The sequence below is a fragment of the Streptomyces sp. CB02366 genome (assembly GCF_001905905.1).
Taxonomy (GTDB): domain Bacteria; phylum Actinomycetota; class Actinomycetes; order Streptomycetales; family Streptomycetaceae; genus Streptomyces.
In genome coordinates, this window is sequence record NZ_LIVT01000012.1 from 1 (window position 1) to 56227 (window position 56227).

A 56227-nucleotide genomic window follows, 5' to 3' on the forward strand; every position below is an offset into this window, starting at 1 on the left:
CACCGCGCGGCCCGGAGCCGTACCCAGCGGCCATTGACGCCGATCGAGCAGACTTATAACTTCACTATACGGATTGTTGATTCCGGGAAGCGGAAACGACGAGAGCGTGGAGGGTGCGGTCATGGGTCAGCAGGAGAAGGTGGCGACGAGCCTCGCCGGTGCGGTCAGCGAGGAGATCAGCGCCTCCCTCGCGGCGGTCGACGCGGAGCTGGCCAGCCGCTACCCGGGCGACCCCGGCACCCGCCAGCCCGTCCACACCGTCTACGTGCCCGGTGACGTCATCGAGCCCGGCACGCTGCGTTCCTGGGGCGACCAGGCGCTCGCGGCCCTCGACGAACACGCCCCCGACGCGGCCTCGTTCGCCGCGGTGCTCGGCATCCCCGAGGAGTTGGCGGGGCCGGTCCACGACCGCGTACGCGCCAAGCTGGAGCGCGAGCCCGTCGAGGACCTGCGCATCGACTTCGAGGACGGCTACGGCCCCCGCCCGGACGCCGAGGAGGACCGGGCCGCCGCCCGGGCCGCCCGCCTGGTCGCCGAGGCGTACGCGAACGGCACGGCGGCTCCGTACACGGGCATCCGGATGAAGTGCATGGAGGCCGGTGTCCGCGACCGGGGCATCCGCACCACGGACGTCTTCCTCAGCGGGCTCATGGAGGCCGGCGGACTTCCGGACGGGCTCGTGCTGACCCTCCCGAAGGTCACCTACCCCGAGCAGGTCACCGCCTTCGTCCACCTCCTGGAAGCCTTCGAGAAGGCGCACGGCCTGGACGCCGGGCGTATCGGTTTCGAGATCCAGATCGAGACCAGCCAGTCCATCCTCGCCGCCGACGGCACCGCTGCCGTCGCCCGGATGATCGACGCCGCGCGGGGCCGCGCCACCGGGCTCCACTACGGGACGTTCGACTACAGCGCCTGCGTCGGGGTCAGCGCCGCCTACCAGGCCAGCGACCACCCCGCGGCCGACCACGCCAAGGCCGTCATGCAGGTCGCCGCGGCGGGCACCGGCGTGCGGGTCTCCGACGGCTCGACCAACGTCCTGCCCGTAGGCCCGACCGGCCAGGTCCACGAGGCGTGGCGGCTCCACTACGGCCTCACCCGCCGTGCTCTGGCCCGCGCCTACTACCAGGGCTGGGACATGCACCCCGGCCACCTGCCCACACGCTACGCCGCCGTCTACGCCTTCTACCGCGAGGGCCTGGAGCCGGCCGCCGCCCGGCTCGCCGCGTACGCGGCCAAGGCCGGCGGCGACGTGATGGACGAGCCGGCCACCGCCAAGGCCCTCAGCGGCTACCTGCTGCGCGGCATCGACTGCGGGGCGCTGGACACCGAGGAGGTCGCCCGGCTGACCGGGCTGACCCGTGCCGACCTGGACGCCTTCGCCTCCCCGCGCCGGGGCGACCTGACCGTCACGGCTCCGTAGCCGGCTGTCGCCGCCTTCCGTATCCGGCCCGCTCGCGGGCCTCCCGAGCGCCCGGTCCGGGCCGGACCCCGCCCCGGACCGGGCGCTTTCCCGTACGCCGTCGGCCCGCCGCCCCGGCCAGGGCCTCCGGCCGGCCGAGCGGACCGGGGTGCCCCCCGGCCTCCTGGGCCTCGCGCGCTCCGAGCCGCACCGGGTGGGCGGAGCGGCCCACGCGGTCTAGCAGGACGCGCCCCGCCCCGGCTGCCCGCCCTGCTCGACCGGGGGTCCGAGGAGTGCGGCCGACCGGTCCTCAGACGGGAGGCAGTTCGCCCGAGCCGCGCGGGATCAGCGTCGTGGGCAGTTCCACCCGGGCCGTGGGGTGGTCCCCCCCGTCGAGGCGGCGGAACAGGCGCTCGGCGGCGGTCCTGCCGACCGCCGCGGCGTCCTGCGCGATTACGGTGATGCCGAGCAGGTCCGCCAGTTCGATGTCGTCGAACCCCACCAGCGCCACCGGGCGCTCCCGCTCCGCGAGCGCCCGCACCACCGTCACCGTCACCCGGTTGTTGCCCGCGAACAGGGCGGTGACCGGCTCGGGACCGCTCAGCATCTCCTCGACGGCGGCCCGGACCCGCTCCGGCTCGGTGGAGCCGAGGGAGACCCAGCCGTCCTCGACGGCGATGCCCGCGTCCGCCATCGCCGCGTGGTAGCCGCGCAGGCGCTCGGTGGCCGTATGGATGCGCGGCCGGTCGCCGATGAACCCGATTCTGCGGTGGCCGTGCGCGATGAGGTGCGCCACGCCCTCCCCGGCCCCGCCGAAGCTGTCGGAGAGCACCATGTCGACGTCCACACGGCCCGCCGGGCGGTCCACGAAGACCGTGGCGATGCCCGCCTTGATCTCCGGCTCCAGATAGCGGTGGTCGTCGCCGGCCGGGATCACGATCAGACCGTCCACCCGGCGGGCGCACAGCGCCAGCACCAACTCCTGCTCCCGCTCCGGGTCCTCGGCGCTGGAACCGTTGATCAGCAGCGCTCCGTGCGCACGGGCGACCTCCTCCACCGCGCGGCTCAGCGGGCCGTAGAACGGGTCCGCCAGATCCTCCAGGACCAGCCCGATGGACGCCGTACGGCCCTTGCGCAGCACGCGGGCGCTGTCGTTGCGGCGGAAGCCGAGCGCGTCGATGGCCTCCTGCACGCGGCGTTCGGTGTCGGGCGTGACGCCGGGTTCGCTGTTCACCACCCGGGAGACCGTCTTGAGACCCACTCCGGCGCGGGCCGCCACGTCCTTCATCGTCGGCCGGTTGCCGTAGCGGGTCTCGGAATGACGGGCGGTCCGGTCCACGTGCGCTGTCCTGTCGTCGGATACGGGTGGTCTGCGGTGCTCCGGGCGGGCGCGGGGCCGGCCGAGCGGGGCGCCGCGGGGTCGGTCGGCGGCCGTGGCGTCGAGCATAGGCCCTGGACAACGTTGTCAACAGCAGGGAGACTGTGCAAACTGAGGTCGGAACCCGCAGGTCCCGCCCCTTCGCCGATCCGGAGAGCCCACACCGATGCATACCGACCTCGTCGCCGCGCTCGACATCGGCGGCACCAAGATCGCAGGCGCGCTGGTGGGCGGCGACGGCTCCCTCCGCGTACGGGCGCAGCGCCCGACGCCCGCCCAGGAGGGCGCCGAGGCGGTCATGGGGGCCGTGGACGAGGTGCTGGGGGAGCTGATGGCCTCCCCGCTGTGGAGCGGGGCCCGCTCCGTGGGCATCGGCAGCGCCGGTCCGGTGGACGCCGCCGCGGGCACGGTCAGCCCGGTCAACGTGCCCGGGTGGCGCGACTTCCCGCTGGTGGAGCGGGTGCACAAGACGGCGGACGGGCGGCCCGTCGCGCTGGTGGGCGACGGGGTCGCGATGACGGCCGCCGAACACTGGCTGGGGGCCGCCCGGGGCTACGACAACGCGCTGTGCCTCGTCGTGTCGACGGGCGTCGGCGGCGGCCTCGTCCTCGACGGCGCCCCGCGCCCCGGCCCCTCGGGCAACGCCGGCCATATCGGGCACATCAGCGTCGACCTGGACGGCGACCCGTGCCCCTGCGGTGCGCGCGGCTGCGTCGAAGGCATCGCGAGCGGCCCCAACATCGCCCGCCGCGCACGGGAGAACGGCTGGCGGCCCGGCCCGGACGGGGACGCGACGGCCGCCGCGGTGGCCGCCGCCGCCCGCGCCGGAGACCCGGTCGCCCTCGCCTCCTACGAGCGCGCGGCCCAGGCCCTGGCCGCCGGCATCGCCGCCACGGCCGCTCTGGCGGACCTCGACATCGCGGTGGTCGGCGGGGGAGTGGCGGGGGCCGGGGAGGTGCTCTTCGCGCCGTTGCGCCGCAGCCTGCGCGACTACGCCACGCTCTCCTACCTCCGCCGGCTCACCGTCGCGCCCGCCGTGATGGGCGCCGACGCGGGCCTGGTCGGGGCCGCGGCGGCGGCCATCGCGCTGCGCTGAGAGGGCGGAACGCCCGCATCCGCTCAACGCCGTCGCCCTCACGGGGTTTCCGCGGCAGGGTGTTGCGGGCAAGCCACAGAGGGCTACGGAAGAGGGGGAACCGTGATCGTCTGGATCAACGGTGCGTTCAGTGCGGGCAAGACCAGCGCCGCGGGCGAGCTGGTCGACCTGATCCCGAACAGCACGCTGTACGACCCGGAGGTCACCGGTGCGGCGCTGCGAACCCTGCTGCCGCAGAAGCGGCTCGCCGAGGTCACCGACTTCCAGGACCTGCCGATCTGGCGGCGGCTCGTGGTGGACACGGCGGCGGCGCTGCTCGCCGAGATGCCGGGGGTCCTGGTGGTGCCGATGACGCTGCTGAGGCAGGAGTACCGCGACGAGATCTTCGGAGGGCTCGCCTCCCGGCGCATTCCCGTCCGCCATGTGGCGCTCTCACCTGAGGAAACGATCCTGCGTGGCCGGATCGCGGGCCGCGAGGAGTTCCCCGGCGACGCCGAGCAGAGCGAGCGGGTGCGCCGGTGGGCGTACGAGCACATCGGCGCCTACCGCGACGCCCTCGGATGGATCGCCCAGGACGCGTACGTGGTGGACAACGGCCCCCTCACCCCCCGGGCGACCGCCGAACGGATCGCGGACGCCGTGCGCACCGGGAGCGCCATGCCGTGCCCGATCGTGCAGAGTCCCGAGCCGACCGCCGAGACGGTGGCCGCGGGGGTGCTGCTCTTCGACGAGGAGGACCGGGTGCTGCTCGTCGACCCCACGTACAAGCCGGGATGGGAGTTCCCCGGCGGGGTCGTGGAGCCCGGCGAGGCGCCCGCGCAAGCCGGTGTCCGCGAGGTCGCGGAGGAGATAGGGCTCCGCCTCGACCGGACCCCCGGCCTGCTGCTCGTCGACTGGGAAGCGCCCCGTCCGCCCGGCTTCGGCGGGCTGCGCTTCCTCTTCGACGGCGGGCTGCTCCGCTCCGAGGACGCCGGGCGGCTGCTGCTGCCCGGCTCCGAACTGCGCGGCTGGCGCTTCGTCACCGAGCAGGAGGCGGCGGGGATGCTGCCGCCCACCCGGTACGAGCGGCTGCGCTGGGCGTTGCGGGCGCGCGAGCGGTCGACGGTGCTCAACCTGGAGGCGGGGGTCCCGGTGGGCTGAGCGGTGTCCGCGGGGGCGGCCGGGCGGGCCGTGGACGCGGGGCCCGGCCGCCGGGGCGCGCCGCCCGGCGCCTCACGAGGCGTGCGCCGCGGCCTCCATCACCCCGGCCGCGTTCTCGGTGAGCGGGTCGCCGTGGCCGAAGCAGACGGTACGGGGAGCGAGGGCGGCCAGCCGCCGGAACGTGGCCCGTGCCTCGGCGCGGTCCACGTTGAACACGCCGAGCATCACCCGCCCCTCCACGGAGGCCACGCAGTCGCCGGTGAACAGCACCCCGTGGCGCGGGAGATGGAGGGCGATGGAGCCCGGCGTGTGGCCCGGGGCGTGCACCACCCGCGCCCCGCCCCCGAACGGCAGCACCTCGCCGCCGCCCACCTCCCGGTCGACCTCGGTGGGCGGAGCCTCGGGGCACGTCAACCCGTGTGCGTACAACGGGCGTTCCCAGTCCAGCAGGTCCGGCTCCGGCACGGGGCGCTCGCCCCGGATCACCGGGGCGTCCAGCGCATGGGCCACGATCTCCGCGCCGTGCCGGGCCGCCAGTTCCCCAGCGGCCCCGACGTGGTCGCGGTGGCCGTGGGTGAGGACGATACGGCGGATCGCGGCCGGATCGTGGCCGAGCGTCCGGACCGCGTCCTCGATCGCGGCGGCCGACTCGGCGTCGCCCGCGTCGATCAACGTCAGCTCCGTTCCGTCACGCCAGAGGTACGCCTGGCCGATCCGGAAGCGGAGCAGGTGCAAGGTGGGCAGTACCTCCACGAGATCCATGCGGCGAACGTACGCGGGCGCGGGGGCGAGCCGCACGGGTCTACGCTCCGGGCGACTTCGCCGAGGGCGTACCCGGGCCTTCCCGGAACCGTCGCGGGGCCCGACGGCGCGCCGTCGGGCCCCGGCGGGCTCAGGGCTTCTTCGACTCCGCGTAGTTGCGCAGGAACAGCGCCTCGGCGACCGACATCCGCTCCAGCTCCTCGGGCGACACGCTCTCGTTCACCGCGTGGATCTGCGCCTCGGGCTCGCTCAGCCCGATCAGCAGGATCTCCGCCTCCGGGTAGAGGCCCGCCAGCGTGTTGCAGAGCGGGATGGAGCCGCCCATGCCGGAGGACTGCATCTCCTGGCCCGGGTAGGCCTCCCGCATCGCCTCCGCCATCGCCGTGTACGCCGGACTGGTCATGTCGGCCCGGAACGGCTGGCCCTGGCCCACCTGCTCCACCCGTACCCGCGCGCCCCAGGGGGCACGGGACTCCAGGTGGGCGGTGAGCAGCTTCGTCGCCTCGGCGGCGTCGTGGCCCGGCGGCACCCGCAGGCTGATCTGCGCCCGCGCGCTCGCCTGCACGGACGGGGTCGCGCCGACCACCGGCGGGCAGTCGATGCCGATGACGGTGACGGCGGGGCGGGCCCAGATCCGGTCCGCGACCGTCCCGGCGCCGATCAGCTCCACCCCGTCCAGCACCTTGGCGTCCTGCCGGAACTCGGCTTCCGGGTACTGGATGCCGTCCCAGTCGGCGTCGCCGGTCAGACCGTCGACGGTGGTCGTCCCGTCCTCGGCGCGCAGGGAGGCCAGCAGCTGGATCATCGCGGCCAGGGCGTCCGGGGCCGCGCCGCCGAACTGCCCGGAGTGCAGGTTGCCTTCGAGGGTGTCGAGCTGCACCCGCAGCATCGTCATCCCGCGCAGCGTCGCCGTGACCGTCGGCAGCCCGACCCGGAAGTTGCCGGTGTCGCCGATGACGACCGTGTCCGCGCGCAGCAGTTCCGGGTGCGCCTCCGCGTACCGCTCGAGACCGCCGGTGCCCTGCTCCTCGGAGCCCTCGGCGATCACCTTCACCGAGACCGGCACGCCGCCGTCCGCCTTCAGGGCGCGCAGCGCGAGCAGATGCATGATGAACCCGCCCTTGCAGTCTGCCGCGCCCCGTCCGTACCAGCGGCCGTCGCGTTCGGTCAGCTCGAACGGCGGGGAGATCCAGGCCGACTCGTCCAGCGGCGGCTGCACGTCGTAGTGCGCGTAGAGCAGCACGGTCGGCGCCCCGGCCGGTCCGGGCAGGTACCCGTAGACGGACTGCGTCCCGTCGGGGGTGTCCAGGAGGGCGACGTCCGTGAACCCCTCGGCGCGCAGCGCGTCGGCGACCCAGTTCGCCGCGCCCTCGCACTCGCTCCTGGGGAACACCGCCGGGTCCGCCACCGACTGGAACGCCACCAGCTCGGCCAGCTCCTGCCGGGCGCGGGGCATCAGCGAGGCGACGGTCTGATGAATCGGACGGGCGGTCATGGGCACGCTCCTCGTGGGTGCGACGTTATGGGGTGGGGCGCGGTGAGTACGCGACCGTGTGCGGCGCCGTCCGTGCGGCGACGCATGTACGACGAAATCATGGCCGATCCTCCCACAGGAGGGCCGGGCCGGAACGCGCCGTAGGATGCCGTGAGCAGCTTGGGGCCACTGGTCGGATCAGGAGCAGAAGCACATCGTGAGCAGCGAGAACGCAGACGCCGGACGTGAGCCGGAAGAGTCGACCGTATGGGATGTCGTCGTCGTCGGCGCCGGACCGGCCGGCGCATCGGCGGCGTACGCGGCAGCCGTGGCAGGGCGGAGGGTCCTGCTGCTGGAGAAGGCGGAACTGCCGCGCTACAAGACCTGCGGCGGAGGGATCATCGGGTTCTCGCGGGACGCCCTGCCGCCGGGGTTCGAACTGCCCCTGAAGGACCGCATCCACGCGGTCACCTTCTCGCTCAACGGCAAGCTGTCGCGCACCCGCCGGTCCCGTCGCATGCTCTTCGGCCTCATCAACCGGCCGGAGTTCGACGCCGGTCTGGTCGAGGAGGCGCAGAAGGCCGGGGCGGAGCTGCGCACCGGGGCGTCGGTGGTGCGGGTCGAGCAGCACGGTCCCGCCGTCCCCGACCGGCGGACGGTCGCCGTGGTGCTGGCCGGCGGCGAGACCGTGCTCGCGCGGGCGGTCGTCGGCGCGGACGGCAGCGCGGGCCGCATAGGAGCCCACGTCGGGGTGAAGCTCGACCAGGTCGACCTCGGCCTGGAGGCGGAGATCCCGGTGCCCGCCACCGTGGCGGAGGACTGGGCGGGCCGGGTCCTCATCGACTGGGGCCCGATGCCGGGGAGTTACGGCTGGGTCTTCCCCAAGGGCGACACCCTCACCGTCGGCGTCATCTCGGCGCGCGGCGACGGCGCGGGCACCAAGCGGTACCTGGAGGACTTCATCGCCCGCCTCGGCCTCGCCGGGTTCGAGCCCGCCGTCTCCTCGGGCCACCTCACCCGCTGCCGCAGTGACGACTCGCCGCTCTCCCGGGGCCGGGTCGTGGTCTGCGGGGATGCCGCCGGGCTGCTGGAGCCGTGGACCCGTGAAGGCATCTCCTTCGCGCTGCGCTCCGGCCGGCTCGCGGGGGAGTGGGCGGTCAGGATCGCGGAGTCGCACGACGCCGTGGACGCCCGCCGCCAGGCCCTCAACTACGCCTTCGCCATCAAGGCCGGTCTCGGCGTGGAGATGGGGGTCGGCCGCCGCATGCTCAAGCTGTTCGAGCGCCGCCCCGGAGTGCTGCACGCGGTGCTGACCGGTTTCCGCCCGGCCTGGAAGGCGTTCGCCGGGATCACGCGGGGTACCACGTCGCTGGCCGAGCTGGTCCGTACGCACCCGCTGGCGCAGCGGGCGCTGCACGCGATGGACCGCTGAGGGGCGCCTGACGTCCTGGCCGCGCTTCCCGGTGGACGGGGTGCGGTCAGGGCGCTTCGGTGAGGCGGAACACCGGGTGGTCGGGGCAGGCCGCCAACAGCTCGGCGTCCGTGGACTTCGCCGTGACCCCCTGGAAGTACTGGTCGACCTCCCAGCCCCACCGCTCCAGATAGGCCCGGACGATCCGGGCCTTCTGCGCGTCGTCGGCGATCTCCACCGCCGTGAAGCAGGTGACCCTGCGCCCCAGGCGCAGCTCTCCGCCGCCCGCCACGCGCATGTTGCGCACCCATTGCGAGTGGCCCCGGGCCGAGACCAGGTACCGCTCGCCCTCGAAGGTGTGGGTGTTGACCGGGATGCGCTGCATCTGCCCGCTCCTGCGTCCCCGCACCGACAGCTCGGCGGACCCCATCAGGCTGAGTCCGTAGCGGGCCAGCCGTCCGACGACCTTGTTGAGCCGCCGGGCGGAGGAGCCGGCCCGGAGGTAGTAGTCCTGTTGCGCCATGGTGACTCCCGCGGTGTGAGCACTGCTGCCGAGCGAAGAAAGTGAGAGCGGTGCTCTCACTTGAGATCAGTGTGCACTGCGGAGTGGCGAGAAGCAAGAGCGCTGCTCTCTTTCATGGTCGGTGCTCCGCTCCCGTGGCAGACTGATCGCATGAGCACCATCCGAGGGGCCCGGGAGCGCGCCCGCGTCGAAGTGACCGCCGCCATCAAGGACGAGGCCAGAAGGCAGCTCGCCGAGGAGGGCGCGGCCAAGCTCTCGCTCCGGGCCGTGGCCCGGGAGCTGGGCATGGTCTCCTCCGCCCTCTACCGCTACTTCCCCAGCCGCGACGACCTGCTGACCGCCTTGATCGTGGACGCCTTCGACGCCGTCGGGGCGGTCGCGGAGGAGGCGGCGGCCGGGCGGGCGGAGACCGTGCCGCCCACCGAACGCTGGATCGCCGTCGCCTGCGCCGTACGGGAGTGGGGGCTCGCCCACCCCCATGAGTACGCCCTGATCTTCGGCTCGCCCGTCCCCGGCTACACCGCCCCGATGGACACGGTGGGACCCGCTTCCCGGGTGGGCCTGGTCTTCATCGACATCGTCCGCGCCGCGTCCCGGGCCGGCGAACTCGCCGTCCCCTCCCTCGCGCCGGAGCTGCGTTCCGACGCCGAGCGGATGGCCGCCGCGTTCGCCCCGGATGTGCCGCCGGGCGCCGTCGCGGCTCTGGTGGCCGCCTGGGCCCAGGTGTTCGGCCTGATCTCCTTCGAGCTGTTCGGCCAGTTCGACCGGGTCGTGGAGGCGCGCGAGCCGCTGTTCCGCCAGGCCGTGGGGGAGCTGGCCCGCTCGGTCGGGCTGCCCGCCGTCGCGGGGCGCTGAACGAGGCCCCCGGCGGCGTTGGTCCGGGGGCGTGGCCGAGGAGGGGCGGCCGGACGCCGGAGGGCGGGGCGCCCCCGGGGCGGCGAAGGCGGGGCCGTGGTGGCGAAGAGGGCGGCCGCGACCGCCGGGCCGAGGCGGATCAGGGCGACGTGGTCGCACAAGGACGGCCGGACCGCGGTGCCGGGGGGCGGGCGGCCGGACGGGCGCTCCCCGGCGTGCTCCCCGATCGGCCGGGCTTCCGGCGTGGGCCCGGGGAGCGGGCCCACGCCCGGGTGTGGCCGATCGATCGGCCCGACGTGCGGGCGGTCGGCCCGGTGCGCGGGGTGGTCAGGGGTGCGCGTCCGAGGTGGCGTTGCGGGCCCCGTATCCCAGGGCCGCCGCCGCGGCCGCCAGCAGGGCGACCGTCGTCAGGGCCAGCGGCAGCGAGAACCAGTCCGCGAGGAACCCGATCGCGGGCGGCCCGAGCAGCATGCCGCCGTAGCCGAGCGTGGAGGCCGCCGCGACGCCGCTCGGGCCCGCCAGCTCGCCCGCCCGGCCCACCGCGACGGGGAAGATGTTGGCGAGGCCGAGTCCGGTGACCGCGAAGCCGGCCAGCGCCGCCCAGGCGGTCGGCGCCAGCGAGCCGAGCAGCATCCCGGCCGCGGCCGTCGCCCCGCCGAGGACGAGGGTGCGGGTCTGCCCGAGCCGTTCCAGGAGCAGGGTGCCGGTCAGCCGGCCCGCCGTCATCGTCAGGGCGAACACCGCGTATCCGGCGGCGGCGACCCCGGGATGCGCGCCCAGGTCCTGCTCCAGGTGCAGCGCGCCCCAGTCGGCCAGCGCCCCTTCCCCGTACGCCGTGCAGAGCGCGATCATGCCGAAGAGCACGACGATCCGGCGGGCGCGGGGCGACAGGCGCTGCCGCGGGGTTCGCGCGTCGGCGGCGCCGGGGGCGGCGTGGGCCGGGCGGTGGCGCAGCAGCGCGGGTCCGGCGAAGGCCGTGACGAGCAGGCCGGTCCCCGCCAGGGCGAAGAGGTGGGCGGAGGCGGAGAGGCTGCCCGCGACCAGGCCGCCGAGCCCGGCGCCGACCATGCCGCCCAGGCTGAACGCCGCGTGGAAGCTCGGCATGACCGGCCGCCGCAGCGCGGCGACCAGATCGACGGCGGCGCTGTTCATCGCCACGTTCATCCCGCCGTACGCCGCCCCGAACACCAGCAGGACGAGCCCGAGGGAGAGCGCCGAGTGGGTCTGGGCGGGCAGCGCGATGCTCAGCGGGAGCAGGACGCCGCAGGCCACGGTGGTGGCATGGCTGCCGAAGCGGCGGCAGAGCCGGCCGGTGAGCATCATGGTGACCACCGCCCCGGCGGAGACGCCGAGCAGCGCGAGTCCGAGGGTGGTGGCGGAGGCGCCGGTCTGCTGCTTGATGGCCGGGATGCGGACCACCCAGCCGGCGAAGAGGAACCCGTCGAGGGCGAAGAACACGGTCAGCGCGGTACGGAGGCGGGCCGACGAGGGTGGGGCGGTGTCTCCGCCGAATCCCCCCGGTTGGGCCGTCCGCAGTTTGTTTAGTTGCGGCACAAACTCAGCATAGGGGCCTTCCGAGGACGGACGCAACACACCTGCGCACCGCACGTTTCCAGGCTGCGGACCGCCCGGCGGGCGGCGGACCGAAGCCGGGTCCGAGGCGGGTCGGCGGACCGCGGCCGGCTCCGGGCCGCAGCCGTGCGGTCGCGGCCGGAAGCGGCTCCCCGCGCCGGGCCGGGGCGTCCTGGGGCCCTTCGGATCATGGGAGACTCACCCCCATGAACGGCAAGGCGACGACCACCCGGACGAAGTTGGAGAGGGGCCGCAGTGCGCTCGGGCCCGCACTGGAACTGGTCCACACCGGCCGCGCTCCCACCCGGGCCGTCCTCACCTCCGAACTCGGCGTCACCCGCGCCACCGCCGGGGCGGTCGCCGCGGAGCTGGAGGCGCTCGGCCTGATCCGGGTCGACTCCAGCCCCGGTTCGGCGGCCGGCTCCCAGGGCCGCCCCTCGCACCGGCTGTCGGTCCTGGAGGCCGGACCCGTCGTCCTCGCCGCCCAGGTGCACGCAGACGGTTTCCGGGCCGCGCTCGTCGGGCTCGGTGGCCGGATCGTCGCCACGACGCCGGGCTGCGTCACGGTGATGGCCGACCCCGCCCAGGTACTCGGGGAAGTCGTGGGCGCGGGAGCTGCCCTGCTCCGCGAGAGCGGGCTGCGCTGCGTCGGGGCCGGGCTCGCGGTGCCCTCGGCGGTCGCCGAACCGGAGGGGACGGCCCTCAACCCGCTGCACATCGCCTGGCCCGCCGGCTCCCCGGTCCGGGACATCTTCACCGCCTGCGTGCGCGAAGCGGGCATCACCGGCCCCGCGTTCACCGGCAACGACGTCAATCTCACCGCGCTGGCCGAGCACCGGCACGGGGCGGGCCGCGGCGCCCGGCACCTCCTGTGCGTGGCCACCGGCCACCGGGGGGTCGGCGGGGCGCTCGTGCTCGACGGCCGCCTGCACAGCGGGAGTTCGGGACTCGCCCTGGAGGTGGGCCACCTCGCGGTGAACCCCGAGGGGCGGCCCTGCCACTGCGGCGGGCGCGGCTGCCTCGACGTGGAGACCGACCCGCTGGCCTTCCTCACCGCCGCCCGCCGCCGGCCGGGCCCCGAGGAGTCCCTCCTCAAACAGGCCGGCCACCTGCTCCGCACGGAGTACGGCGACCCCGCCGTACGGCACGCCGCCGAAGAGCTGATCGACCGCCTTGGCCTGGGGCTGGCGGGGCTGGTCAACATCCTCAACCCCGACCGGATCATCCTCGGCGGACTCCACCGCGACCTGCTGGAGGCGGACCCGGAGCGGCTGCGCGCCGTCGTCGCCGACCGCAGCCTGTGGGGGCGCAGCGGCAGCGTACCCATCCTGCCGTGCACGCTGGCGCACAACAGCCTGGTGGGCGCGGCCGAGCTGGCCTGGCAGCCGGTCCTCGACGACCCGCTCGCCGCTCTGGCCTGACCGGCCCCGGGGCGCCGGACGCAAGGCGTCGGCCCGTACGGGCCCCGGGCCCCGGGCCGCACCGCCGCCGGCCCTCGGCCGGGCGTGCCGTCCCCGCGCCCCCGGTCAGCCGACGACGGCCGACCGGGCGGGCAGGGACGAGAGGTCGTCGGGGGCGATGGTGACGGACCCGAACGGCCCGTCGGTCGTCGACCCGTAGACCGCGAGCGACGGCAGGGTCGAGGCGCCGGTGGTCGTCGGCAGGGTGAACCAGACGGCCTTCCCCGCCGTGCCGACCGGCCGCACGCCCCAGCTCTCGCTGAAGGCGGCGATCAGCGCCAGCCCCCGGCCCGACGTGGCGAACGAATCCGCCTCGTTCACCGCGGGCAGGCGGGGATCGTGGTCGTGGACGGAGACCGTCAGCCGGTCGAGCAGCAGCTCGATGTCGACGGTGCATGACTTGTCCGGCTGTGCGTGCCGGTGGACATTGGTGAGAAGCTCGGTGACGCCCAGGGCCGCCTGGTCGATCAGAGGATCGAGATGCCAGTAGCGCAGTTGCGCCGAGATGATCCTGCGGACTTGACCGATCCGCGACGGCATGGCCTGGAGCGCCACCGTGCAGTGCCTGCTTGGCTCGCTGATCACGGCTGCGACTCCCCGAAATAGGTCCGGAAGAAGAGAAACGAACGGAGCCGGCGGACGACTGACCGCCGAATCCGCTCTGCTCTTGTCGTGTCTGCTCGTGTCGCGCGACCCGGTCCGGGGAGCGGATCGCCCTGTCACCGAGAGTGCACCTTCAGTGACATGGGACCAGCGTGGCCCAGGGGTTGCGGCTCCGCAACTCGCGGCGGAGCCCGGCGGCCCGGTCACCGGCCCGCCGTGTCCGTACCGACAGGTCAGTCCCGGCGCCCCCGCGCGCTGCGCAGCGTCTCCAGGAAGCGCCGTAGCGGAGCCGCTCCGTCGCGTCTGCGGCTGCGCTGCCCCATCGTCAACCGGTAGCGCACCCCGTTCACCCGGGCGATGACGGAATCCGCCGCGATGAACCACCACTTCCGCGCGCTGACCGTACCCACCGGAGCGCTGGCGATCTCCCGCCCGTTGCTCGTGAGGAGCGACAGCCTGCCGTCCTTCACCACCACCTGACCAGCCCTTGTCAGCGATCTGGTGAACCGTTCGATCCTGACCCCCGACGCACTGAACTCGACGTCCGCCATCGTGGATTCGCCCCCCTTCGTCACCTCTCCTGCTGTGCAGTGTGCACGGACGCGGACCGGACCGCCAGAGGGCCTGGCGGCGGGCCGGGAACCCGCCCGCACCGCCTGTCGCAGCAGCATCCGGCGCGGGCCCCAAAGGCAGGGCTATGGACCCTCCAAGTGACCGTTTGCGCAGGTGGGGGGCCTATCGTGGGAACAGGATCCCGGATCGGGGACCGACGCAGCACGACCGACAGGAGCGGGCCCATGGACACCACCCAGAACGCGGCCGGGCACGGGGCCAGGGCGACCGTCGACATCGACCGCAGCGACCCGGAGTACCGGGCCTGGCTGAAGGAGGCCGTCCGCAAGGTCCAGGCCGACGCCAACCGCTCCGCCGACACCCACCTGCTGCGCTTCCCGCTGCCCGAGCAGTGGGGCATCGACCTCTACCTCAAGGACGAGTCCACACACCCCACCGGGAGCCTGAAGCACCGCCTCGCCCGCTCGCTGTTCCTCTACGGCCTCTGCAACGGCTGGATCCGGCCGGGCAAGCCGGTCATCGAAGCGTCCAGCGGCTCGACCGCCGTGTCGGAGGCGTACTTCGCCAAGCTGATCGGCGTGCCGTTCATCGCCGTGATGCCGCGCACCACCAGCCCCGAGAAATGCCGTCTCATCGAATTCCACGGCGGGCGGTGCCACTTCGTGGACGACTCGCGCACCATGTACGAGCAGGCCGCCGCGCTCGCCGCCGAGACCGGCGGGCACTACATGGACCAGTTCACCTACGCGGAGCGCGCCACCGACTGGCGCGGCAACAACAACATCGCGGAGTCGATCTACCAGCAACTGCGCCTGGAGCGCTTCCCGGAGCCCGCCTGGATCGTCGCCACCGCCGGGACCGGCGGCACCTCGGCGACCATCGCCCGCTACGTCCACTACCTCCAGCACGACACCCGCGTCTGCGTGCCCGACCCGGAGAACTCCTGTTTCTTCGACGGCTGGACCCACCACGACCCGCTCGCCGCCAGCGACCGGAGCTCGCGCATCGAGGGCATCGGCCGCCCGCGCATGGAGCCCAGCTTCGTACCCGGCGCCATCGACCGCATGATGAAGGTCCCCGACGCCGCCAGCGTCGCCGCCGTCCGCGCCCTGGAGCGGACCATCGGCCGCAAGGCGGGGGGCTCCACGGGCACCGGGCTGTGGAGCGCGTTCAAGCTGATCGCGGAGATGGTGGAACAGGGGGAGCGGGGCAGCGTCGTCACCCTGCTGTGCGACCCGGGCGACCGCTACCTGGACAAGTACTACTCCGACTCCTGGCTGGAGGAGCAGGGCCTGGACATCGCCCCCTACACCGCCGCCATCGACACGTTCCTCGCCACCGGCGCCTGGCCCTGCTGACCGCAGGCCCCGGCCGGCCCCTCGGAGCGGCCGGGCCGTCAGCCGTCCTCACCGCTGTCGGACACCGGCCCGCGGCGCCTCTCCTCCTCCACGGCGGCCTTGGCGATGTTGCGCGCCATCCCGCCGAACACCACCGAGTGGAAGGGCCACACGCTCCACCAGTAGGCGTGGCCGGGCAGCCCGCGCGGGTGGAACAGGGCACGCTGCCCGTACACCGTCCGGCCCCGGTCGTCACGGCGCACCGACAACTCCAGCCAGGCGAGCCCCGGCACCCGCATCTCGGCCCGCAGCCGCAGCAGCTCGCCCGGGACGATCTCCTCCACCCGCCAGAAGTCCAGTGAGTCGCCCACGCGCAGCCGCCGGGCGTCCCGCCGCCCGCGCCGCAGCCCCACCCCGCCGACGAACCGGTCGAGCCAGCCGCGCACCGACCAGGCCAGCGGGAAGGAGTACCAGCCGTTCTCCCCGCCGATGCCCTCGATCACCCGCCACAGCGCCCGGGGCCCGACCGGCACGGCCAGCTCCCGTTCGTCGCGGTAGAGGCTGCCTCCCGCCCAGTCCGGGTCGGTGGGCAGCGGGTCGCTCGGCGCGCCCGGCACCGAGGCGTTGGACCAGCGGGTGTCGACCCGCGCCTCCTGGATCCGCTTCAGGGCCAGGCGCAGCGCCCGGTCGAAGCCGATGGGCCCGTCCGGGGGGTCGGGGACGTACTCCTCGATGTCGTGCTCCCGGCACACCACCTCGTGGCGCAGCGACTCCGTGAGCGGCCGGGCGATGGAGCCGGGCACCGGGGTCACCAGGCCGACCCAGCGGCTGGAGAGCGTGGGGGTGAGGACCGGCACCGGCAGGATCAGCCGCCGCCGCAGCCCCGCCACGCGGGCGTAGCGCTGCATCATGTCCCGGTACGTCATGACGTCCGGCCCGCCGATGTCGAAGGTCCGGTTCACCTCGGCCGGCAGCGCCGCGCATCCCACGAGGCAGCGGATGACGTCCCGGACCGCCACCGGCTGGATGCGGGTCCGCACCCAGCTCGGGGTGACCATCAGCGGCAGCCGCTCGGTGAGGTACCGCAGCATCTCGAACGAGGCGGACCCCGAGCCGATCACGACCGCCGCGCGCAGCACCGCCGTGGGCACCCTGGAATCCAGCAGGATGCGCCCCACCTCGGTCCGCGAGCGCAGATGCGGGGACAGGTCCTCCTCCGGCACCCCGGACGGAGTCAGCCCGCCCAGGTACACGATCCGGCGCACTCCGGCCGCCCGCGCCCGCTCGCCGAAGTTCCGGGCGGCCCGGCGGTCGGTCTCCTCGAAGTCCGAGCCGGAACCGAGCGCGTGCACCAGGTAGTACGCCACGTCGACGTCCCGCATCGCCCCGGTCAGGGAGTCGGCGTCGGTGACATCGCCGCGCACCACCTCGACCCGGTCGGCCCACGGGTAGTCGCGCAGCTTCTGCGGCGTCCTGGCCAGAGCGCGCACCCGGTACCCGGAGCCGAGCAGGGCGGGCACCAGCCGGCCGCCGATGTAACCGGTCGCCCCGGTCACCAGGCAGCGGGGGGCCGACCCGTCGGGGCGCTCGGGAGCGTCGGGGCGCCCCGGGGGGCCGGAGGCGTCGTGGGAGCCGTCGGAACCGTCGTGGTGATCCGTCATCTGTCCGAGTCTGGCACCGGCCGGCGCGCACCACCGGTCGGGCACGCCGTACGGCGGTACCGACGTCCCGGCGTCGTCGTCCGGCGCCGCTCTCCCGAACCGCCCGGCGGGCGGGGGCCGGGCGCGCGGGGCCGGTCTCCCGCCCCCGCGGTCGTGTCACCCCTCGGCGCCGCCGGGGGAGGCGAGGAGGGCGTCCAGGACCTTCCCGAACATCCGCCGCCCGGCCGAGGCGAGCAGCGGGTCGCCGAACCGGGGGACCAGCCGCACCCGCAACTCCTCCACCCAGACCACATGGGAACCGGAACCCGTGGGCAGGACGTCGATCGAGGCGCGGCCCAGCACCACCGAGCCCCGCTTCTCCAGGCGGCAGACCCCGGCCCGGCCCCCGGCGGGCGGCGTCCACCGCACCACTTCCATCGGATCGTCGAACGCCAGCGGACCCAGCCCCGTACGGGCCACGAAGACCGTGCCGAGCCGCGAGGGGAGGCCGGTGGGGACCGAGATCGCGGTCAACGGCACCTGCGCGGCATGCCGTTCCCAGTCGGTCACCCGGCGCCATGCCTCGGCGGCGGGAAGAGGGGAGAAGCGCTCGATCCGGAAGACGGCCACCCCGTGATCCTAGGGCCTGTGGCCGCCCGGCAGGCGGCAGTGCGACGACAGGTCCTGGAGGGCGCCCCGCCGCTCCGCGCGGAACCGCCGGACGTCTCGCAGGGGAGGGCGGGCCCGGCGGAACCCGCCGGGGTCCGCGTCAGCGTCCGGGGACGGGCAGGGCGTCGGCGGGCTCCGCCGGGGGTTCGCCCGCCACCAGCAGGCCCGGCAACTGCTCCCCGATCTCCGCGCGCAGCTCCGGAGCCAGCCCCGAGTCCGTGACGAACGTGTCGACCTCCTCCAGCGAGGCGAAGGAACTCAGGCCCACCGTGCCCCACTTGGTGTGATCGGCCACGACCACGATCCGGCGGGCCGCCCGCACCAGACGGCGATTGGTCTCCGCCTCCGCCAGATTCGGGGTGGAGAGCCCGGCCTCGGACGAGATCCCGTGCACGCCGAGGAAGAGCACGTCGAAGTGGAGGGAGCCGATGGCCCGGTCCGCGACCGGCCCCACCAGCGAGTCCGAGGGGGTGCGGATCCCGCCCGTCAGCACCACCGTCGCCGCCCCCGGCCGCGCGCCGCCGCCTCCCGCCGGACGCCGCGCGTCGTGGAACACGTCGGCCACCCGCACCGAGTTGGTCACCACCGTCAGGTCCGGCACGTCCAGCAGACGGCGGGCCAGCGCGAAGGTCGTCGTGCCGCCCGAGAGCGCGATGGCGCTGCCCGGAGCCGCCAGGGCCGCCGCCGCCCGCGCGATCTCCTCCTTGGCGCCCGGCTCCAGCGCCGACTTCGCCTCGAAGCCGGGTTCGTGCGTACTCGCCTCGACGACCGGGACCGCCCCGCCGTGGACCTTCTCGATGACGCCCTGGCGGGCCAGCGCGTCCAGATCCCGGCGGATCGTCATGTCGGAGACGTTCAGTCTGCGGGTCAGCTCGTTGACCCGGACCCCGCCGCGCCTGCGCACCTCGTCGAGGATCAGCGCACGACGCTGCTCCGCGAGCAGGTTCTGATTCTCGCTCAACGCCGGGCCCGGTCCTTCCCTCTGCCGTACGGTCCGCAGCGGCCTGCGCGACACGCTCATCCTGCCACGCACGCATGTCCGACGTCCCACCTGGGGAGATTCCGTGAGACCGCTCACGCACCCGCCCCGCGCCCGCAATCCTGGGTCCGTACCACCGGCGGGCCGCCGGGGCCGGAGCCCTCGGCGTCCCGGCCCGCGCCCACCGCTCCCGCGCACGTCCCCGTCGGCCGCCGAGGCCGCCGCGCCCGAGAGAGAGCCCCCCTTGGCTTCTGCCGCCCTGCCCCCGCCACCCCCCTCCCCGCACCCCTCTTCGACCCCCACGGCCCCGCGGCACACCGGGACCGCACTGGAACTGCTCGTCCACGGCGTCGGCGGCACCACCCCGCAGGAGATGCTGGGCGACCCCCGCACGACCCGGGTCACCGGGGACGAGACCGCCGCCGTGCACCGGCGCACCGACGACGTCGACGCGGAGAGGCACCCCGAGCGCTACCGGGACGAGCCCGTGGCCGAGGCGTACTGCTGGTCCGGCCTGACCTCCGGCAACGGCTCCCGTGCGCTGTGGCTGCTGCTCCTGCCGTTCATGGTGGTCAACCTCGCCCACTGGATGCGCCCCACCGCGGTCGGCCGTAGCCGGGCGGTCCGCCTGTACGGCGTCCTGGTGCGGCTTCTGGCGTTGAGCCTCACCGTGCTCCTGACGGCCGCCGCCTGCGAGGTCGCCCTGGACCTGGTGGCCTGGCAGTGCGCGGGCGCCGACGCCTGCGCCGAACGGCGCGCCTGGCTCGGCTTCCTGTCGGACCGTCAGGGCGGCTGGTGGTCCCAACCGGGCCGCCGCCTCGCCCTGGCGGCCGTCGCGCCCGCCGCCCTGGTGGGACTGCTGTGGTACCTCTCCAACCGGACCTGGAGCGCGTACGAGTCCCAACGCCCCCTGGACGGAGAGGACTTCGACGCCAACGACCCCTTCGGGGTGGAGGAGGCCCACGGCCGCGGCGCGCCCGAGCCGGACGCCGAGGGGTGCCCGCGCCCGACCGTTCCGGTCCGTCCCGCACTCGGCAGGCCCGGCTTCTGGTACGGCCGCCGGCTCGTCGCCCGGCTCCGCGCCGCCCACACCGCCGCCGGGTTCCTGACCGTCGCAGCGGCCGTGGTGGGCGCCGCCGCCCGGCACGACCGGGGCGCCGGCGGCCCGGTGCCGGCGCTCCTGGGCGCGGCCGTCGAGGGCGGCATCGCCGTGTGCGCGCTCGTCACCGTCGCGGTCGTCTGCCGCCGGGGCCGCAGCGAACGCATCCGTGACGCCCGGCTGGACGCCACCCTGATCACCTGCCTGCCCGGTTCCGCGCTGGTCCTGCTCGCCCTCGCCGCGGTGCACGCGTCCTGGTCGCGCCCCGACTGGCAGTCCTCGGGCAGCCTGCCCGGCGAAACCACCTTCCGGCTCCTCGCGCTCGGCCAGGGCGTCCTCGTCGTCGCGCTCGCCGTGGTCGCCCGGATCCTCCACCGGCACACCAGCGACCCCCGGACCGTCCTGCGCGGGCTCGGCGGCCCCGCCGTCGCCGTGCTCGCCTGCGGTCTCGGCGGCGTGATGACCGGCGGCGTGGCCCAGCGCGTCGCCGACTGGCTCGACGGGCCCGGCACCCCGGGCATGGGCCACGGCACCGACATCGCCGGCCCGCCGGTCCTGCTCAGCTGGCAGGCGTCCGTCATCCCCGTGCTCCTGCTGCTCCTGCTCGTCCCGGTCGTGCTCCTGACCGTCCGCACCGCGCGCACCGCCCGCCGCCTCGGCCCGGTCGTCGAGGCGGAGTACGCCCCCGAACAGCCCGACGAGGGACGGACCCGCCGCATCGCCCGGATCCGCGCGACCGCCGCCCTCACCGACTCCGCGCCCTGGATCGTCGGAGTGGTCTCCGCCGCCACCCTGCTGCTCGGGGTGGGAGCGGTCGCCGGCTCCTGGCGCAGCGACGAGGTGCCGGGCCGGGCCGCGGACGGGAGCGGGCCGCTCCTGGAGTCGCTGGCCGACGCCGCCCAGGCGACCGGCTCCTGGCTGATCGGCTTCGGCTTCATACTGTTCGTCGCCGGGGGCCGCCGCGCCTACAAGGACGCCTCGGCCCGCCGCACCATCGGCATCCTCTGGGACGTGGGCACCTTCTGGCCGCGCGCCGCCCACCCCTTCGCGCCGCCGTGCTACGCGGAGCGCGCCGTCCCCGACCTCGCCTCCCGGATGTCCGCCTGGACGGCGACCACGCCCCGGGGCCGGCTCGTCATCTCGGGTCACTCGCAGGGCAGCGTCCTCGCCGCGTCCGCCGTCTGGCAGCTGCCCGACGCAACCCGCCACCGGGTCGCGCTGCTCACCTACGGCTCGCCTCTGGAACGGCTTTACGGGCGCTGGTTCCCGGCCTACTTCGGGCCCGAACCGCTGCTCGGGCTGCACCGCTCGGTGCACTGCTGGCGCAACCTGTGGCGGGCGACCGACCCGATCGGCGGTCCCGTCCGCATCTGCGCCGACCCCGACCCGGGCGTCGACCGGGGCCCTCTGAAGGACCCGCAGGCGTACGGGCGCACCACGAAGCTCCCCCTGCCCGAGCCGATCCTCGGCCACTCCGACTACCGGGCCGACCCCGCCTTCGCCGAGGAGCGGACCGCCCTCCTCGACGAACTGGGGCCGCTGGTGCCCCGGCAGGCCGAGGCCGGGCTTCACAAGGACAGTTCGGGGAGGTCCTCGGGGTAGAGCAGGGTCAGGTCGTCCGTGCTCGTCTCGGCGAGCTGGGCGACCCGGCCCGCGTGCCGCTCCACCATCGACTCGAACGTCTGGCGGGCGGTGCGGCCGTTGCCGAAGGCGGGGCCCTTGGGAAGCTCGGTGAAGTACTTCAGCAGCGCCTCCCCGGTGCCGTCCGCCAGGCTGTACTCGTGTTCGTCGGCCTGCTGCTCGACGATCCGCAGCAGCTCCTCGGGGAGGTAGTCGCCGAAGGTGATGGTCCGCGAGAACCGCGAGGCCACCCCGGGGTTGACGGTGAGGAACCGCTCCATCTCCACGGTGTAGCCGGCGACGATCACGACCACCGCGTCCCGGTGGTCCTCCATCAGCTTCACCAGCGTGTCGATGGCCTCCCGCCCGAAGTCGCGGCCGGAGTCCTCGGGGGAGAGGGCGTACGCCTCGTCGACGAACAGCACTCCGCCGCGCGCCCGGTCGAACGCCTCCTGGGTCCGGATCGCCGTGGAGCCGATGTGCTCGCCGACCAGGTCCACCCGGGAGACCTCGACCAGGTGGCCCCGCTCCAGCACGCCGAGCGAGGCCAGGATCTCCCCGTACAGCCGGGCGACCGTGGTCTTGCCGGTCCCGGGGGAGCCGGTGAAGACGAGGTGGCGGCGGGCGGAGGCGGCCTTGAGCCCGGCCTCCCGGCGGCGGCGGCCCACCTCGATCATGTCGGTGAGCGCCCGTACCTCGCGCTTGACGTTCTCCAGGCCCACGAGCGCGTCCAGTTCACCGAGGACCGCCGAGGAGTCCCGGACCGGCTCCGCCGGGGCGGCCGGTTCCGGGGCGGGCTCGGCCCGGCGCGGAGCGGGCGGCGAACCCAGCAGGCCGGGCGACGTCCGGGCGGCCGTCAGCACCGCGGGCGCCGGGGCCGTACGCAGCGCGCTCTCGTCGCTCGTGCAGTCCTCGACCACCGGGCCGGTCCCGGAGCCGCCGTCGCCCTCGGGGAACTCGTACCCGCCCCGTGCGCACCGCTCGGTACGGCAGCGGGTGAGCGTGGTGCGGCAGCCGTCCATGACGTGGAAGCCGTAGCCCTCGCTGCCCGTCACCCGGCAGCCGTCGAAGGTGCCCCGGCCCTCGGCGGAGACGTAGAAACCCGCCTCCGCGGGAGAGGTCACCGTGCAGCGCTCGATGGTGGGGTCCGCGCCCTTGGTGACGATGATCCCGGTCTGCGCCGCGTCGATCGTGCAGTTGCCGAGCGTGCCGCTGCTGCCGTGGTCGCGGAACCAGGCGCCCGTGGACGCCTCCCTGATCCGGCAGTCGTCGAGCTGGGCGGTCGCTCCGTCGCTCACGGACACGGCGGTGTTGCGGATCTGGGAGAGGTCGCTGTCCACGACGTCGACGCGCGAGCCCCGGTCGAGGACGAAGATCGCGTCGGGCACGTCGTGCACCCGGCAGGCGTCCAGTATCACCGTCGCGCCGTCGCTGACCCAGACGGCCGGGTAGTCGCCCGTGCTGTCGTGGATCTCGCACTGGTTGGCGTCCACCCGGGTTCCCGGATCCCAGACGGAGAGTCCGTTGCGGCCGAAGCGGCGGACCGTGGAGCGGGTCAGCGTGAGCACCGAACGGGACCGCAGATCGACGGCGTTCTCCGGGATGTCGTGGATGTCGCAGTCGGCGAGCGTCAGCACGGCGTCGGTGTCCAGCGTGACGCCGTCCGCCGACGTGCGGTGCACCGTGCAGTCGGTCAGGTGCGCCGAGGCGCGGGCGGTGACCTGGATGCCGCTGCCCTTGATCTCGTACACCTCGCAGCCGAACGCCTCCAGGCCGCTGCCCTCGCCGGTGACGCCGATGCCCGCGCCGGAGGCGTGGTGCACCCGGCAGCGGTCCAGACGGGGGTGCCCCCCGTCGCGGACCGAGACGCCCGCCTGGCCGGCCGAGACGATCTCGCACTCCTCGAACACGCCGCCCGCGCCGTCCAGTACGGCGATGCCGACCCCGGCCGGGTTGTCGACCGTGCAGCGCCGCACGGTGGGCCGGGCCGCGCCGCGCACCTCGATGCCCGCGGCGGAACGCGTCACGATCCGCAGGTCCCGCAGCTCCGCCGTGCCGTCCTCGATCAGCAGCGCCGGGGCCGCCGCGTCCTGGCCCTCGACGTGGAGGTCCTGGACGACCGCGGAGGCGCGCACGGTCAGCGGTACGCCGTCGGCCGGCGCGATCCGCACGGAGCCGACCGATCCCTCGGGGCCGCGCAGCGTCACCGCGCGGTGGAGGACGAGGTTCTCCCGGTACGTTCCGGGCGCGACGGTGAGGACGTCGCCGTCTGCCGCCGCCTCCAGGGCCGCGGAGAGGGAGGCGTACTCGCCCGTGCGGCGGCGCCATCGCGATGTGCCGGTGTGCGTCACCTGGACCGTGCCCTGTGCCATGGCGTTGCTGTGCCCCCACCTCGTGCTGTGCGATGCCTCGGGCCCGTCCGTCGCCGGGGAGGCGGACGGGGTCGGACCACCGTAGCGCGCGTGAGGGGAGGGAGTTGACGAGTCGGCCCCGTCGGCGCCGCGGCCTTCGGCCGGGGCGGCCGTGGTCAGCCGCCCGTTCCGGCCCTGCTCCAGAGTGGCGCCGTCGCCGCCCACTCCCGGTCGAGCCGTTCGTGGCGCCGCCGCACGAGGTGCCGCACGATCAGCCGCCGCCCCGCCTCGACGCACCCGGCGGCGAGCAGGAAGGCGCCGACGCCGCCCAGCACCGCGTGGGTCCGGGCGGTGCGGCCGTCCATCGGCGGCGGCACCGGCAGGCCCGCCGCGTCCGTCCAGATGCGCAGCGCGGACCCCGCGGGGCCGGGCGGGGACGCGGTGGCCACCTCGCCGGTGCGCGGACTGCCGTCCGGGGCCCGCCAGGACGCCATCACCCGGGCGCGCGCAGCGTGTTCGGCCCCCGCCTCGGGATCGCCCGCGAACCGTTCCGGTCCGGCCGCCGGGCCCGTCACGACCGCCTGGACCGCGTGGCGCTCAGCGTGCTGGGAGCGTACCGACCGCTGGAGCGAGGCGTCGGCGAGCGCGCCGCCCGCCCACCCCGCGGCCGGGGCGCCGAGCAGGAGGAGCAGCAGCGCCCCGAGCGCCACCCACGCCTCGTGCCGGCCGGTGGCACGGCCCAGCGGACCGCGCCGCCCGCGCGGCATCCCCCACGGCACCCGCACCGCCGAACCCCCGTCCCCCTCGATCGACTTCCCGCCGGGCGGGGGCCGGTGTGCGGCCGAGGGCCGGCGGCGTGCCCGTGCCCTGGGCGCGCCCGACGCCCGGTGCGTCCCCCGGCGCACCGTGCCGCACGACGGAAGCGAGGTTCAGTATCCCCGGCTCTGGTACGGCCGGTTGTACGGGTCCTCGTAGGGCGACTGCGCCGGTACGGGCCGCGGCGAGGCCGGACGCATCGCCTCGTACCCGGTGGCGGGCGCGGGCCGCTGCGGCTGGGGCTGCTGCGGGTAGCCGCGGGCCGCCGAGGGCTGCTGCGGAATGTAGGGCGCGGGCGCGTGCTGCAGCTGGGCGGGCTGCATCGGCGTGTGCTGCGCCGGAGCCTGCTGGTACTGCGGCATCGGCTGCTGCTGCGGGTAGCCGTAGGAGCCGGTCTGCTGCGACGGCGCGGCGGGCAGGGCGGGCAGCGCCGACGGCACGGCCGGCAGGTAGCTGCTGCCCGTGTCGTAGGCGGCCGGGACGCGGATGGGGGCGATCTGAGGGGTTCCCCGCTCCGCGACCAAGGAGTCGTAGATCGGAGTGTCGGGGAACGACGCGGCGTAGTAGCCGCCGCCGAAGGTGGAGCGGGGGGACGTCATGCCACCTAAGTTAAGCCCACGATGTGCTGAATGGGGAGCCCCAATCGTCGGGTTATCCGATTTGCGCTGGTTCTCTGCCGCCGGTCTGCGGAAACGTGGTGAGGGCTTCCTTGACAGCAGGCGTCTTTCCGTCGACGGGCGATGGCATCGGAGCCGTTCCCGGCAGTGATCGGGAACGGCCCGGACGCGCACGGACGGGGAGCGAATGGCGTTTGGCCGTAAGTGCGGCGCGAAGATCCCGGTGGCGCGGCCGCCGCCCCACGGACTCCGGCCGGGCCTTTGACCGCGCCCTCCCGCTGCCGGCCCGCGGCGGCGGCAGCGGAGCCGTCCCGGGCCGAATGCGCCCGGAGGCCGGGAGCGCACTCGCCACGCGGCCCGACCAGGGCGTCTCCCGGAGGGGGCTCCGAAGGCGGTCCCGGAAGGAGACGGCTCCCGCCCCTGGTCGGGGCCGGTTCCGGCGCGACCGCGACACGTGCCCGGTCCGGCGTCCCGCCCGTGACCCGGACGGTCCGCCGTACTCGGACGCGTCGTGCTTCCGGTCGCCACGTGCCGCACGGGCGAAAGGAATGCGGTTCAGGCCGCCGGCACGGGTTTGAGTGCCGCTATGTCCGCGAGGGGGAGGAGCATCCGCTCGTGGAGGAACCTCACCATGGTCCAGTGCGGCAGAGCGTCCGCGTCGAACGGTCCGAATTCCCGGCAGCACAGGGGAATCCAGCGCAATGCCTCTTCCAGCGCCTGTTCCCGCCCCGGACCGTCCTGGTAGTCCTCGTAGGCGATGCTGCGATGGTTGATGAAGAACCGGCCGGGAAGCCGTTCTTCGCAGAGCGAGCGGTATTCCCGGGTCTGCAGGATGAGGTAGTGCCAGATCTCGTCGATATCCTGTTCGACCGGGAGGAAAAGTCCGCCGAGGCGATCCGGGTGCAGGGAGACGAGATAGAGGTACCGAAGGCATTCTGTGACCTGTCGTTCCACGAAACCGGGGGGTGCGTCCGGCGCCTTGTCCCGGAAATGCCTCACCACTTCGGCATGAAGGTCCTCTCCCAGCAGCAGTTCGAGGTCGTCGGCGGTGAGTTTCCGTCCGCTGGTCATGGCACTCCTCTTCCTGGGGCGGGGACGGCGGGCTGTCAGGTGCGGTGGGCGGTGAGCCAGGCGTACTTGCCGGAGGGCCCGATCGGAATACGGGTGCGGTGCTCGATCTCGCAGGCCCGGCCGATCAGTTCGCCGGTGCTCCGCCGCAGCGATTCCGCCTCCGCGTCCCCGAGGGGTTCTCCGGTGAACGTCGTGTACAGCAGAGCGGCCTTCGCGTCGTCGCGGAGGCGGAGTTGGTGCAGAAAGATCCGCGGGGAGGCGGCCGCGATATGCCGGTCGAGGTCCCCCTGGGCGACGGGGCCGCTCGGTGTGGTGAGCAATTCCTTGAGACGACCGCAGAATTGGACGATCTTCGAAGGGTCCGGCGTGCCGTCCAGGGTGCGCACGCAGTCGCCGGACCGGTAGCGGACGAGCGGCATGTGGGGATTGCGCACACTGGTGACGATGAGCTGGTGGATCGTGCTTCCTGCGGCCACCGGCAGGAGTTCGACGCTCATCCCGTCGAGGTGCGGCCAGTACCTCCCCTCCTGGTCGCTGTAGTAGAGGTAGCCCAACTCCGTACTGCCGAACAGGTCGACGACCGGGCAGGCGAACCGCCGGTGCAGGAACCGCCGTACGTTCACCGGGGTGTACTCGTAGGCGTGGATGATGCTGGCGGGCTCCGGGAACGCGTCCGCCAGGCCCCAGGCGTCGACCTTCCGTACCAGATGCGCCAAGTGGGAGCCGGAGCAGTCGAGGTGGTAGTCGCCCCGGGGATGCGCGGAGCGGGCCCGGTCGATCTCCCCGAGCATCCGCAGCACGTCCTCGCGGGTCCAGCGCGCGGGGTCCAGAAGGAGGTTGAGGTAGCGGGTCCGCTCGTCCAGCCGGCGGTCGGCCGGAGAGGGGGGCCGGCCGGGTTCCACGCCGCGCCGGGCGGCGTTGACCCGCGCCACGTGCTCCGTGGCGAGGACCGTGGTCAGGGAGACGCGGGGGCACCCCGCCTCCCAGGTCCCGCCGATGTCGGGATGGTCGCGCCACAGCTCGTAGTACGAGCGGAGCAGGAAGTACGGCGGCCGGATGATCTGCATCCGGGCGTGGTTGGTGCCGGTGGACAGGACGAACTCGGCCTCGCCGTTCTCGAGCGCCGCGGCCAGTCGGGGCGTCATCCAGTTGCCGGGGAACCCGCGGGCGATCTCCGGCTTGTCCAGCACGGGGAAGTACCCCTTCGCCAGGGATTCCTGATAGATCGGAATGTCCCGTATGTGTTCGATGACCTCGTCGGTCGGCTGGCCTTTCATGAATTCCCTCTCATGTTTCGCACAGCTGGGGGGCGGGAGCTGTGAGAGAGCCGGAGCGGGGCGCCGGGAAGTGCGCTGAGGTGGGGGGGAGCCATCTCCGGCGAGCCGCTCCCCGGCGCCCCGCGGCCGATCAGGAAATACAGCCGCTCTTCGGTGTCGCGCTGATGCATCCACTCTTGGGAGCGGCGCTGATGCAGCCGTTCTTCACGGCCTGCTGAACCGAGTTGGCGGCCAGCCAATACTGCCAGACGCGGTCCTCGGACATCTTCTGGATGAGCTGTTCCATGGGGTCCTCCGATGACAGTGCGGAAGGTACTCCGGACGACGGGGCGAGGGTGAAGGAATCACCTGCCGACCCGCTCGCCGAATGTAAAAGCGCGATTGATGGAGTGTCAATGAACGGCAATGTCGGAACAGGTGGGAGAAGCCCCCGGACGGAGGGGGGGGTGCGATGCCGCCCACGGTTCTCGCGCCGTTCCGGCCGCCCGGCGCGGCTCGTCCATCCTGCCGTGTCGTCCACGAAGTCCCTGATGGGCGCGGGTGGGCCGGGGCGAGCGGGCGCTCGCAGGCCACCGCCCGGCAGTGCCGTCGTGAGGGGCGGGACACGGCCGCGGACCCGAAGATGAGAATGCTCTCCTCAACTCCGTTTCCCCCTCCCCGCGAGGGCAGAATGGCCCGATGTGGTGGCGAGGTGCGGGGTCGGTATTGACGGGATGCGGCGTGGGGGCCTTGGTGTTACTGGCCCTCTGGTTATGGCCGGGGCAGAGCGTGCCGCCTTCCATGGGCCCGGCGGTGGTGGTGCCCGTTCCCTCCGGGCCTGCGCCTTCGGCCGCCTCTTCACCCGGCCGCCCCGCCGCCCCGCCCTCCGCCGGGCCCGGTCCTTCCCGCACCTGCTCGGGCGGCCGGCCCGTGCTCCCTCCGCCCCGCCCGCCGCCGACGACGGGCAGAGCGACTCCCGTAACGGTCCGGACGGCGAAAGGGAGGAGCGGGCGTCACGCGTCGTCGGGGACGAGGAGAAGTCCTCGCGGGCCCCCCGGGGCGCGACGGGCGACGACCGGAGCGCCGAGGACGGCGCCGAGGGCGACGACGGCGACGAGGACGCGTCACGCGGCCCTCGGGGAGACACGGACGACGAGTGGGACGAGTGATGATCGGGCGCACCGCCAGCGCACGCTCCCGGATCGTCGGCTGGATGCTCCTGCTGCTCGGCGCGGCCCTGGCCGTGCCCACCTTCGGCATCACGATCATCTGGCAGGCGGAGTTGGACCGGCAGGTGGACGCCCAGCTCCTGTCCGAGGCCGACAAGCTGCGCGCGTTCGCCCTCACCTCCCGCGACCCGTACACCGGTGAGCGCTTCACCACCGGCGCCGCGCTGCTGACCGCGTTCATGGCGATCCACCGCCCCGAGCACAACGCGGCCTTCTTCAGCGTCGTCGACGGGCGGGCGGACCGGCGCAGCCCCGGACCCGTCCCGGTCCGGCTGGACCGGGACCGGGAGGTCGTGGCCCTGATGGCGGGCACGGCCGACACCCGCGTCCGATGGCTCGACTCCCCGGCCGGCCGGGTCCGTTACGGCGTGGTCCCGGTGCAGCTGGCCGGTGACCACACCGACACCCGGCTCGTCCTGCTGTCCTTCCGGGACCGGGAGCTGCGGCAGGAACGCCACATGGCGCGACTGCTGCTGGCCTCCGGGTGCTTCGCCCTGGTGGTCGCGGGGCTGGCGAGCTGGCTGGTCGCGGGACGGGTCCTGGCCCCGATCCGGCTGGTCCGGCAGACGGCCGAGCGGATCAGCGAGACGGACCTCAACCAGCGGCTGCCGGTCCGGGGGAGCGACGACGTGGCGGCCTTGGCCGAGACGTTCAACCACATGCTCGACCGCCTCTCGGGCGCCTTCACCGCGCAACGCCGCTTCCTGGACGAGGTGGCGCACGAATTGCGGACCCCCATCACGGTCCTGCGCGGCCACCTGGAACTGATGGACGAGGACCCGGGCGACAGGCACCGCCAGACGCGTGCCCTGCTCTTCGACGAACTGGACCGGATGCGGCGGATCGTGGACGACCTGCTGCTCCTGGCCCGCGCGGAACGCCCCGACTTCCTGACCGTCGGCCCGGCCCCCCTGACCGATCTGGTGGTCGACGTGGCCGCCAAGGCGCAGGCGCTCGGGCGCAGGCGCTGGGCCGTGGCCGAGGTCGCCGACGTCAGCGTGCACCTGGACGGGCAACGGGTCACCCAGGCCCTGATGCAGCTCGCCGCCAACGCGGTCAGCCACACCGGGGAAGGGGACCGGATCGAGATCGGCTCCCGCCTGTGGCACGGACGGGTGCTGCTCTGGGTGGCGGACAGCGGGCCCGGCGTGGCCCCGGAAGACCGCGAACGGATCTTCCAGTGCTTCTACCAGGCGGGTACGGCGGTCCCCGGCCGGGCCGCCACCGGCATCGGCCTCGGGCTGGCCCTGGTCCGCGAGATCGCCCAGGCGCACGACGGCGCCGCGCGCGTCGAGGAGGCCCCCGAAGGCGGCGCGAGATTCGTCATCGACCTCCCCGCACTGCACCCCACGACCGAAGGAACCTTCTGTGAGCAGGATCCTGATAGCCGAGGACGAGGCAAGAATCGCTGCCTTCGTCGAAAGAGGCCTGCGCCATAGCGGATACGTCACGCGGGTCGTCTCCGACGGCGCCGCCGCCTACGAGCACGCCCGGGGCCGGGACTTCGACCTCCTCCTCCTCGACCTCGGCCTGCCCGGCTACGACGGACTGACCGTGCTGCGCAGGCTGCGGGAGGCGCGCATCACCCTGCCCGTCGTCATCCTCACCGCGCGCGACAGCGTGAGCGACATCGTGGCGGGCCTGGAGAGCGGCGCCGACGACTACATGGTCAAACCGTTCGCCTTCGACGAGCTGCTGGCCCGCGTACGGCTGCGCCTGCGCCGTGAGGAACCGCCGGAGAACTTCCTGCTGCGGGTGGGCGATCTGATCCTGGACCTCCGGACTCGCCGGGCCCGGGCGGGCGAACGCGTCACCGACCTCTCCGCCCGCGAGTTCGCGCTCGCCGAGATCCTCATGCGCAACCCCGACCGTGTCCTGTCCCGCGAACAACTTCTCAGCCAGGTATGGGGATTCGACTACGACCCCGGCTCCAACATCGTCGACGTCTACATCCGCTACCTGCGGCGCAAGATCGGCGCCGAACGGGTCCAGACCGTGCGGGGCGTCGGCTACCGGCTGCGGGTCTGACCTTCGCGGTACCCGTACGGCGCACTCACCGGGTGCGGCGGCCGCACACCGTCGCACCCGATGAGAACAGTCTCACCGCTGTCTCACCGCCACCTCATGGCCCGCCCCGAGAATCCTCCTTACGGGCCGCCGGCGATGCGGGACCCGTGAGCGGCGCGGACGACCTCCGAGGCCCCGCCCGCGACGGAGGCGCCGCCGCGCCCGGCAGCAGACACGGAGGCGAACCCCCCGGCTGCCCCGCGTGGAGCCGCCCCGCACCGCATCCTCGCGGCGTCCGGCCGCCCCCACACCACGAAGGCCCGGTCGGCGCCGGGGAAGTGCCCCCGCGCGACGAGCCACGCCACTTCCGTACGGAGGACCCCTGTGCGACGACTCATCGACCACGCCCGCGCCTTTCCCGCCCGCTGGGGCGGATCGGGCCGGGACCTCAAGGAGTTCGAGGCCGGCCAGCGGCCGTCCACGATGTTCATCACCTGCTCCGACTCCAGGGTGGTGTCCACCCTGCTGACCGGCTCGGGGCCCGGCGAACTGTTCGAGATGCGCACGGCCGGGAACATCGTCCCGCCCTACGACCCGGACGCGCCCACCAGTGAGATGGCGACCGTCGAGTACGCGGTCTGCGTACTGGAGGTGTCCGACATCGTCCTCTGCGGCCACTCCCACTGCGGTGCGGTCGGGGCCCTGGCCCGCGGCGAGGACCTGCGGTCCCTGCCCGCGGTACGCGGCTGGCTCGGCCGGTGCGCCCCCGCGGGCGGCTTCCAGGACCCTGAGGGGTTCGGCCCCGACTGCGAACAGCCCGTACAGCGCCACGCGCTGGCGCAACTGGACGTCCTGCGCGCCTACCCGTGCGTGGACCGGGCCGTGAGCGAGGGCCGGCTGGGACTGCACGCCTGGTACTACGAGGTCCACACCGGCGCCGTGCGAACCCATCGGACCTCCACCGGAACCTTCTCCTCCCTGTGACAGCGACCCGAGGGTGAGCACCGCGGGCCGCCCCCGCCGCCACCCCCTGTCTCCCCCCACTCCTCAAGGAGCTGAAGCTCTCATGTCCTCCATCCGCCTCCGGTTAAGCCCGGACGTCGTGTCCCGCGACGTCCTCGCCTCGATCGTGGTGTTCCTGGTCGCCGTCCCCCTCTGCGTCGGGATCGCGGTCGCCTCCGGTGTCCCCGCCGAACTGGGCCTGGTCACGGGCATCGTCGGCGGCCTGGTCGCCGGTGCGATGCCCGGCAGTTCCCTCCAGGTCAGCGGCCCGGCCGCCGGGCTCACCGTCCTCGTGTACGAGGCCGTCACCACCCACGGAGTCGCCGCGCTCGGCATCCTCGTCCTGGCCACGGGACTCCTCCAGGTCGGCCTCGGCCTCGTCGGCTTCGGCCGGTGGTTCCGCGCCATCTCGACCGCGGTCGTCCACGGCATGCTCGCCGGGATCGGGCTGGTCCTGATCAGCAGCCAGCTCTACGCCGTCGCCGGGGCGAGCGCCCCCGGCAGCGGGCTCGACAACCTCGCCGGGCTGCCGGGCCTGTTCACGCGGATCACCGGGGCGGCGGCGGTCTCCTCCACCGCCGTCGGCGTCGGCGCCATCGCCGTGCTGATCCTGTGGAAACGGCTCCCCGGCCGCCTGCCCGGGATTCTCCCCGGGCCTCTGGTGGCCGTGGGGATCGCCATCGCGGCGGTGGCGCTGTTCGACCTGCCCGTCGCCACCATCGAGGTCCGGGGCCTGGTCGACTCGCTGCGGCTGACGGGCCTGGACGACTTCGGTCTCCTGGCGGACCTCGGACTTCTGGGCGCCGTCCTCGCCTTCACGCTCATCGCCTCGGCCGAATCCCTCTTCAGCGCCGCCGCCGTGGACCGGATGCACGACGGACCGCGCACCCGCTACAACAAGGAACTCATCGCCCAGGGCACGGGCAACACCCTCTGCGGCCTCGTCGGCGCGCTGCCCATGACCGCCGTCATCGTGCGCAGCGCGGCCAACGTCCAGGCCGGCGCCCGAACCAAGGCGTCCCGCATCCTGCACGGGGTGTGGCTGCTGCTGTTCGCGGCCCTGTTCCCCGCCGTGCTCGGCCTGATCCCCGTGGCCGCCCTCGCGGGGATCCTCGTCCACGCCGGTGCGAAGCTCATTCCCGTCACGACCATCCGGCCGCTCTGGCGCGAACACCGGGGCGAGGCCGTCGTCCTGATCGTGACCGCGCTGGCGATCATCCTCACGGACATGTTCATGGGCGTCCTGCTCGGCATCGGACTGGCCGTGGTCAAGACGGCGTGGGAGACCTCCGCCGTCCGGCTCGACGTCGACGAGCGGGAGGACCGCACCACGGTCGTCCTCAGCGGCAGTGCCACGTTCCTGCGCCTGCCGTTGATCCTGGACACCCTGGAGGCCCTCCCGAAGGACCGGCCCGTGGAGCTCAACCTCTCGCGGCTGCGTCATCTGGACCACGCCTGCCGCACCGCGCTGGAGGCGTGGTCCACGCACACCGGCGCCGCCGGGGCCACCGGGCCCGCGGCGGACGGCGCACAGCGCGAGGCCGCCCTCGCGGCCGCCGCTCCGGACAGCCGCCGCCCCGCCCCCGGACGGTAGTCCGGCGCCCCGGCCCCGGCCGAACGCAGGCTCACGACGGCCCGGGCGCCGCCGCCGAAGGCGGCGCCCGGGCCGTCCGCCGCCCGGCCCGCCGGGCGTGGGCGGTACGCCGCCGACGGGCAGGGGATTAGGTTGTGGGCACATGCCTGCGGGCAGCCGGATTCGCGATGGGGGCGACCATGACCATGCACAAGGGAAGCAACGTTCCGCTGCCGGCCGGCACCGTACGCGTCGAGGTGGGCCGACAGGCCGCACCGGGCGCCCCGGACGTCGACGCCTCCGCCCTCCTGCTGGCGGCGGACAGGGTGCGCGACGACGCGGACTTCGTCTTCTACAACCAGCCCTCGCATGCCTCCGGCGCGGTCCGGCACGAGGGCAAGCGGACCGCCGGCGACCGCGTCACCGACACCCTCGTCGTCGATTTCGGGAGAATCGAGCCCGCCATCGAGCGCGTCGTCATCGCGGCGTCGGCGGACGGCGGCGCCTTCGGCCGGGTGGCCGGACTCCACGTGCGGGTCACCGACGCGGCGAGCGGCGCGGAGCTGGCCCGCTTCGACAGCACGGACGCCACGGTCGAGACCGCCTTCATCCTCGGCGAGCTGTATCTGCGCCAGGGCGCCTGGAAGTTCCGGGCGGTCGGGCAGGGGTACAGCAGCGGCCTCGAAGGACTGGCGACCGACTTCGGCATCTCCGTGGACGAACCGCGGCACGCACCGCCCGCCCCGCAGGCCCCCGCCGCCCCGTCGCGGCCCCGGCCCGCCCCGCCGGCTCCGCCCGAGGCCCCGTCCGCCCCCGCGCCCGTACGGCTGACCAAGGTCACGCTGACCAAGAGCGCCCCGTCCGTCTCGCTCACCAAGCAGGGCGGCACCTCCGGCGCCCTGCGCGTCAACCTCAACTGGGAGGTGCGCAAACAGTTCAAGGGGTGGGGAGCGAAGCTCGGACGGGCCGTCGCCGTGCACGGCGACCTCGACCTCGACCTCTGCGCCCTGTACGAACTCGCCGACGGACGCAAGGGAGTGGTCCAGGCGCTCGGCAACGCGTTCGGCGCCCTGGACCGGCCGCCCTTCGTCCACCTCGACGGCGACGACCGCACCGGCGCGGTCTCCAGCGGCGAGAACATGACCATCAACCTCGACCACAAGCACCTGCTGCGGCGCGTCCTGATCTTCGTCACCATCTACGAGGGCGCGCGGAGCTTCGCCGACCTGCACGCCACGGTCACCCTCCAGCCGCAGCACGGCGCGCCCATCGACTTCTCGCTCGACGAATGCACCGTGCCCTCCACCGTCTGCGCCCTCGCCCTCCTCACCCACGAGGGCGGCGACCTCACCGTGCGGCGCGAGGCCCGCTACCTCGTACCGGACCGGGGCGTCAGCCCGCAGCGCACCATCGACGCCGCCTACGGCTGGGGCATGAACTGGACGCCCGGCCGCAAGTGACCCGCCCGCGGCGCCCGCCCGGACCGGCCGCCCCCCCCGGGGGGGCGTCACCGGTCGGGCGCGGCCTCGGGGCGCGCGTAGGTACGGCCCTTCCAGGCGGCCCCCCGCCCCCGGTAGTGCTGCACCGCCGAGTCCACCGTCATCAGCAGGTACAGCACCGCCGTCACCGGCAGCAGCGGACCCAGCCACAGGGACTGGCGGTAGTACGCCAGCATCGGCAGGTACGTCGCCGTCATCACCGCCCACGCCGCGCCGCCCGCCCACGCCGCCGCCCCGTCGCCCCTCAGCACCCCCGCCACCAGCGTCGCGGGCGGGGCCGCGTAGACGAGCAGCAGCCCCGGAACCGTCCCCGCCAGCAGCAGCGGGTTGTGCCGCAACTGCGCGTACGCACTGCGCGCGACCATCCGCCACAGATCCGCCAGCCGGGGGTAGGGCCGCACGCTGTCCACCCGCTCCGCGAGCCCCAGCCAGATCCGGCCGCCGGCCCGCCGCACCTCCCGGGCCAGCGACACGTCGTCGATGACCGCCTGCCGGATCGAGTCCGGAATCCGCGCCCGCTCGGCGGCCTCGGTCCGCAGCAGGACGCAGCCCCCCGCCGCCGCCGAGGTCCGCGACCGGGCCCGGTTCACCCGCCGGAACGGATAGAGCTGCCCGAAGAAATAGACGAACGCGGGCACCACCAGCCGCTCCCAGAAACTCTCCACCCGCAGCCGCGCCATCTGCGACACCAGGTCGAACCCCTCGCCGCCGGAGCCGGCGGCGGCCACCAGGTCGCGCAGGCTGTCCGGCTCATGGGCGATGTCCGCGTCGGTCAGCAACAGGAAGTCCGGCTTGTCCCGCCGGGCCACCGCGATCCCGTGCCGCAGCGCCCAGAGCTTGCCCGTCCAGCCCCGCTCCGGCTCCCCGGGCGTCACCACGGTCAGCGGCAGACCGCCGTACCGGGAGGCCAGGTCCCGGGCCAGCCCCCCGGTGCCGTCGCTGCTGCAGTCGTCGACGAGGATGACCCGGGCGTCCCCCGGATAGTCCTGGACCAGCAGCGACGGCAGGCTCACCGGCAGCATCCCCGCCTCGTCGCGGGCCGGCACCACCACCGCCACCGACGGCCAGCGCACCGGGTCGCCGCGCCGGGGGAGCCGCTGGTCCGTCCGCCAGTAGAAGCCCTGCCCCAGCAGCAGCCACACCCACGCGATCAGCGAACCCACGGCGATCCAGGCAACGGCGCTCATCCGCCGAAGTCTGCCCCACCGAGCAGGGTCCGCAAGGGCTGTCGGCTAGGGTGACCGGGTGAAGATCGCGCTCATGGACTCCGGAATCGGCCTGCTGGCGGCAGCGGCCGCCGTGCGCCGCCTGCGGCCCGACGCCGAACTGGTGCTCTCCTCGGACCCCGGCTCGATGCCCTGGGGGCCGCGCACCCCCGAGGACCTGACCGCCCGCGCCCTGGACGTCGCCCGTGCCGCCGCCGCCCACCGCCCCGACGCGCTGATCATCGCCTGCAACACCGCCTCGGTCCACGCCCTGCCGACGATCCGCGCCGAGCTGGAGCCCGCGCTGCCGGTCATCGGCACCGTCCCCGCGATCAAGCCCGCGGCGGCGGGCGGCGGCTCCGTCGCCATCTGGGCCACCCCGGCCACCACCGGCAGCCCCTACCAGCGCGGACTGATCGCGGAGTTCGGCGGCTTCGCCGAGGTCACCGAGGTCCCCTGCCCCGGCCTCGCCGACGCCGTCGAGCACGGCGACGAGGGGGGGATCGACCGGGCCGTCGCCGCGGCGGCCGCCCTCACCCCGCCCGACGTCCGGGCCGTCGTCCTCGGCTGCACCCACTACGAGCTGGTCGCGGGCCGCATCCGCGACGCCGTGCAGCGCCCCGGCCGCCCTCCGCTCGCCCTGCACGGCTCCGCCGGAGCGGTCGCCGCCCAGGCGCTGCGCCGGATCGGGGCGGACCCCGCCCCGACGGCCGAACCCTCCGGCGTGCTCACCGTGCTCCAGGGCGGCCGGGTCGCCGCCCTCCCCGATGCCGCCCTGACGTACGCCGAAGGCCGCGTCCTGGCCGCCGGAGCACCCGTCCGCTGACCGGCCCCCTCAGCGGCCCAGGTAGCCCGATCGGCCCCCGCCGCCCCGGCCGGGCGGGTCGAACGCGGCTACGCTGCTGGATATGACGGACCACCCCGAGCAGGCCGCCCACGGGTCGAGCCAGGCGTCGCCCGCCGAGTGGAACGGCCGCGCCACCAACCGGCTCCAGTGGCTGCCGGCCCTGGCGGGCGCGGGCTGCGTGGCGCTCGGCATCGAGCTGGCCGTGGACGGCGCCTGGACCTCCGGCATCGCCCCGCTGCTGATGTCGGTGATCGGCTGCCTCGCCGCCGGACTGCTGATCCTCTTCGGCACCCTCGCCTTCGTCCATGTGGCGGTCAGGGTGGACGGGGACAGCCTGGAGGTGCGCTGCGGCCACGCCGGTCTGCCGCGCCGCCGGATCCTGCTCAGCCATGTGACCGGCGCGGAGTTCGTCCCCCGGATCACTCCGCGCCAGTGGGGCGGCTGGGGCTACCGCTGGCGGCCCGAACAGGGCACCGCCGTCGTGGTCCGCAAGGGCGAGGGCATGGCCCTGCGGCTCGGCGACGGCCACGTCTTCACCGTCACGGTCGACGAGGCGGAGTCCGCCGTACGGTTCATCCGCCAACGCCTGCACCTGCCGGCCGCGGGCCGCCGGCCCCGCGACTGACCCCGCCGCCGAGGAAGCCGCCCCGCCCCCGGCGGCCCGCCCCGCCGTCCGCGTCCCGGCCCCGGGCAGGTCGACACCGGTGCTCACAGCCGTCCACCGTAGACTCCGGCGGGTGAGCGCCACCATGACTCCCGTAGACGATTCGCCGCCCCCGCCGGCGCCCCGGACCACCGGCCTGCCGCGCCGGCTCCTGCGCCCCGCCGCCGCCGTCCTGTCCGGGCTCCTGCTCTACGCGAGCTTCCCGCCCCGGACCGTGTGGTGGCTCGTGCTGCCCGGCTTCGCGCTGCTGGGCTGGGTGCTGCACGGGCGCCGGCTGCGGGCCGCCTTCGGCCTCGGCCTCCTGGCCGGACTCGGTTTCATGCTGCCGCTGCTGCACTGGACCGGAGAGGACGTCGGTCCGGTGCCGTGGCTGGCCCTGGCTGTCGCGGAGGCCCTCTTCGTCGCCGTGGGGTGCCTGGGCATCGCCGCCGTCACCCGTCTCGCGTACTGGCCCTTCTGGGCGGCCGCGGTCTGGACGCTGGACGAAGCGGTCCGCGCCCGGATCCCCTTCGGCGGCTTCCCCTGGGGCAAGATCGCCTTCGGCCAGTCCGAGAGCGTCTTCCTGCCGCTCGCCGCGTTCGGCGGCACCCCCCTGCTCTCCTTCGCCGTCGTCCTCTGCGGCTTCGGCCTCTACGAGGCGGTACGCCGGGCCACGGCGTACCGGAGCACCGGGAAGATCTCCCGCGCGGCCGTCGCCGGGGCCGCCGCGAGCGTCCTCGTACCGGTCGCCGGGGCCCTCGCCGCACTGCCGCTGGTCGACGACTCGGCGGAGAACGGCACCGCCACCGTCGCCGCGATCCAGGGCAACGTGCCGCGCCTGGGACTCGACTTCAACGCCCAGCGCCGAGCCGTCCTCGACAACCACGCGCGGCGCACCACCCAGCTGGCCGAAGAGGTGAAGGCGGGCAAGGCCGAGCAGCCCGACTTCGTCCTGTGGCCGGAGAACTCCTCCGACCTCGACCCCTACCTCAACGCGGACGCCCGCGAGGTCATCGACGACGCCGTCAAGGCGATCGGCGTCCCCACGGTGGTCGGCTCGGTCGTCGAGAAGGGCCCCGACAGCCTCCGCAACACGCTCATCGAGTGGGATCCGGACAAGGGCCCGTCCGCCACCTACGACAAGCGCCACATCCAGCCGTTCGGCGAGTACATGCCGATGCGCACGGTCGCCCGGTTCTTCAGCGAGGACGTCGACCGGGTGCAGCGCGAGTTCGTCCCCGGAACCGAGGTCGGCGTGTTCGACCTGGCGGGGACGGAGGTGGGGCTCGTGACCTGCTACGAGGCCGCCTTCGACGACGCCGTGCGCGACACCGTCACCCACGGCGGACAGATGATCGCCGTGCCGAGCAACAACGCCACGTTCGGCCGCAGTGAGATGACCTACCAGCAGCTCGCCATGAGCCGGGTGCGGGCCGTCGAGCACGGTCGGGCCGTCGTCGTGCCCGTCACCAGCGGCGTCAGCGCGGTGATCCGGCCCGACGGCACGATCGTGGAGAAGAGCGGGATGTTCACCCCCGACGCCCTCGTCGAGGAGGTCCCGCTGCGCTCCTCGCTCACTCCGGCCACCCGCATGGGCCCCCTGCCCGAGGGCGTCATCGCGCTGCTGGCCCTGGCGGCCGTGGGCTGGGCGGGCGCTTCGGCCCTCCGGTCACGCCGGGCCGGGGGACCGCGCGGTAGCGGCCGAGCGGCCGCGTAGGCTCGGCCCCATGGCCACCCCAGACTTCATCCGCGAGATCCGCGCCACCGCCGGGCACCAGTTGCTCCTGCTGCCCGGCGTGACGGCCGTCGTCCTCGACGACGAGGGGCGGGTGCTGCTCGGGCGCCGCGCGGACACCGGCAAGTGGTCGGTCGTCGGCGGGATCTCCGAGCCGGGGGAGGAGCCGGCGGCGACGGCGGAGCGCGAGGTGCTGGAGGAGACCGGCGTCCACTGCGTGGCCGAGCGGGTGGTGCTCACCCAGGCGCTGGCGCCCGTGCAGTACGCCAACGGCGACCGCTGCCAGTACCTGGACATCACCTTCCGCTGCCGGGCCACCGGCGGCGAGGCGCGGGTCAACGACGACGAGTCGCTGGAGGTGGGCTGGTTCCCGCTGGACGGGCTCCCGCCACTCGGTGAGTTCGCCCTCTTCCGGATCAAGCAGGCGCTCACCGAGGGCCCCGCCTGGTTCCAGCCCACCCCGCGCGCGACCTGAACCTCTACCCCACGGTGAACGCCCCCGTCGCCCCCGTGAACGGCGTGACCCTTCCGAGCAGGCTCTTCGCGTCGCCGTGGTGCACGATCCGGTAGGTACCGGGCGCGGTGTCCGGGGCGATCTTCCAGGTGATCGTGGCCTTGGAGGTGCCGGTGAGGCCGTTGAGCCGGGTCCAGCGGTAGGTGGTCTCCCAGTCGCCGTCGTCCAGCACCCGCTTCCACGTGCCGTTCTCCAGCCGCTGGACCTCCAGGAAGGTGGAGCCCCGCCGGACGTTGTTCTTCGGGTGGCCGGTGGCGAACTCGGCGGTCGCGGTGGAGCCGCGCGCGTACGAACCCTCCGGGGCCTTGAGGACCGCGCCGAACGTCCTGCCCGAGGGCGGGTTGTCGTACACGACCCCGGTCTGGAAGGTGAACTGCCGTGCCGACTCGTCCGGCGGCGCCGTGCCCCGCTCCAGCGCGGTGCCCGCGCGCAGGGAGTCCGCGATCCGGGCGTACTCCTGCTGGTAGGCGGGGAGCGTGTAGCGGCCGTACAGCGTGGAGCCGCCCTCGTAGTTCTGGGCGTCGTACTCCTCCGGCGTCGTGACGTACTGGCTGTAGGCGTTGGCGTACCCCTGGAGCAGGACGCGGTCCAGGGGTACGCCGAGGCGCTCGGCCACCGTGCGGCGTACGCGGAGTCCGGAGGCGATCGTGAACTCGCCCGGCGCGGCCACCAGGTGCAGCTCGCCGATCTTCATGATCTGCAGGGGGAGCCGCTTCGGGGTGACCGGGTGGACCTCGCTCAGCAGGCCGGTGGGGATCAGGCTCGCCTTCGGGTACTGGCAGGTGGCGAGCCAGGACGGGGTGTCGACGCGCAGCGCTTCGAGGATGGGGGCGACGGGGGTGCGCATGCCCTCCTCGAAGAGGGGGATCGCCGGGCCGTCCTCGACGCTGCCCGCGAGGGTGGACGCGCCCACGACGGCGGGACAGGTGCGGTGCTCCTCGCCGTCGGGGGTGTACGCGCCGTCCACGGTCACGTTCTCCATGTCGACGTAGGCGAGCCGGGAGTCGACCCCTCCGGCGACGGGCCGCGCGTCCCGGTAGATCGCGCGGGCCTTGTCGAGCTGGCGCTCGCCGATGACGCGGGCGTTCTCGAACTCGTCCTCGGTGGGCCCGGACCCGGGCCTGAGGTTGAGGTTGGGGGACATGTCGCCGGCGTTGGTGTTCGGGAAGGCGGCGACGAATCCGGGGGCGTCGTCCAGGTAGCGCACGTCCTCGTGGCCGTGCTCCCAGGCGTAGGAGGCGTAGCCCTTGTTGTCCGGGCTGATCAGCGTGTTCTTGTTGGTGATCGAGGTGTTGTGGGTGGCGAACCAGCTGATCGCGCCCGCCTCCTCGCCGCCCTGCTCGAAGCGCAGCACGGTCATCGCCGGGTCGATCGCGTCGGGGAAGGCGGCTCGGTCGGCGGCCGGGTTGCGGTCGAAGGCCTCGCGGGAGCGGTTGACGCTGGCGTTGGTGAGCGTGCCGGCGCCCAGGCTCATGGTGCCGGGCTTGAGGTCCTGGTGCGCCCGGGCGACGGAGTCGGTGATGCCGTCGACGATCGCCCGGTACGTCTCCTTCTGGAAGCCGAGGACGGAGAGGTTGTAGGCGACGTCGTGGGAGTACCCGCCGGGCCCCGAGTGGGTGTGGGTGGCCGACAGCAGGACGTTCGCCTCGTCGTACAGGCTGCCGTAACGCTCCTTCAGCCGGGCGAGGACGCCCTGGCGGACGGACTGGAAGATCATCGCCAGGTCGGCGTTGACGTACACCACGCGCTTGCCGCTCGCCCGGTCGACGACGACGAAGGCGCGCGACCGCTGGCGCTGGTGGATGCCCGAGGTCTTCTGGTCGAAGCTGGAGTAGCCCATCATCCCGGTCTCGGCGGCCTCGCCGGTGACGTCGGCGATGCCGCGCCCGACGAGGTAGCCCGCCTCGGCGGCGGTCTCCGACGCCGAGGCGGGAGAGGGGCCGGCGAGGGTGACCGCCGTGAGGGCGGCGGCGAGCACCGCGACGGGGAGCCTGAGCCGGGAGCGGCGGACGGCGGGGGGCGGCATGGGGCCTCCTGGGGCGGGAGTCGGGACGCCCCGGGCCCGGACCGGCGGCACACCGGCCGGGAGGGGCGGGGCGGTGCCCCGACCGTAGGGCAGTGCGACCCGCGCCGCATAGATGTCTACCGGCCGGTAAATCGCTCGGGCCGCCGGAAGGCGGCCGGGACTCCTGGTGCTACGGCGGGGCCTGGAGGCCCCCTTCGGCTTCCGCTCCGCCCACGCACTGCCGGAACGCCCCCTCGACCGGTCCGGCTTCCCGGAGGGCGCAGCGGGCATCGCCCTTGCCATCGCCCTGTACGCGTACGCCATCGGGAAGCCGTCGGCCACCTCCGGGGACGGCGCCCTGCCGCCGACCTGAACACCCGGCCCGGGCGGGAACGGTCGTACGGCGGTGCGATAGTGGGGGCGGGTCGGCAAGGGGCCGACCGGAGGGGACGCCGTGACCTACGAACTCGCCGACCGGCTGGTGATCGGAATCGCGTCCAGCGCGCTCTTCGACCTGACCGAATCGGACGCCGTCTTCCGGGAGCAGGGCGAGGAGAGCTACCGCGCCCACCAGGAGCGGCACATCGGCGACCCGCTCCGCCCGGGGACCGCGTTCCCCTTCATCCGGCGGCTGCTGTCGCTGAACGACCTGGCCGAGGTGGACGACCCCCTGGTCGAGGTCATCGTCCTGTCCCGCAACGACCCCGACACCGGGCTGCGGGTCATGCGCTCCATAGAGAGCCACGGACTGCCCATCACCCGCGCTGTCTTCATGCAGGGCCGCTCGCCCCACCGCTTCATGCCCGCCCTCAACATGTCCCTCTTCCTCTCGGCGCACGAGAAGGACGTCCGGGAGGCGGTCGCGGCCGGACTGCCGGCCGGGCACGTGCTGGGCGCTCCCTACGAGGACGACGCGGACGACCACGACCTGCGGATCTCCTTCGACTTCGACGGGGTGCTGGCCACGGACGCGTCGGAGCAGGTGTTCCAGGAGGGCGGGATCGAGAAGTTCCGCGCCCACGAGATCGCCAACGCCGCCGTCCCGCACGACGCCGGGCCGCTGCGGGACTTCCTGGCGAACGTGAACCGCATCCAGCAGCGGGAGGAGCAGGAGCGCCGGAAGAATCCCGACTACCGCATCCGCCTGCACGTCTCCCTCGTCACGGCGCGCAACGCGCCCGCGCACGACCGGGCGGTGCAGAGCCTCAAGGGGTGGGGGGTGACCGTCAACGACGCGTTCTTCCTCGGCGGCATCGACAAGGGCCGGATCATGGGCATCCTGAAGCCGCACATCTTCTTCGACGATCAGCAGGGCCACCTGGAGAGCACCTCGCGGACCACCCCGAGCGTGCACGTCCCCTTCGGCAGGCTCAACGAGCCGGCCGCGCCCCTCCCCGCGGCCCCGGGCGCCTGACCCCGTACGGAGCCGGAGCCCGCGGGCGTACGGAACCGCGGGCGGGAGCACCCGTGCGGGCCTCGGGCCCGTGATCGCGAACGGGGGTTCCGCACGCCCTCAGTGCCGCGACGGCCCCCGCCACAGGTTCCGCACCCGCAGCCACACGTCGCGCGCCTGGCGGCCCGCCGCGGTCCGGCTCCTCGCCACCAGCTCCCGGGCCTGCTCGGGCGTCTCCACCATCGGACCCGAACCGCGCAGCGGCCGTCCCGCCGTCTCGTGCAGGAAGAAAGTGGCCACCAGCCCGATCATCCCGGCCGCCATCAGGTAGTACGCGGGCACCATCTCGTTGCCCGTGGCCTCCACCAGGCCCGAGACGAACAGCGGGGTGGTACCGCCGAAGAGCGACACCGAGATGTTGAAGGCGATCGACAGCGCGCCGTAGCGCAGCCGGGTCGGGAACAGCGCGGGCAGGGTCGAGGCCGCCGTCCCCGCGAAGCAGACCAGCAGCAGCCCGAGCACCCCGCATCCCAGCGCCGGCAGCAGGATGCCGCCCTGCCGGATCAGCAGGAAGGCGGGCACGGACAGCGCGATCAGAGCCAGGCTGCCCGCCATGAACACCGGTCTGCGGCCCCACCGGTCGGAGGTCCGGCCCACGGTGGTGATGAGCAGCACCACCAGCAGCATCGTGCCGAGGACCAGCAACTGGGAGGTGGTCTCCGGCTCGCCCAGCGTGGAGGACATGTACGTGGGCAGATAGGAGGTCACCATGTAGTTGGTGACGTTGTACAGCAGCACCAGGCCCATGCAGATGAGCACGGCCTCCCAGTGCCGGGTGAAGATCTCCTTGAGCCGCCCCTTGCCCGACTGCCGCGCCTCCTCGGCCGGATCGTCCCCGGAGCCGGCCCGGTACGCCTCCTCCTGCTGGAAGGCGGGCGTCTCCTCCAGCTTGAGCCGCATGTACAGCCCGATGACGCCCATCGGGCCCGCGACGAAGAACGGGATGCGCCAGCCCCAGTCCGTCATCCCGTCCGCGCCGAGGACCGCGGTGAGCACGGTGACCAGCCCGGAGCCCAGCGAATAGCCCACGAACGTGCCGAAGTCGAGCCAGCTGCCGAGGAAGCCGCGCCGCTTGTCGGGGGCGTACTCCGCGATGTACGTGGTGGCGCCCGCGTACTCCCCGCCGGTGGAGAAGCCCTGCACCAGCCGGCAGACCAGGAGCAGCAGCGGAGCGGCGAAGCCGACTGCCGCGTACGTGGGCAGGAAGCCGACGGCGAAGGTGCTCACCGCCATCATGATCATCGTGAGCGCCAGGACCTTCTGCCGCCCCACCCGGTCGCCCAGCGGCCCGAAGACCAGCCCGCCCAGCGGACGCACCAGGAAGGCCGCCGCGAAGGTCGCGAACGTCGACACCACCTGCGCGCCCGGCGAACTGGAGGGGAAGAAGACCTTGCCGAGCGTGCCGGCCAGATAGGCGTAGACCCCGAAGTCGAACCATTCCATGGTGTTGCCCAGGGCCGCCGCCGTCACCGCGCGCCGGACCTTCGGCGGATCGGTGACGGTGACGTCCCCCTCGCGGAACGACTTCTTGCGCCGGCGGATGAGGGTGCGGACCATGCGTTCCACGGCCACGCTGTCATTCCCGCGCCGGGGGGTACGTCCCCGCCGTGCCGGTCCGGCCATCGGTCCGCCCTCTCCGCCCGGGAGGGCGACCGCCGTGGTGGGGCACGGGGCGTCCCGGGGCTCAGCGCCTCCGATTCTGGCCCTGCCCTCCGGCCCCGGCCTCCCGGGCGGCGCGCACGGGTGAGGGAGAGGCTCAGCGGACGGCCCGGGGCCGGTGGACCGCCACCTCCCCGTGGGCCGAGAGCGCGGCGGGCAGGTCGACGGGGGCCCCGCGCAAGGTGGCGTCCAGGAAGGACAGGGTCGCCCCGGAGGTGATCCGCGTGCTCTCCGCACGCCCCCGGGAACCGACCACGCCGGGGACCGGCGGCAGGTAGAGCGGGGCGTCGGTGAAGGTGAGGTGCGCGGCCCCGGGAACGGTCAGCCGGTAGTTCGTCGCCCCGCCGCGCTCCAGCAGCCGGGTGAGCCGGGGGAGGTAGTCCGGGTCGGTGTCCGGGCCGATCTCCTGGGTCAGCGCCAGCACCGGCTGCGCGAAGCGTCCGCCGACGGGCCCGCGCGGGTAGCCGTCCAGGTCGACGACCGCGTCGAACCGGGCATCCTCGCGGGCCGCCAGGAGCGCTGCCGCACCCCCGATCGAGTGCCCGGTCGCCGCGACTCTGCCGGTGTCGAGCCGCCCGCTCAACGGCCCCGCGACCGCACCGCTCTGCACGCGCTCCAGGCGGGTGAGCACCGCCCGCAGATCCGCCGCCCGCGCCCGGGTCCACCCCTCCGCCAACGCCTCGTCCTTCGCCGGGTCGCCGGTGGCGGTGACCCGGGTCCGGAGAGTCCGGCCGTCCGACAGGACCACGGCCGCGGAGTCGTACGGGTGGTCTACAGCGGCCACCACGTAGCCGTGGGAGGCGAGTTCCTCGGCCCAGGCGGTGTTCTGCCCCCGCACACCGCCGAGCCCGGGGGAGAACAGCACCACGGGGAAGCGGCCCCCGCCGTCCGCGACGGGGGCGCCGGGCACCGCGTGGCTCCGGGCGCGCGGCAGCCCGTCGAGCAGGAAGCCGGGGACGCCCGAGTAGTCGGCCAGCGCCGCCGAGACCGTACGCGCCTCCGCTTCGGTCCGTCCGAGGTACGGTGCGCGCCGGGCGTCCCGCGCGGTCCGCCCCGCCGGGTACCAGAGCTGCACCACGAGCGGGCGGGACTCCGCGCCCCGCCCCGCCCCGGCGGGTTGCCGCCCCCTCCGGTCCGCCCCGGCCGGACGCGGTCCTTCCCCCCGTCCCGCTCCGGTCGCGGACTCGGCCCATTCCAGCGTCCGCGTGCCCACCGGGAAGCGCCCCGACGGCTCGGGGAAGTCCGGCACCGGAAACGCCCACGCGGCCACCGGCCCCGCGGCCACGAGCACTGTGCACACCACCGTCCCCGGCAGGGCCGCCCACCACCGGGCCCGTCGCGGCGTCCGGCCGGAGCGCCGCGACAGCCACGGGGCGAGGGCGAACGCCGCCGCTACGGCGGCCGCCCCCACCACCGGCGCCAGCTGCCAGCGCGGTCCCGCCGTGATGAGGACGGCCACCGACCCCACGAGCAGCGCCCCCGACGCGAGCGCGGCCGGGCCGCGCCACCGCTCGGGAAGCCAGCGGGCGACGACGAGGACGAAGGCGCCGAGCACCGTCAGGGCTTCGGCCGCGGACAGGGGCAGCCCGGTCGATTCGGTCATGCCGTCATCGTCGGATCCGGCGAGGTCTCCGCACATCGCGCTGACGTCGCGACCGTGTGCGACCTGAGGCGCATACGGAGGGGCCGCCCGTCATCCCGTACGGGTACTCCGGGCCGGCCGGGCGGCGGCGGACGGGGAGTCGCGCGTACAGGGGGGCGTGGGCCGGATCGTCCGAGGGCACGAATCCTCGGCCCGGCCCCGCTGCGTGCCGCCGGGCGGCACGGTACGGTCGCCGACAGGGCCCGGCGGCCGGCGCCCCCGGTCGACCGCCGTGTACGGACAGCCGGCAGAGGAGAGCCATGAGCGTCGACGACGACGACGAATTCCGCCGCAGGATCAGGTCCGACGTCCCCCACTCGGCGCGCGTCTGGAACGCCTGGCTGGGCGGCAAGGACCACTACCCGGTGGACCGGCGCCTGGCCGAAGCGGTGAGCGCGGCCTACCCGCAGATGGCGGACATCGCCCGTGCCTCACGCGCCTTCCAGATCCGGGCGATCCACTACCTCGTCTCGACGGGGGTGCGCCAGTTCCTCGACGTCGGCACCGGGCTCCCGGTGGCGAACAGCACGCACGAGGTGGCACAGAGCGTCGCCCCGGAGTCGCGGATCGTCTACGTCGACGACGACCCGATCGTCCTCACCCACGCGGAAGCGTTGCTGACCAGCGCGGTCGAGGGGCGCACGGCCTACGTGGAGGCCGATCTCTCCGAGGTGGACGCCGTGGTGGCCGAGGCGGCGAAGACCCTCGACCTGTCCGAACCCGTCGCCGTGCTGCTCCTCTCGACCCTGGGGCACCTCGACCCGGCCGACGGCATCGACGTCGTACGGCGCTACCTGGCCCGGATGCCCTCGGGCAGCTTCCTGGTGCTCTGCGACACGGTGAAGACCCCGCAGACGCTGGCGGCGCAGGAGGCGTACGCGTCGGGGGACAACCCGCCCTACCTCGTCCGGGAACCGGAGGAGATCACCGCCTGCGCCGAGGGGCTGGAGCCGGTCGAACCCGGCTTCGTCCCGATCGACCGCTGGCGGCCCGAGGAGGACGACGCGGTACCGGTCGACCAATGGGGCCTCGTCGCCCGCAAACCGTAGCCGTACGGCGGGCGGGGCGCGAGGGGCACGGAGGACGGGCAGACCTCTCGCGTGCGCCCCGCGCCCCCGCCCCGGGCGGTCAGTCGCCCCGCCGCCGGGCGGAGGTGTCTTCGCGGAGCCGGCCGGCATGGTGGGTGAGGGAGTCCACCTGATCCGCCAACTCCCCGTGCTCCGGAGCGAGATGAGGGTGGATCGCGGTGAGCGGGGTGACCAGGGCCGCGGCGTCGTCGGTGCCGAGCGCCTGGCGGAGCCGCTCCAGCGAGGGGTCCGCCGCGGTGGGCAGATCGGCCAGCGCCGTGATCCGGCCCGCCAGCGACCGCAGGTCCGCCGCGTTCTGCCGGGCCCACGTGGTGACCGACCGGTCGCCCGCCCGGCGGTCCCGGGTCGCGCGCACCCGCTGCTCCCCGGTGCTGCCCTCGGGGCCGGGGCGGAGCCGCAGATAGCGCCGTTCGGCAGCCTGGCGGCTGGCGACGCCCAGCGGGTCGGCGAGGTCGGCCCAGCTCGCCCCCGCCGCACGGGCCGTCTCGATCAGCCCGGTCTCCCAGCCCGCGAGCTGCTCCCGCACTTCGCGCAGGAGCTGGAGGGAGGCCAGGGCCTGGGCGCGCTCCGCGGCCGGGGGCGGGCCGGAAGCCGCTTCCCCGGTGTCGAGGTGCGCCTCGCGGACCGCCTCGCCGATGGTCTGGAGCGCCGCCCACGCGGCGAGGAAGGAGACGGCGTCCGGGGCGGGGCCTCCGGGCGGCTCGTGCGGGGCCGGTGCGGGCATGAGGGTCTCCTCGGGGTGCTCGACCTTCGTCATCCTTGGGGTGACACGGCCAGTTGTCATCGGATGGATGACATGCTACAACAGGGGCAGGTGAAAAGCGCGGGCTGTCCGCCCGAACGACCGGAGGTGTTTCCCGTCATGCTGATGCGTACCGACCCCTTCCGTGAACTCGACCGGATCACCGAGCAACTCCTGCGCCCCGGCACCTGGTCGCGCCCTTCGGCGATGCCGATGGACGCGTACCGGGAGGGCGACGAGTACGTGGTGGCCTTCGATCTCCCCGGTGTGTCGCCGGAGGCGATCGACATCGATGTCGAGCGGAACATGCTGACCGTCAAGGCCGAGCGCAGGCCCGCGGTCAACGCCGACAACGTGCAGATGGAGCTGTCCGAGCGGCCCCTGGGGGCCTTTTCCCGCCAGATCGTCCTCGCGGACACCCTCGACACCGAGCGGATCGACGCCGACTACGACGCGGGTGTGCTGACCCTGCGTATCCCGATCGCGGAGCGCGCCAAGCCCCGCAAGATCGCCATCGGCGGGGAGTCCCGGCGCAAGGAACTCAAGGGCTGATCCAGGTCATCCTGATTCTTCCCCCGCTGTCCAGGTGTGACCCGCGCCCCGGCGGGCATGCGGTGAGCATCTGACTTTGCTTCACCTCGCTGCCCGCCCCCGCGCCGACTCGACGACGAGCCGCGGGGGTGGGCGGCGCATCGACACGAGCAGTACGGACGAGAAGGGCTGCCGCCACGATGATCCACGAGTCCCGGCCCACCGGCGCACCGATGGACACGACCTTTGGCCTGCTGTTGGAGAAGATCCGGTACGAGGGCGCCTACCCCACGCGCGAACGTGCCGAGGAGAGCCTGCGCGCCGTGCTGGGCGCGCTCGGCCGGCAGGTCACCGGTGACGAGCGGGTCGCGCTCGCCGCGGCCCTGCCCGAGGAGGCCGCCCGCGTGTTCACCGCGGAGGTCCCTGCCGTGAAACAGCTTCCCGGGGCCGCCTTCGTCCGTGAACTGGCCGAGCTGACCGGCGGCACCCCGGCGACCGCCCGGTGGGACGCCGGCGTGGTCCTCAGCCAGATCGCCGCGCTGGTGGGTGACGACCTCGTCGCCGACGTCGTCAGCTGCCTCCCGCCCGGGTACGCGCTCCTCTTCGGCCGCGCGGAACTCCTCGCCCAGGCGGCCTGATCCGAAGACTTCGCGGCGGTCCGGTCACCGGGCCGCCGCGAAGCCGTGAGGTCGGGGCGGGCCCGCACCGTCGTCGTACGGGACGTCTTCGGCGCGGGCCCAGGCCCGGCGCCCAAGGCCCCTGCCCGCGGCCTGGAACGGAGCCGCACCCGCCCTTCGGGTGCGGCCCGCTCTTCGCCCGGCAGGGTCACTCCGGCCTTCGGCCGCCCCGTACATGCCCCGGGCCGATCCTGGGCATCGGAACGGCCCTCAGGGAGAGGGCTGCCGGCGGATCGTCACCGGTTCGGTCTCCGCGTGGTTGTGCCGCCGTGCCCAGTTCTCCAGGGCGATCCGGCAGGCGTGGTCGAGGTGGCGCACCCCGGTCAGGTCCAGCTCGATGGGCTGGTCCTGCGGGAGCTTCTCCACCTGCTCCAGAATGCGGGGCAGCCGCAGGAAGGTGGCGTTCCCGGTGAGGGTCACCACGACCCGGCCGCCGGTCAGCTCATGGGTGGTGAGCTGGACGTGCGAGGTCTCCCAGGCCGACTTGACCACCGCGAGCAGCAGGCCGAGCACCACCCCTTCGAAGAGGTTGGTCACCACGATGGCGATCGCGGTGACCGCCAACAGCACGGCCTCCCCGCGGTGTTCGCGCCACAGCGGCCCGAACTCCTTGGCGGGCACCAGTTTGCACCCGGCGTGCACGAGGATTCCGGCGAGCGAGGCCAGCGGGATGATCCCGACGGCGGCGGGCAGCAGGGCGGCGAACAGCAGCAGCCACAGACCGTGGGCGACACGTGAGAGAGCGGTGGTCGCCCCGGCCTGGACGTTGGCGGCGCTGCGCACGATGACCGCGGTCATCGGCAGTGCCCCGAGCGCCCCGCAGAGGGTGTTGCCGACGCCCTGGGCCACCAGCTCCTTGTCGTAGTCGGTGCGGGGACCGTCGTGCATCCGGTCGACGGCCGCCGCGCTGAACAGGCTCTCCGCCGAGGCGATGAGGGCGAAGGCCAGCACGGTGCCGATGACCGCCACGTCGGCGAGCCGGGCGAACTCCGCCCCGCCGGGGAGGTCGATGGCGTGCAGCAGCCCGTTCACATCGGCCACCGCTGGCCGCAGCCCGGCCAGGAAGGCGACCGCGGTGGCCAGGGCGACCGCTGCGAGGGGAGCGGGGACGGTACGGACGGTGGCGGGGAGCTTCGGCCACACCAGCAGCACGGCGATCGTGCCGGCGCCCAGGCCGAAGGCGGTCAGGGCTTCCTGGTCCGTGACGATGTCGACGGCGAGGCCGGGGAGCCCGGCCAGCTTGGAGAGGCCGCTGCCCGGCTGCTCGATGTCGGCCATGGCGTACACCTGGCCGAGCACGATGATCAGGCCGATGCCGGCGAGCATGCCCTGCACCACGGAGACGGAGATGGCGCGGAACCAGCGGCCGAAGCGTGCCAGGCCGAGCACTGTCTGGAGGAGTCCGGCGGCGAGCACGATCGGGCCGAGCGTGCTGAGGCCGAACTCCTGGACCGCTTCGAAGACGAGGACGGTGAGTCCGGCGGCGGGGCCGCTGACCTGGAGTCTGCTGCCCGGCAGCAGGCCGACGACGAGTCCGCCGACGATGCCGGTGACCAGGCCCAGTTCGGCCGGGACGCCGGAGGCGACGGCGATGCCGACGCACAGCGGCAGGGCGACGAGGAAGACGACGAGGGACGCCAGCAGGTCCCGTCGTACGACGTGGGGGTTCTTGAGTTCCTTCGCGGAGATCACGGTGGTTTCCCTTGCGGTTACGGTCGTGTCCGGCCTGGGCCGGACCTGCGAGCGTGGGGGGGAGGGAAACCGTCAAAGGCGGGCGAACTCGGTCCCGCGCTCCGGTCGGTGGACGCTGACGGAACCGGTGTGCACTTCGTAGTACCAGGCGTGCAGACCGAGGGAGCCGTCCGCGATCCGCTCGCGCACCGCGGGGTAGCCGCGCAGGGTGTCGAGCTGGGCGAGGGCGTGGGCCTGGACCGCGCCGGGCAGGTCGCCCGCGCCGGCGGGGGGTGTACGGCCGTCCGTGGAGTGCGCCAGCCAGTGGCGGACGGCGGGCATGGCGGAGAGGTCGTCACCGCGGAGGATCGCGCCCACCGCGCCGCAGTGGGAGTGCCCGCAGACGATGATGTCGCGCACCTGGAGCATGCGCAGCGCGTACTCGATGGTGGCGGCTTCGCCGGTGGGCCGGTCCTCCGCCGGATAGGGCGGGACGATGTTCCCCGCGGTGCGGAGTTCGAAGAGCTGGCCCGGGCGGGCGCCGGTGATGAGAGAGGGGACGACCCGTGCGTCCGAGCACGTGACGAAGAGTGCTTCGGGGGTCTGGCCGTCCGCGAGACGTGCGAAGTCCTTTGCGTTCGCGGCGACGTGCTCGGTGAATGAGCGGGCGTGTTCTACGAGGGACTGCATGGTGGCCTGCCTCCTGCATCCGGTGGTACCGGGGAGCGGTGTGGTCGGGTCATATCGGTGAATGAGCTGTTCGTATCCGCATGAACGTTCGGAAGGGGAACCGTGTTTCACCTGTGGTTTGCCGCAGGGCAGCCGTCAGGGAAAACGCTCCGGCCCCTTCCTCGCGGATACGGCTACAGCTGAGCATATAGACCAGGACTTTGCTATCGCATTACCTTCTGGAGAATGACAGCGAATGCGCCACCCATGTCATTCATTCGGCTTGATCTTTGTGATAGCCAATGGGTGGCGCGTGCCGAAAGTGAAGACTGCGACGGCAGGTACGAGGACCGTGTGAAGCACGGGCGCGGCGACCGTGCGGAGAGGGGCGCGGCGCGACCGTACGGCCCCGGCCGCGGAGGTCGCTCCGAGGCCGGACGCGACGCCGGCGGGAACCAAGGGGACCGCGGGGGCTTCAGGCGCGACGGCCGTGCAGGAAGAGGTGCGGCTCGGGCGCGCCCGCCGGATGGTCCGGGGTGAACAGGGCGCTGTGCTCCCACTCCACGGCGATCCCCGCCCGCGCGACGAGGGCGGAGAACTCCTCCGCCCCGAAGCTGGAGACCCGGACCGGCTGCCCCATGAACACCGCGTCGACGCCCTCGACGTCCACCGGCACCGTCGCGACGACGAACAGACCGCCGGGCCGCAGCGACCGGACGAGCCGTTCCACCGACTCCCGCTGCTCGTGGCGCTCCATCTGGAGCAGCGAGAAGTACACGCAGACCGCGTCGAACTCACCCTCGGACAGGGAAAGATCGCGCATGTCCGCACACCGGAACTCGGCCTGCGGCACCTGCCGGGCCGCCAGCGCGGTCATCACCGGGGAGACGTCGACGCCCAGCACCCGGTGCCCCGCCTCCGCCAGGGTGTACGCCGTGGGCCGCCCCGTCCCGCTGCCCACGTCCAGCACCCGGCTCGCCGGGGCGAGATCCGCCAGCAGCCGCTCCAGCGATGCGCGGTGGGCGGCCGAACCGGCGAAAGCCCGCTCGTACTCCGCGCCCAGCGCGTCGAACACCGCCGCGGCCGCCGGGACGCGCCCCTCACCCGAAGTCCCCTGCCCCTCCCAGGACTTCCCGCTGCCACCGCTTACCTGGCTGTCACCCATCGAGGCGATCCCTCCGTGCTCCGGCGACCCGGTCGGCGTCCGCGCGCCCGGCCGCTGTGAGCGTCCCCGTGCGCCCGCCTGAGTATGCCCCTCCCGGGCCCCTGAGTACGTTCCCCCATGCTCCGGCGCCCGGGGCGCGGTTCGATGCCCGTATGACCTCCGAAGCACCGCGCCGCCCCACCGTCCAGCACGTCGCCACCGCCGGTTCCGTCCTGGCCGTCACGCTGCTCCCGCTCGTGGTCGGCGTCCTGCTGGCCAAGACCATGGCGGCGGACCCGATGACCTCGGTGAACGCGCTCCTCACCAACGGCGGCCACCGGCCCCGGGTGTCTCCGAAGGAGTGGCGCAGGTGCGGCGGTCACGCACTGCGGCGGCTGCGCGCCGCCGAACGGAGGCCCCTCCTCCGCACCGCCGGGCGCTGAGCCGGCGCCGCGCCGCCGGAAGCCCGGCCGCACGGCGCCGGCTCGTGGACGCGCCGGTCAGGAGACCGGTTGGGCCGGCCGGTCGCCGTCCGGCGAAGGCCGCTCGAACTGGGTGCGGTACAGCTCCGCGTACCTCCCGCCGGCCGCCAGCAGCTCGGTGTGGGCGCCGTCCTCGACGATCCGGCCCGCCTCCACGACCAGGATCCGGTCGGCCGCCCGGACGGTCGAGAGCCGGTGGGCGATCACCAGTGCGGTCCGGCCCGCCAGCGCCTCGGCCAGCGCCTCCTGCACGGCCGCCTCCGAGGTGTTGTCCAGGTGCGCCGTCGCCTCGTCCAGGATCACGACCCGCTGCCGGGCCAGCAGCAGCCGCGCGATGGTGAGCCGCTGGCGCTCCCCGCCGGAGAGCCGGTAACCGCGCTCGCCGACCACCGTGTCGAGCCCGTCGGGCAGGGAGGCGATCAGGCCGTCGAGCCGGGAGCGGCGCAGCGCGTCCCAGACGTCGTCCTCGGAGGCGTCGGGCCGGGCGATCAGCAGGTTGGCGCGTACCGATTCATGGAAGAGGTGCCCGTCCTGGGTGACCATGCCGAGCGTGTCCCGGATCGATTCGGCGCTCAGGTCGCGCACGTCGACCCCGTTCAGCCGTACCGCTCCCGCGTCCGCGTCGTACAGCCGGGGCAGCAACTGCGCGATCGTCGATTTGCCCGCGCCGGACGATCCGACCAGCGCGACCGTCTGGCCGGGTTCGGCGCGGAAGGAGACCCGGTGCAGCACCTGCGTGCCGCCCCGGTCGTCGAGCGTGGCGACCTCCTCCAGCGAGGCGAGGGAGACCTTGTCGGCGGAGGGGTAGCCGAAGGACACCTCGTCGAACTCCACGGAGACCGGGCCGTCGGGCACCGGGCGGGCATCCGGCTTCTGCTCGATCAGCGGCTTCAGGTCCAGGATCTCGAACACCCGCTCGAAGCTGACGAGCGCGCTCATCACCTCGACCCGCGCCCCGGCGAGGGCGGTGAGCGGGGCGTACAGCCGGGTCAGCAGCAGCGCCAGCGCGACCACGGCCCCCGGCTCCAGGCTGCCGCGCAGGGCGTAGAAGCCGCCGAGCCCGTAGACCAGGGCCAGCGCCAGGGCGGAGACCAGGGTGAGGGCGGTGATGAACGCCGACTGGGCCATGGCCGTACGGACGCCGATGTCGCGCACCCGGCCGGCGCGGGCGGCGAACTCGGCCGACTCGTCGGCCGGGCGCCCGAACAGCTTGACGAGCGTCGCGCCGGGCGCGGAGAACCGCTCGGTCATCTGGGTGCCCATCGCCGCGTTGTGGTCGGCCGCCTCCCGCTGGAGCCCCGCCATCCGGGCTCCCATACGGCGGGCCGGCACGACGAACACCGGGAGCAGCACCAGGGCGAGCAGGGTGATCTGCCAGGAGATCGTGATCATCACCGCGAGGGTCAGCAGCAGCGTGACGAGGTTGGAGACGACGCCGGAGAGCGTGTTGCTGAAGGCCCGCTGCGCGCCGATCACGTCGTTGTTGAGCCGGCTCACCAGGGCGCCCGTCCGGGTCCGGGTGAAGAAGGCGACCGGCATCTTCTGCACATGGTCGAAGACGGCGGTGCGCAGGTCCAGGATCAGCCCCTCGCCCAGCGTCGCCGACAGCCAGCGCACGAGCAGGCCGAGCCCGGCCTCCACGACGGCGATGAGCGCGATGAGGAGGGCGAGCCGGGTGACCGTGCCGGTGGCCTCGCCCTTCACGATCGCGTCGACGACCTTCCCGGCCAGCACCGGGGTGGCCACCGCGAGGAGCGCGGTCGCCACGCTCAGCAGGAGGAAGCGGTAGATCCGTCGCCGGTGCGGCCGGGCGAAGCGCAGGATGCGCCGCAACGCCTCCCGCGAGAACGGCCGACGGTCCTGCTGGGCGTTCATCGCGCTGTGCAGCGAATGCCACGCCGTGACTTCCATGTCCATGGGACGCTCCGAATGGTGGCGGCCCCCGGTTCCCCCGACGGCCTGCGGACCCCGCGGGCCGTCGGGCCCCGGGTTCACCCGGAACGTTAGAACCAAAAGTTTGGTTGAGGTCAAGACCGCCCCGGTCGGGTCGGCGGGCGCTTCCCGGCCGGTCGGAGCGGTGGCACGGGGCTGGCATGATCGGGGGATGAACGAGAGCATCATCGCCGCGTGCGACGGGGCGTCGAAGGGGAACCCGGGTCCGGCCGCCTGGGCGTGGGTCGTGGCGGACGCGCAGGGGAGCCCGGTGCGCTGGGAGGCGGGTCCGCTCGGCGTCGCGACGAACAACGTCGCCGAACTCACCGCTCTGGCCGAGCTGCTGGAGTCCGTCGAACCGGCGGTGCGCGTCGAGGTGCGGATGGACTCGCAGTACGCCATGAACGCGGTGACCAAGTGGCTGCCGGGCTGGAAGCGCAACGGGTGGAAGACCTCCGGCGGCAAGCCCGTCGCCAACCGCGAGCTGGTCACCCGCATCGACGCCCTGCTCGTCGACCGCTCGGTGACGTTCCGCTACGTGCCCGCCCACCAGGTGGACGGCGATCCGCTCAACGCG

Annotated in this window: 50 protein-coding genes (1 of these 50 cut by a window edge); 25 read left to right on the forward strand and 25 right to left on the reverse strand. The window is 73.9% G+C overall.

What is annotated here, in order from left to right; translation table 11 throughout:
- Positions 1–121 precede the first annotated feature (121 nt).
- Positions 122–1420 (forward strand): DUF6986 family protein, encoded by a 1299-nt coding sequence (locus AMK24_RS26010; RefSeq protein ID WP_073771321.1) that lies wholly within the window; start codon positions 122–124, stop codon positions 1418–1420.
- Positions 1421–1709: 289 nt separating this feature from the next.
- Here AMK24_RS26010 and AMK24_RS26015 read toward each other — a convergent pair whose 3' ends face one another.
- Positions 1710–2738, reverse strand: coding sequence for a LacI family DNA-binding transcriptional regulator (locus tag AMK24_RS26015; protein WP_107427466.1), 1029 nt, complete (start codon positions 2736–2738; stop codon positions 1710–1712).
- Positions 2739–2943: 205 nt separating this feature from the next.
- Between AMK24_RS26015 and AMK24_RS26020 the strand changes: the two genes are divergently transcribed.
- A complete protein-coding gene (locus tag AMK24_RS26020) occupies positions 2944–3873 on the forward strand; it encodes an ROK family protein (RefSeq protein WP_073771322.1) in 930 nt (309 codons plus the stop codon).
- A gap of 102 nt (positions 3874–3975) precedes the next feature.
- Entirely contained in the window at positions 3976–5013 is a 1038-nt protein-coding gene (locus AMK24_RS26025; protein ID WP_073771323.1) for an NUDIX hydrolase, read from the forward strand.
- Positions 5014–5085: 72 nt separating this feature from the next.
- On the opposite strand, the gene AMK24_RS26030 is transcribed toward AMK24_RS26025, so the two are convergent.
- Positions 5086–5775 (reverse strand): MBL fold metallo-hydrolase, encoded by a 690-nt coding sequence (locus AMK24_RS26030; protein ID WP_073771452.1) that lies wholly within the window; start codon positions 5773–5775, stop codon positions 5086–5088.
- Between the two features lie 130 nt (positions 5776–5905).
- Positions 5906–7270, reverse strand: a complete 1365-nt coding sequence (locus AMK24_RS26035; protein WP_073771324.1) for a dipeptidase — start codon at positions 7268–7270, stop codon at positions 5906–5908.
- Positions 7271–7466: 196 nt separating this feature from the next.
- On the opposite strand from AMK24_RS26035, the gene AMK24_RS26040 reads away from it, so the two are divergent.
- Entirely contained in the window at positions 7467–8681 is a 1215-nt protein-coding gene (locus AMK24_RS26040) for a geranylgeranyl reductase family protein (protein ID WP_073771325.1), read from the forward strand.
- A gap of 46 nt (positions 8682–8727) precedes the next feature.
- Here AMK24_RS26040 and AMK24_RS26045 read toward each other — a convergent pair whose 3' ends face one another.
- Positions 8728–9183 carry a nitroreductase/quinone reductase family protein gene (locus AMK24_RS26045; RefSeq protein ID WP_073771326.1) on the reverse strand — a complete coding sequence of 152 codons (456 nt, stop codon included), beginning with the start codon at positions 9181–9183 and terminating at the stop codon, positions 8728–8730.
- Positions 9184–9333: 150 nt separating this feature from the next.
- Here AMK24_RS26045 and AMK24_RS26050 point away from each other — a divergent pair, with 150 nt between their 5' ends.
- Entirely contained in the window at positions 9334–10038 is a 705-nt protein-coding gene (locus AMK24_RS26050) for a TetR/AcrR family transcriptional regulator (RefSeq protein WP_073771327.1), read from the forward strand.
- A gap of 327 nt (positions 10039–10365) precedes the next feature.
- Here AMK24_RS26050 and AMK24_RS26055 read toward each other — a convergent pair whose 3' ends face one another.
- A complete protein-coding gene (locus tag AMK24_RS26055) occupies positions 10366–11496 on the reverse strand; it encodes an MFS transporter (protein ID WP_073771328.1) in 1131 nt (376 codons plus the stop codon).
- Between the two features lie 320 nt (positions 11497–11816).
- Here AMK24_RS26055 and AMK24_RS26060 point away from each other — a divergent pair, with 320 nt between their 5' ends.
- Positions 11817–13031, forward strand: coding sequence for an ROK family protein (locus AMK24_RS26060; RefSeq protein ID WP_073771329.1), 1215 nt, complete (start codon positions 11817–11819; stop codon positions 13029–13031).
- Positions 13032–13136: 105 nt separating this feature from the next.
- Here AMK24_RS26060 and AMK24_RS26065 read toward each other — a convergent pair whose 3' ends face one another.
- Together AMK24_RS26065 and AMK24_RS26070 are read right to left on the reverse strand one after the other, a co-directional pair.
- Positions 13137–13655, reverse strand: a complete 519-nt coding sequence (locus tag AMK24_RS26065; RefSeq protein ID WP_384578681.1) for an ATP-binding protein — start codon at positions 13653–13655, stop codon at positions 13137–13139.
- Positions 13656–13906: 251 nt separating this feature from the next.
- Positions 13907–14224, reverse strand: coding sequence for a hypothetical protein (locus AMK24_RS26070; protein WP_073771453.1), 318 nt, complete (start codon positions 14222–14224; stop codon positions 13907–13909).
- Positions 14225–14470: 246 nt separating this feature from the next.
- On the opposite strand from AMK24_RS26070, the gene AMK24_RS26075 reads away from it, so the two are divergent.
- Positions 14471–15604: a PLP-dependent cysteine synthase family protein gene (locus AMK24_RS26075; protein WP_073771331.1), complete on the forward strand. Its 1134-nt coding sequence runs from the start codon at positions 14471–14473 to the stop codon at positions 15602–15604.
- 38 nt (positions 15605–15642) lie between these two features.
- On the opposite strand, the gene AMK24_RS26080 is transcribed toward AMK24_RS26075, so the two are convergent.
- From AMK24_RS26080 to AMK24_RS26090, 3 genes are all read right to left on the reverse strand, one after another.
- Entirely contained in the window at positions 15643–17244 is a 1602-nt protein-coding gene (locus AMK24_RS26080) for an SDR family oxidoreductase (protein ID WP_073771332.1), read from the reverse strand.
- Positions 17245–17400: 156 nt separating this feature from the next.
- Entirely contained in the window at positions 17401–17853 is a 453-nt protein-coding gene (locus AMK24_RS26085) for an SRPBCC family protein (RefSeq protein WP_073771333.1), read from the reverse strand.
- A gap of 139 nt (positions 17854–17992) precedes the next feature.
- Positions 17993–18853, reverse strand: coding sequence for a DeoR/GlpR family DNA-binding transcription regulator (locus AMK24_RS26090; protein WP_073771334.1), 861 nt, complete (start codon positions 18851–18853; stop codon positions 17993–17995).
- A 391-nt stretch (positions 18854–19244) separates the two neighbouring features.
- Here AMK24_RS26090 and AMK24_RS26095 point away from each other — a divergent pair, with 391 nt between their 5' ends.
- The gene (locus AMK24_RS26095; RefSeq protein ID WP_242435261.1) at positions 19245–21572 is read left to right on the forward strand and encodes a hypothetical protein; all 2328 of its coding nucleotides are present in this window, start codon (positions 19245–19247) and stop codon (positions 21570–21572) included.
- On the opposite strand, the gene AMK24_RS26100 is transcribed toward AMK24_RS26095, so the two are convergent.
- The 6 genes from AMK24_RS26100 to AMK24_RS34330 form a co-directional block, all read right to left on the reverse strand.
- Positions 21539–23962: a right-handed parallel beta-helix repeat-containing protein gene (locus AMK24_RS26100; protein ID WP_073771454.1), complete on the reverse strand. Its 2424-nt coding sequence runs from the start codon at positions 23960–23962 to the stop codon at positions 21539–21541. The genes AMK24_RS26095 and AMK24_RS26100 overlap by 34 nt on opposite strands.
- A 155-nt stretch (positions 23963–24117) precedes the next feature.
- Complete coding sequence (locus AMK24_RS26105; protein WP_073771335.1) at positions 24118–24708, reverse strand: Rv1733c family protein; 591 nt, start codon at positions 24706–24708, stop codon at positions 24118–24120.
- Positions 24709–24870: 162 nt separating this feature from the next.
- Positions 24871–25356 (reverse strand): DUF6643 family protein, encoded by a 486-nt coding sequence (locus AMK24_RS26110; RefSeq protein ID WP_073771336.1) that lies wholly within the window; start codon positions 25354–25356, stop codon positions 24871–24873.
- Between the two features lie 573 nt (positions 25357–25929).
- Positions 25930–26445: a hypothetical protein gene (locus tag AMK24_RS26115; protein ID WP_073771337.1), complete on the reverse strand. Its 516-nt coding sequence runs from the start codon at positions 26443–26445 to the stop codon at positions 25930–25932.
- Positions 26446–26480: 35 nt separating this feature from the next.
- Positions 26481–27722 (reverse strand): hypothetical protein, encoded by a 1242-nt coding sequence (locus tag AMK24_RS26120; protein WP_073771338.1) that lies wholly within the window; start codon positions 27720–27722, stop codon positions 26481–26483.
- 130 nt (positions 27723–27852) lie between these two features.
- Positions 27853–28008, reverse strand: coding sequence for a hypothetical protein (locus AMK24_RS34330; protein WP_199876504.1), 156 nt, complete (start codon positions 28006–28008; stop codon positions 27853–27855).
- Between the two features lie 466 nt (positions 28009–28474).
- On the opposite strand from AMK24_RS34330, the gene AMK24_RS26125 reads away from it, so the two are divergent.
- The 6 genes from AMK24_RS26125 (at position 28475) to AMK24_RS26155 (ending at position 34972) form a co-directional block, all read left to right on the forward strand.
- Entirely contained in the window at positions 28475–28870 is a 396-nt protein-coding gene (locus tag AMK24_RS26125; RefSeq protein WP_073771339.1) for a hypothetical protein, read from the forward strand.
- Complete coding sequence (locus AMK24_RS26130; protein ID WP_073771340.1) at positions 28870–30369, forward strand: sensor histidine kinase; 1500 nt, start codon at positions 28870–28872, stop codon at positions 30367–30369. The genes AMK24_RS26125 and AMK24_RS26130 overlap by 1 nt, the downstream gene beginning before the upstream one ends.
- Positions 30299–30958, forward strand: coding sequence for a response regulator transcription factor (locus AMK24_RS26135; protein ID WP_073771341.1), 660 nt, complete (start codon positions 30299–30301; stop codon positions 30956–30958). The genes AMK24_RS26130 and AMK24_RS26135 overlap by 71 nt, the downstream gene beginning before the upstream one ends.
- A gap of 363 nt (positions 30959–31321) precedes the next feature.
- Positions 31322–31921 carry a carbonic anhydrase gene (locus tag AMK24_RS26145; RefSeq protein WP_073771343.1) on the forward strand — a complete coding sequence of 200 codons (600 nt, stop codon included), beginning with the start codon at positions 31322–31324 and terminating at the stop codon, positions 31919–31921.
- Between the two features lie 82 nt (positions 31922–32003).
- Entirely contained in the window at positions 32004–33533 is a 1530-nt protein-coding gene (locus AMK24_RS26150) for a SulP family inorganic anion transporter (protein ID WP_073771344.1), read from the forward strand.
- A 167-nt stretch (positions 33534–33700) separates the two neighbouring features.
- Positions 33701–34972, forward strand: coding sequence for a TerD family protein (locus tag AMK24_RS26155; protein ID WP_073771345.1), 1272 nt, complete (start codon positions 33701–33703; stop codon positions 34970–34972).
- A gap of 47 nt (positions 34973–35019) precedes the next feature.
- Here the strand turns inward: AMK24_RS26155 and AMK24_RS26160 are convergent, their stop codons facing one another.
- Positions 35020–36198, reverse strand: coding sequence for a glycosyltransferase (locus AMK24_RS26160; RefSeq protein WP_073771346.1), 1179 nt, complete (start codon positions 36196–36198; stop codon positions 35020–35022).
- Positions 36199–36256: 58 nt separating this feature from the next.
- Here AMK24_RS26160 and AMK24_RS26165 point away from each other — a divergent pair, with 58 nt between their 5' ends.
- The 4 genes from AMK24_RS26165 (at position 36257) to AMK24_RS26180 (ending at position 39916) form a co-directional block, all read left to right on the forward strand.
- Positions 36257–37042, forward strand: a complete 786-nt coding sequence (locus AMK24_RS26165; RefSeq protein ID WP_073771347.1) for a glutamate racemase — start codon at positions 36257–36259, stop codon at positions 37040–37042.
- An 82-nt stretch (positions 37043–37124) separates the two neighbouring features.
- Positions 37125–37688 (forward strand): hypothetical protein, encoded by a 564-nt coding sequence (locus AMK24_RS26170; protein ID WP_073771348.1) that lies wholly within the window; start codon positions 37125–37127, stop codon positions 37686–37688.
- Positions 37689–37812: 124 nt separating this feature from the next.
- On the forward strand, positions 37813–39423 hold the full coding sequence (lnt, locus tag AMK24_RS26175; RefSeq protein WP_073771349.1) for an apolipoprotein N-acyltransferase: 1611 nt from the start codon (positions 37813–37815) through the stop codon (positions 39421–39423).
- 10 nt (positions 39424–39433) lie between these two features.
- The gene (locus AMK24_RS26180) at positions 39434–39916 is read left to right on the forward strand and encodes an NUDIX hydrolase (RefSeq protein WP_073771350.1); all 483 of its coding nucleotides are present in this window, start codon (positions 39434–39436) and stop codon (positions 39914–39916) included.
- 4 nt (positions 39917–39920) lie between these two features.
- On the opposite strand, the gene AMK24_RS26185 is transcribed toward AMK24_RS26180, so the two are convergent.
- Positions 39921–41981, reverse strand: coding sequence for a neutral/alkaline ceramidase (locus tag AMK24_RS26185; RefSeq protein WP_073771351.1), 2061 nt, complete (start codon positions 41979–41981; stop codon positions 39921–39923).
- Positions 41982–42147: 166 nt separating this feature from the next.
- Here AMK24_RS26185 and AMK24_RS26190 point away from each other — a divergent pair, with 166 nt between their 5' ends.
- Both AMK24_RS26190 and AMK24_RS26195 read left to right on the forward strand, forming a co-directional pair.
- Positions 42148–42333: a hypothetical protein gene (locus AMK24_RS26190; protein ID WP_073771352.1), complete on the forward strand. Its 186-nt coding sequence runs from the start codon at positions 42148–42150 to the stop codon at positions 42331–42333.
- A gap of 81 nt (positions 42334–42414) precedes the next feature.
- Positions 42415–43374, forward strand: coding sequence for a 5'-nucleotidase (locus AMK24_RS26195; RefSeq protein WP_073771353.1), 960 nt, complete (start codon positions 42415–42417; stop codon positions 43372–43374).
- 99 nt (positions 43375–43473) lie between these two features.
- Here the strand turns inward: AMK24_RS26195 and proP are convergent, their stop codons facing one another.
- On the reverse strand, positions 43474–44970 hold the full coding sequence (proP, locus tag AMK24_RS26200; RefSeq protein ID WP_073771456.1) for a glycine betaine/L-proline transporter ProP: 1497 nt from the start codon (positions 44968–44970) through the stop codon (positions 43474–43476).
- A 199-nt stretch (positions 44971–45169) separates the two neighbouring features.
- A complete protein-coding gene (locus AMK24_RS26205) occupies positions 45170–46675 on the reverse strand; it encodes an alpha/beta hydrolase family protein (protein WP_107427471.1) in 1506 nt (501 codons plus the stop codon).
- A gap of 299 nt (positions 46676–46974) precedes the next feature.
- Between AMK24_RS26205 and AMK24_RS26210 the strand changes: the two genes are divergently transcribed.
- Entirely contained in the window at positions 46975–47763 is a 789-nt protein-coding gene (locus tag AMK24_RS26210) for an SAM-dependent methyltransferase (RefSeq protein WP_073771355.1), read from the forward strand.
- 79 nt (positions 47764–47842) lie between these two features.
- Here the strand turns inward: AMK24_RS26210 and AMK24_RS26215 are convergent, their stop codons facing one another.
- A complete protein-coding gene (locus AMK24_RS26215; protein WP_073771457.1) occupies positions 47843–48526 on the reverse strand; it encodes an HSP18 transcriptional regulator in 684 nt (227 codons plus the stop codon).
- A gap of 138 nt (positions 48527–48664) precedes the next feature.
- Here AMK24_RS26215 and AMK24_RS26220 point away from each other — a divergent pair, with 138 nt between their 5' ends.
- Positions 48665–49096, forward strand: coding sequence for an Hsp20/alpha crystallin family protein (locus AMK24_RS26220; RefSeq protein WP_073771356.1), 432 nt, complete (start codon positions 48665–48667; stop codon positions 49094–49096).
- Positions 49097–49275: 179 nt separating this feature from the next.
- Positions 49276–49713, forward strand: coding sequence for a DUF2267 domain-containing protein (locus AMK24_RS26225; RefSeq protein WP_073771357.1), 438 nt, complete (start codon positions 49276–49278; stop codon positions 49711–49713).
- 249 nt (positions 49714–49962) lie between these two features.
- On the opposite strand, the gene AMK24_RS26230 is transcribed toward AMK24_RS26225, so the two are convergent.
- The 3 genes from AMK24_RS26230 to AMK24_RS26240 form a co-directional block, all read right to left on the reverse strand.
- Entirely contained in the window at positions 49963–51444 is a 1482-nt protein-coding gene (locus AMK24_RS26230) for a SulP family inorganic anion transporter (protein WP_073771358.1), read from the reverse strand.
- 72 nt (positions 51445–51516) lie between these two features.
- Complete coding sequence (locus AMK24_RS26235) at positions 51517–52113, reverse strand: carbonic anhydrase (RefSeq protein ID WP_073771359.1); 597 nt, start codon at positions 52111–52113, stop codon at positions 51517–51519.
- Between the two features lie 454 nt (positions 52114–52567).
- On the reverse strand, positions 52568–53257 hold the full coding sequence (locus AMK24_RS26240; protein WP_073771360.1) for a class I SAM-dependent methyltransferase: 690 nt from the start codon (positions 53255–53257) through the stop codon (positions 52568–52570).
- A gap of 152 nt (positions 53258–53409) precedes the next feature.
- On the opposite strand from AMK24_RS26240, the gene AMK24_RS26245 reads away from it, so the two are divergent.
- Complete coding sequence (locus AMK24_RS26245; RefSeq protein WP_073771361.1) at positions 53410–53679, forward strand: hypothetical protein; 270 nt, start codon at positions 53410–53412, stop codon at positions 53677–53679.
- 57 nt (positions 53680–53736) lie between these two features.
- On the opposite strand, the gene AMK24_RS26250 is transcribed toward AMK24_RS26245, so the two are convergent.
- The gene (locus AMK24_RS26250) at positions 53737–55635 is read right to left on the reverse strand and encodes an ABC transporter ATP-binding protein (RefSeq protein WP_073771362.1); all 1899 of its coding nucleotides are present in this window, start codon (positions 55633–55635) and stop codon (positions 53737–53739) included.
- A 187-nt stretch (positions 55636–55822) separates the two neighbouring features.
- On the opposite strand from AMK24_RS26250, the gene AMK24_RS26255 reads away from it, so the two are divergent.
- On the forward strand, positions 55823–56227 hold the 5' portion of the coding sequence (locus AMK24_RS26255; RefSeq protein ID WP_073771363.1) for a ribonuclease H family protein. It continues 312 nt past the right edge of the window; the window shows 405 of its 717 coding nt (coding positions 1–405); its start codon is at positions 55823–55825; the stop codon falls past the right edge of the window.

Coding starts and splice junctions, on each gene's coding strand:
- AMK24_RS26010 (WP_073771321.1), top strand. CDS start 122: ATGGGTCAGCAGGAGAAGGTGGCGACGAGCCTCGCCGGTGCGGTCAGC.
- AMK24_RS26020 (WP_073771322.1), top strand. CDS start 2,944: ATGCATACCGACCTCGTCGCCGCGCTCGACATCGGCGGCACCAAGATC.
- AMK24_RS26030 (WP_073771452.1), bottom strand. CDS start 5,775: ATGGATCTCGTGGAGGTACTGCCCACCTTGCACCTGCTCCGCTTCCGG.
- AMK24_RS26035 (WP_073771324.1), bottom strand. CDS start 7,270: ATGACCGCCCGTCCGATTCATCAGACCGTCGCCTCGCTGATGCCCCGC.
- AMK24_RS26045 (WP_073771326.1), bottom strand. CDS start 9,183: ATGGCGCAACAGGACTACTACCTCCGGGCCGGCTCCTCCGCCCGGCGG.
- AMK24_RS26050 (WP_073771327.1), top strand. CDS start 9,334: ATGAGCACCATCCGAGGGGCCCGGGAGCGCGCCCGCGTCGAAGTGACC.
- AMK24_RS26060 (WP_073771329.1), top strand. CDS start 11,817: ATGAACGGCAAGGCGACGACCACCCGGACGAAGTTGGAGAGGGGCCGC.
- AMK24_RS26070 (WP_073771453.1), bottom strand. CDS start 14,224: ATGGCGGACGTCGAGTTCAGTGCGTCGGGGGTCAGGATCGAACGGTTC.
- AMK24_RS26075 (WP_073771331.1), top strand. CDS start 14,471: ATGGACACCACCCAGAACGCGGCCGGGCACGGGGCCAGGGCGACCGTC.
- AMK24_RS26080 (WP_073771332.1), bottom strand. CDS start 17,244: ATGACGGATCACCACGACGGTTCCGACGGCTCCCACGACGCCTCCGGC.
- AMK24_RS26095 (WP_242435261.1), top strand. CDS start 19,245: ATGCTGGGCGACCCCCGCACGACCCGGGTCACCGGGGACGAGACCGCC.
- AMK24_RS26100 (WP_073771454.1), bottom strand. CDS start 23,962: ATGGCACAGGGCACGGTCCAGGTGACGCACACCGGCACATCGCGATGG.
- AMK24_RS26105 (WP_073771335.1), bottom strand. CDS start 24,708: ATGCCGCGCGGGCGGCGCGGTCCGCTGGGCCGTGCCACCGGCCGGCAC.
- AMK24_RS26110 (WP_073771336.1), bottom strand. CDS start 25,356: ATGACGTCCCCCCGCTCCACCTTCGGCGGCGGCTACTACGCCGCGTCG.
- AMK24_RS26115 (WP_073771337.1), bottom strand. CDS start 26,445: ATGACCAGCGGACGGAAACTCACCGCCGACGACCTCGAACTGCTGCTG.
- AMK24_RS26120 (WP_073771338.1), bottom strand. CDS start 27,722: ATGAAAGGCCAGCCGACCGACGAGGTCATCGAACACATACGGGACATT.
- AMK24_RS34330 (WP_199876504.1), bottom strand. CDS start 28,008: ATGGAACAGCTCATCCAGAAGATGTCCGAGGACCGCGTCTGGCAGTAT.
- AMK24_RS26125 (WP_073771339.1), top strand. CDS start 28,475: ATGGCCGGGGCAGAGCGTGCCGCCTTCCATGGGCCCGGCGGTGGTGGT.
- AMK24_RS26130 (WP_073771340.1), top strand. CDS start 28,870: ATGATCGGGCGCACCGCCAGCGCACGCTCCCGGATCGTCGGCTGGATG.
- AMK24_RS26150 (WP_073771344.1), top strand. CDS start 32,004: ATGTCCTCCATCCGCCTCCGGTTAAGCCCGGACGTCGTGTCCCGCGAC.
- AMK24_RS26155 (WP_073771345.1), top strand. CDS start 33,701: ATGGGGGCGACCATGACCATGCACAAGGGAAGCAACGTTCCGCTGCCG.
- AMK24_RS26160 (WP_073771346.1), bottom strand. CDS start 36,198: ATGAGCGCCGTTGCCTGGATCGCCGTGGGTTCGCTGATCGCGTGGGTG.
- AMK24_RS26170 (WP_073771348.1), top strand. CDS start 37,125: ATGACGGACCACCCCGAGCAGGCCGCCCACGGGTCGAGCCAGGCGTCG.
- lnt (WP_073771349.1), top strand. CDS start 37,813: ATGACTCCCGTAGACGATTCGCCGCCCCCGCCGGCGCCCCGGACCACC.
- AMK24_RS26180 (WP_073771350.1), top strand. CDS start 39,434: ATGGCCACCCCAGACTTCATCCGCGAGATCCGCGCCACCGCCGGGCAC.
- AMK24_RS26185 (WP_073771351.1), bottom strand. CDS start 41,981: ATGCCGCCCCCCGCCGTCCGCCGCTCCCGGCTCAGGCTCCCCGTCGCG.
- proP (WP_073771456.1), bottom strand. CDS start 44,970: ATGGTCCGCACCCTCATCCGCCGGCGCAAGAAGTCGTTCCGCGAGGGG.
- AMK24_RS26205 (WP_107427471.1), bottom strand. CDS start 46,675: ATGACCGAATCGACCGGGCTGCCCCTGTCCGCGGCCGAAGCCCTGACG.
- AMK24_RS26210 (WP_073771355.1), top strand. CDS start 46,975: ATGAGCGTCGACGACGACGACGAATTCCGCCGCAGGATCAGGTCCGAC.
- AMK24_RS26215 (WP_073771457.1), bottom strand. CDS start 48,526: ATGCCCGCACCGGCCCCGCACGAGCCGCCCGGAGGCCCCGCCCCGGAC.
- AMK24_RS26220 (WP_073771356.1), top strand. CDS start 48,665: ATGCTGATGCGTACCGACCCCTTCCGTGAACTCGACCGGATCACCGAG.
- AMK24_RS26225 (WP_073771357.1), top strand. CDS start 49,276: ATGATCCACGAGTCCCGGCCCACCGGCGCACCGATGGACACGACCTTT.
- AMK24_RS26235 (WP_073771359.1), bottom strand. CDS start 52,113: ATGCAGTCCCTCGTAGAACACGCCCGCTCATTCACCGAGCACGTCGCC.
- AMK24_RS26240 (WP_073771360.1), bottom strand. CDS start 53,257: ATGGGTGACAGCCAGGTAAGCGGTGGCAGCGGGAAGTCCTGGGAGGGG.
- AMK24_RS26245 (WP_073771361.1), top strand. CDS start 53,410: ATGACCTCCGAAGCACCGCGCCGCCCCACCGTCCAGCACGTCGCCACC.
- AMK24_RS26250 (WP_073771362.1), bottom strand. CDS start 55,635: ATGGACATGGAAGTCACGGCGTGGCATTCGCTGCACAGCGCGATGAAC.